Origin of the sequence: Streptomyces sp. NPDC088766 (assembly GCF_044750845.1) — a bacterium.
Classification (GTDB): Bacteria; Actinomycetota; Actinomycetes; order Streptomycetales; family Streptomycetaceae; genus Streptomyces.
In genome coordinates, this window is the sequence record NZ_JBIVKQ010000024.1 from 1 (window position 1) to 57,671 (window position 57,671).

40 protein-coding genes are annotated in these 57,671 nt (G+C 72.5%); 17 read left to right on the forward strand and 23 right to left on the reverse strand.

Annotated elements, in window-relative coordinates; translation table 11 throughout:
• Positions 1–159: 159 nt before the first annotated feature.
• The 5 genes from ACIP5W_RS27740 to ACIP5W_RS27760 are packed head-to-tail and all read right to left on the reverse strand — an operon-like array spanning position 160 to position 5,791.
• A complete protein-coding gene (locus ACIP5W_RS27740) occupies positions 160–1,470 on the reverse strand; it encodes a DUF58 domain-containing protein (RefSeq protein ID WP_401479078.1) in 1,311 nt (436 codons plus the stop codon).
• Complete coding sequence (locus tag ACIP5W_RS27745; RefSeq protein ID WP_401479379.1) at positions 1,470–2,459, reverse strand: AAA family ATPase; 990 nt, start codon at positions 2,457–2,459, stop codon at positions 1,470–1,472. The genes ACIP5W_RS27740 and ACIP5W_RS27745 overlap by 1 nt, the downstream gene beginning before the upstream one ends.
• Positions 2,459–3,661, reverse strand: a complete 1,203-nt coding sequence (locus ACIP5W_RS27750) for a DUF4350 domain-containing protein (RefSeq protein WP_401479081.1) — start codon at positions 3,659–3,661, stop codon at positions 2,459–2,461. The genes ACIP5W_RS27745 and ACIP5W_RS27750 overlap by 1 nt, the downstream gene beginning before the upstream one ends.
• A complete protein-coding gene (locus ACIP5W_RS27755; RefSeq protein WP_401479084.1) occupies positions 3,658–4,482 on the reverse strand; it encodes a DUF4129 domain-containing protein in 825 nt (274 codons plus the stop codon). The genes ACIP5W_RS27750 and ACIP5W_RS27755 overlap by 4 nt, the downstream gene beginning before the upstream one ends.
• 4 nt (positions 4,483–4,486) lie before the next feature.
• Complete coding sequence (locus tag ACIP5W_RS27760; protein WP_401479087.1) at positions 4,487–5,791, reverse strand: hypothetical protein; 1,305 nt, start codon at positions 5,789–5,791, stop codon at positions 4,487–4,489.
• 140 nt (positions 5,792–5,931) lie between these two features.
• Here ACIP5W_RS27760 and mtnA point away from each other — a divergent pair, with 140 nt between their 5' ends.
• The 7 genes from mtnA to ACIP5W_RS27795 all read left to right on the forward strand — a co-directional run bounded on the left by mtnA (position 5,932) and on the right by ACIP5W_RS27795 (position 14,973).
• The gene (mtnA, locus tag ACIP5W_RS27765; RefSeq protein ID WP_401479090.1) at positions 5,932–7,074 is read left to right on the forward strand and encodes an S-methyl-5-thioribose-1-phosphate isomerase; all 1,143 of its coding nucleotides are present in this window, start codon (positions 5,932–5,934) and stop codon (positions 7,072–7,074) included.
• A gap of 182 nt (positions 7,075–7,256) precedes the next feature.
• Positions 7,257–7,946: a two-component system response regulator MtrA gene (gene mtrA / locus ACIP5W_RS27770; RefSeq protein WP_005316841.1), complete on the forward strand. Its 690-nt coding sequence runs from the start codon at positions 7,257–7,259 to the stop codon at positions 7,944–7,946.
• Position 7,947: 1 nt separating this feature from the next.
• Positions 7,948–10,026, forward strand: a complete 2,079-nt coding sequence (gene mtrB / locus ACIP5W_RS27775) for an MtrAB system histidine kinase MtrB (protein WP_401479094.1) — start codon at positions 7,948–7,950, stop codon at positions 10,024–10,026.
• Positions 10,016–11,845: an LpqB family beta-propeller domain-containing protein gene (locus tag ACIP5W_RS27780; RefSeq protein WP_401479097.1), complete on the forward strand. Its 1,830-nt coding sequence runs from the start codon at positions 10,016–10,018 to the stop codon at positions 11,843–11,845. Before mtrB ends, ACIP5W_RS27780 begins: the two co-directional genes overlap by 11 nt.
• Before the next feature lie 222 nt (positions 11,846–12,067).
• The gene (locus ACIP5W_RS27785; RefSeq protein WP_401479100.1) at positions 12,068–13,015 is read left to right on the forward strand and encodes a ComF family protein; all 948 of its coding nucleotides are present in this window, start codon (positions 12,068–12,070) and stop codon (positions 13,013–13,015) included.
• 314 nt (positions 13,016–13,329) lie between these two features.
• The gene (hpf, locus tag ACIP5W_RS27790; RefSeq protein WP_401479382.1) at positions 13,330–14,022 is read left to right on the forward strand and encodes a ribosome hibernation-promoting factor, HPF/YfiA family; all 693 of its coding nucleotides are present in this window, start codon (positions 13,330–13,332) and stop codon (positions 14,020–14,022) included.
• A 204-nt stretch (positions 14,023–14,226) separates the two neighbouring features.
• Complete coding sequence (locus tag ACIP5W_RS27795) at positions 14,227–14,973, forward strand: response regulator (protein ID WP_401479103.1); 747 nt, start codon at positions 14,227–14,229, stop codon at positions 14,971–14,973.
• A 75-nt stretch (positions 14,974–15,048) separates the two neighbouring features.
• On the opposite strand, the gene ACIP5W_RS27800 is transcribed toward ACIP5W_RS27795, so the two are convergent.
• A complete protein-coding gene (locus tag ACIP5W_RS27800) occupies positions 15,049–16,245 on the reverse strand; it encodes a winged helix-turn-helix domain-containing protein (RefSeq protein WP_401479106.1) in 1,197 nt (398 codons plus the stop codon).
• A 59-nt stretch (positions 16,246–16,304) separates the two neighbouring features.
• Positions 16,305–16,901, reverse strand: a complete 597-nt coding sequence (locus ACIP5W_RS27805; RefSeq protein ID WP_401479109.1) for a GNAT family N-acetyltransferase — start codon at positions 16,899–16,901, stop codon at positions 16,305–16,307.
• Positions 16,902–17,181: 280 nt separating this feature from the next.
• On the opposite strand from ACIP5W_RS27805, the gene secA reads away from it, so the two are divergent.
• Positions 17,182–20,019: a preprotein translocase subunit SecA gene (gene secA / locus ACIP5W_RS27810; RefSeq protein ID WP_401479112.1), complete on the forward strand. Its 2,838-nt coding sequence runs from the start codon at positions 17,182–17,184 to the stop codon at positions 20,017–20,019.
• Positions 20,020–20,170: 151 nt separating this feature from the next.
• Here secA and ACIP5W_RS27815 read toward each other — a convergent pair whose 3' ends face one another.
• Positions 20,171–20,812, reverse strand: a complete 642-nt coding sequence (locus ACIP5W_RS27815; protein ID WP_401479115.1) for an Rv3235 family protein — start codon at positions 20,810–20,812, stop codon at positions 20,171–20,173.
• 323 nt (positions 20,813–21,135) lie between these two features.
• On the opposite strand from ACIP5W_RS27815, the gene ACIP5W_RS27820 reads away from it, so the two are divergent.
• Positions 21,136–21,654, forward strand: a complete 519-nt coding sequence (locus ACIP5W_RS27820; RefSeq protein WP_401479118.1) for a DUF6912 family protein — start codon at positions 21,136–21,138, stop codon at positions 21,652–21,654.
• Positions 21,655–21,771: 117 nt separating this feature from the next.
• Complete coding sequence (locus ACIP5W_RS27825) at positions 21,772–22,437, forward strand: HAD family hydrolase (RefSeq protein WP_401479121.1); 666 nt, start codon at positions 21,772–21,774, stop codon at positions 22,435–22,437.
• Between the two features lie 150 nt (positions 22,438–22,587).
• Here the strand turns inward: ACIP5W_RS27825 and ACIP5W_RS27830 are convergent, their stop codons facing one another.
• Positions 22,588–23,154 carry a DJ-1/PfpI family protein gene (locus ACIP5W_RS27830; RefSeq protein WP_363088593.1) on the reverse strand — a complete coding sequence of 189 codons (567 nt, stop codon included), beginning with the start codon at positions 23,152–23,154 and terminating at the stop codon, positions 22,588–22,590.
• Positions 23,155–23,901: 747 nt separating this feature from the next.
• On the opposite strand from ACIP5W_RS27830, the gene ACIP5W_RS27835 reads away from it, so the two are divergent.
• The gene (locus ACIP5W_RS27835; protein ID WP_401479124.1) at positions 23,902–28,857 is read left to right on the forward strand and encodes an NAD-glutamate dehydrogenase; all 4,956 of its coding nucleotides are present in this window, start codon (positions 23,902–23,904) and stop codon (positions 28,855–28,857) included.
• Positions 28,858–28,940: 83 nt separating this feature from the next.
• On the opposite strand, the gene ACIP5W_RS27840 is transcribed toward ACIP5W_RS27835, so the two are convergent.
• Together ACIP5W_RS27840 and ACIP5W_RS27845 are read right to left on the reverse strand one after the other, a co-directional pair.
• Positions 28,941–29,792 (reverse strand): ABC transporter ATP-binding protein, encoded by an 852-nt coding sequence (locus ACIP5W_RS27840; RefSeq protein WP_401479127.1) that lies wholly within the window; start codon positions 29,790–29,792, stop codon positions 28,941–28,943.
• A complete protein-coding gene (locus ACIP5W_RS27845; RefSeq protein WP_401479130.1) occupies positions 29,785–30,702 on the reverse strand; it encodes an ABC transporter permease in 918 nt (305 codons plus the stop codon). The genes ACIP5W_RS27840 and ACIP5W_RS27845 overlap by 8 nt, the downstream gene beginning before the upstream one ends.
• A gap of 428 nt (positions 30,703–31,130) precedes the next feature.
• Between ACIP5W_RS27845 and ACIP5W_RS27850 the strand changes: the two genes are divergently transcribed.
• Positions 31,131–31,757 (forward strand): TetR/AcrR family transcriptional regulator, encoded by a 627-nt coding sequence (locus tag ACIP5W_RS27850; protein WP_401479133.1) that lies wholly within the window; start codon positions 31,131–31,133, stop codon positions 31,755–31,757.
• 60 nt (positions 31,758–31,817) lie between these two features.
• On the opposite strand, the gene galE is transcribed toward ACIP5W_RS27850, so the two are convergent.
• A complete protein-coding gene (gene galE / locus ACIP5W_RS27855) occupies positions 31,818–32,798 on the reverse strand; it encodes a UDP-glucose 4-epimerase GalE (RefSeq protein WP_401479136.1) in 981 nt (326 codons plus the stop codon).
• Positions 32,799–33,000: 202 nt separating this feature from the next.
• A complete protein-coding gene (locus ACIP5W_RS27860; RefSeq protein ID WP_401479139.1) occupies positions 33,001–33,573 on the reverse strand; it encodes a MarR family winged helix-turn-helix transcriptional regulator in 573 nt (190 codons plus the stop codon).
• Positions 33,574–33,716: 143 nt separating this feature from the next.
• Between ACIP5W_RS27860 and ACIP5W_RS27865 the strand changes: the two genes are divergently transcribed.
• The gene (locus ACIP5W_RS27865; RefSeq protein ID WP_363088587.1) at positions 33,717–34,130 is read left to right on the forward strand and encodes an organic hydroperoxide resistance protein; all 414 of its coding nucleotides are present in this window, start codon (positions 33,717–33,719) and stop codon (positions 34,128–34,130) included.
• 6 nt (positions 34,131–34,136) lie between these two features.
• Here the strand turns inward: ACIP5W_RS27865 and ACIP5W_RS27870 are convergent, their stop codons facing one another.
• The 9 genes from ACIP5W_RS27870 to ACIP5W_RS27910 form a co-directional block, all read right to left on the reverse strand.
• Complete coding sequence (locus ACIP5W_RS27870; protein ID WP_401479143.1) at positions 34,137–35,696, reverse strand: hypothetical protein; 1,560 nt, start codon at positions 35,694–35,696, stop codon at positions 34,137–34,139.
• 63 nt (positions 35,697–35,759) lie between these two features.
• On the reverse strand, positions 35,760–37,037 hold the full coding sequence (locus ACIP5W_RS27875) for a hypothetical protein (protein WP_401479385.1): 1,278 nt from the start codon (positions 37,035–37,037) through the stop codon (positions 35,760–35,762).
• 2 nt (positions 37,038–37,039) lie between these two features.
• On the reverse strand, positions 37,040–39,256 hold the full coding sequence (locus tag ACIP5W_RS27880) for a CDP-glycerol glycerophosphotransferase family protein (RefSeq protein WP_401479146.1): 2,217 nt from the start codon (positions 39,254–39,256) through the stop codon (positions 37,040–37,042).
• Between the two features lie 16 nt (positions 39,257–39,272).
• Complete coding sequence (locus ACIP5W_RS27885) at positions 39,273–41,465, reverse strand: bifunctional glycosyltransferase family 2 protein/CDP-glycerol:glycerophosphate glycerophosphotransferase (RefSeq protein WP_401479149.1); 2,193 nt, start codon at positions 41,463–41,465, stop codon at positions 39,273–39,275.
• A gap of 124 nt (positions 41,466–41,589) precedes the next feature.
• Complete coding sequence (locus ACIP5W_RS27890) at positions 41,590–43,842, reverse strand: CDP-glycerol glycerophosphotransferase family protein (protein WP_401479152.1); 2,253 nt, start codon at positions 43,840–43,842, stop codon at positions 41,590–41,592.
• A gap of 149 nt (positions 43,843–43,991) precedes the next feature.
• The gene (locus ACIP5W_RS27895) at positions 43,992–44,894 is read right to left on the reverse strand and encodes a carbohydrate ABC transporter permease (RefSeq protein WP_401479154.1); all 903 of its coding nucleotides are present in this window, start codon (positions 44,892–44,894) and stop codon (positions 43,992–43,994) included.
• A gap of 88 nt (positions 44,895–44,982) precedes the next feature.
• On the reverse strand, positions 44,983–46,266 hold the full coding sequence (locus ACIP5W_RS27900) for a carbohydrate ABC transporter permease (protein WP_401479157.1): 1,284 nt from the start codon (positions 46,264–46,266) through the stop codon (positions 44,983–44,985).
• Between the two features lie 70 nt (positions 46,267–46,336).
• Entirely contained in the window at positions 46,337–47,716 is a 1,380-nt protein-coding gene (locus tag ACIP5W_RS27905) for an ABC transporter substrate-binding protein (RefSeq protein WP_401479160.1), read from the reverse strand.
• Between the two features lie 183 nt (positions 47,717–47,899).
• Positions 47,900–51,241 (reverse strand): FHA domain-containing protein, encoded by a 3,342-nt coding sequence (locus ACIP5W_RS27910; protein WP_401479388.1) that lies wholly within the window; start codon positions 51,239–51,241, stop codon positions 47,900–47,902.
• A 387-nt stretch (positions 51,242–51,628) separates the two neighbouring features.
• On the opposite strand from ACIP5W_RS27910, the gene ACIP5W_RS27915 reads away from it, so the two are divergent.
• From ACIP5W_RS27915 to ACIP5W_RS27930, 4 genes are all read left to right on the forward strand, one after another.
• A complete protein-coding gene (locus ACIP5W_RS27915; RefSeq protein ID WP_401479163.1) occupies positions 51,629–53,296 on the forward strand; it encodes a serine/threonine-protein kinase in 1,668 nt (555 codons plus the stop codon).
• 202 nt (positions 53,297–53,498) lie between these two features.
• A complete protein-coding gene (locus ACIP5W_RS27920) occupies positions 53,499–54,761 on the forward strand; it encodes a serine/threonine-protein kinase (RefSeq protein WP_401479166.1) in 1,263 nt (420 codons plus the stop codon).
• 184 nt (positions 54,762–54,945) lie between these two features.
• Positions 54,946–56,052: a peptide chain release factor 2 gene (gene prfB / locus ACIP5W_RS27925; RefSeq protein WP_401479169.1), complete on the forward strand. Its 1,107-nt coding sequence runs from the start codon at positions 54,946–54,948 to the stop codon at positions 56,050–56,052.
• Between the two features lie 304 nt (positions 56,053–56,356).
• Positions 56,357–57,226 carry a hypothetical protein gene (locus ACIP5W_RS27930; protein ID WP_401479172.1) on the forward strand — a complete coding sequence of 290 codons (870 nt, stop codon included), beginning with the start codon at positions 56,357–56,359 and terminating at the stop codon, positions 57,224–57,226.
• An 82-nt stretch (positions 57,227–57,308) separates the two neighbouring features.
• Here ACIP5W_RS27930 and ACIP5W_RS27935 read toward each other — a convergent pair whose 3' ends face one another.
• Positions 57,309–57,500 (reverse strand): hypothetical protein, encoded by a 192-nt coding sequence (locus ACIP5W_RS27935; protein WP_366062304.1) that lies wholly within the window; start codon positions 57,498–57,500, stop codon positions 57,309–57,311.
• Positions 57,501–57,671: the final 171 nt, after the last annotated feature.

Here is a 57,671-nt window from a genome sequence, read left to right on the forward strand (position 1 = left end):
CACAGCGCCGATGGTACTGCAGGGGGGACCCTGTGGGAGAGTAGGACGCCGCCGAACAATCATTCCGGGAGACCCCCGTGCCGATGGCACGGGGGCTTCCTGCGTTTACGGTTATGCGCGTCTGGATGTAAGGGCTCCCTTTGAGGAGCCCTTTTTGCTTTACAGACGGCCTGCCGCTTTCAGAGCCAGGTAGGCATCGGCCAGTGCCGGCGCCAGTTCGTCCGGGGTGGCGTCGACGATGGTGACTCCGTGGCGGCGGAGCTGCTCTGCGGTGCGGGACCGTTCTGATTGCGCCTGGGCTGCGGCCGCTGCTTCGTAGACCGCTTCGGTGGTTCCGCGGGCCGCGGCCATGCGGGCGATGTACGGGTCGGCCACCGAGGCCACCACGACGGTGTGGCGCCGGGTGAGTTGCGGGAGGACCGGTAGCAGGCCCTCTTCGACCGGCGCGGTGTCGAGCGTGGTCAGCAGAACGATCAGTGAGCTGCGGGGGGCCGTTCGCAGTGCTGTGGCGGTGAGACCACGAGCGTCTGTCTCGACCAGTTCCGGTTCGAGGGATGCCATGGCGTTCACCACGGAGGGGAGGGTCTCTCTGGCTGTGCGGCCTTGGACGAGGGCGCGTACGCGGCGGTCGTAGGCGAGGAGGTCGACGCGGTCGCCGGCGCGGGATGCCAGGGCGGCCAGGAGCAGGGCCGCGTCCATCGAGGCGTCGAGGCGGGGTGCGTCGCCCACTCGGCCCGCGGAGGTGCGGCCGGTGTCGAGGACCAGGAGGATGTGGCGGTCACGTTCGGGGCGCCAGGTGCGGACGGCGACCGTGCTCTGCCGGGCTGTGGCGCGCCAGTCGATGGACCGGGTGTCGTCGCCGGGCACGTACTCGCGCAGACTGTCGAATTCCGTGCCTTCGCCGCGGGTCAGGACGTTGGTGCGGCCGTCGAGTTCACGCAGACGAGCGAGTTTCGAGGGCAGGTGCTTGCGGCTGGTGAAGGCGGGAAGAACCCGCACGGACCAGGGGATCGTGTGGGTGCCCTGGCGGGAGAAGAGGCGCAGGGGGCCGTAGGAGCGGACGGTGACGCGGTCGGCGTGGCGGTCGCCGCGGCGGGTGGGGCGCAGTCGGGTGGTGATACGGCGGCGCTCGCCGGCGGGGACGGTGGTCTCGTGACGGGAGGCGGCGATTTCGGTGCCCGGCTGCCAGCTGCTGGGCGGCCAGGCGTCGCGGACGTCGGCGCGCAGCAGGCGGCGGGAAGGGTTGGTGATCGTGAGGGTGACGTCCGCCGTGTCGCCGAGGCGCACGGAGGTGTCACCGGAGCGTGTCAGGCGCAGGCGGCGTACGGGGGCCGCGAGGGCGAAGTCGCAGGCGCAGGCGATGGCCAAGGGAGCGTTGACGGCGAGGATGCCTGTCCAGCTGGGCGCCCAGATGCCGACGGGGAGGGAGCCCAGGGCCGCCAGGAGGGCGGTGCGTCCGGTGAGGGCCATCAGCGGGGGACGGGGACGTGGGTGAGGATCGCGGTGATGACCGAGTCGGCGGTGACGCCTTCCATTTCGGCCTCCGGGCGGAGTTGGACGCGGTGCCGGAGGGTGGGGAGGGCGAGGGCTTTGACGTCGTCGGGGATGACGTAGTCGCGGCCGGTCAGCCAGGCCCAGGCGCGGGCGGTGGCAAGGAGAGCCGTTGCGCCGCGCGGGGACACGCCGAGAGTGAGGGAGGGAGACGTGCGGGTGGCTCGGCAGAGGTCGACGACGTAGGCCGTGATCTCGGGGGAGACGGTGGTGCCGGCGACTGCGGAGCGGGCGGCTTCGAGGTCCGCGGGGCCGGCCACCGGGCGGACGCCGGCGGCGCGCAGGTCGCGGGGGTCGAAGCCCTCGGCGTGGCGGGTGAGGACGTCGATCTCGTCCTGGCGGGAGGGGAGCGGGACGGTGAGCTTGAGGAGAAATCGGTCCAGCTGGGCTTCGGGGAGGGGGTAGGTGCCTTCGTACTCGACCGGGTTCTGGGTCGCGGCGACCAGGAACGGGTCGGGGAGGGGGCGGGCGGTGCCGTCGACGGTGACCTGGCGTTCCTCCATGGCTTCGAGGAGGGAGGACTGGGTCTTCGGCGGGGTGCGGTTGATCTCGTCGGCGAGAAGGAGGTTGGTGAAGACCGGGCCCGGCTGGAAGGAGAACTCGGCGCTGCGGCTGTCGTAGACGAGGGAGCCTGTGACGTCGCTCGGCATGAGGTCGGGGGTGAACTGGACGCGTTTGGTGTCGAGTTCCAGTGCGGAAGCGAGGGCGCGGACGAGCAATGTCTTGGCCACTCCGGGGACTCCCTCGAGGAGTACGTGTCCGCGGCAGAGGAGGGCGACGACGAGGCCGGTCACGGCGGGGTCCTGGCCGACCACGGCCTTCGCGATCTCGGCGCGCAGGGCTTCCAGGGAGGCGCGGGCACTGCCCGGGTCCCCGGTGGTCCCGGCGTTGTCAGTGGTCGGGTCCATCATGGACGGCGTACCTCTCTTTCGAGGGCGTCGAGTTGGTCGGCGAGGGTGATCAGGCCCGTGTCGTCGGTGGGTGGCGGGCCGAAGAGGAGGGGGTGCAGGGGCTGTCCGTCGCCGTCGAGGTGGATGGACAGGGCGGGGAGGAGGGTCTCGGGCGTGTGTGCCTGGGAGACGGGGACGCCTACGAGAGGGGCGAGGCGGGTGCGGGTGGCGGAGCGAAGAGCGGTGGCCGCGCGGTCGCGCGCGTCGGCCCTGCGGTAGAGGCGGGCGCGGCCTTCGACGGTTTCGGAGGCACGGATCGCGACGGGGAGTTTCTCGGGGACGAGGGGACCGAGCCGGCGTGCCCGCCAGAGGGCGGCGAGGGCTGCCGCGACGAAGAGTTGCAGTGTGCCCCAGAGCCAGCCTGAGGGGATCAGGTCGAAGAAGCTCTTTTCCTCGTCCTGGTCGGCGGCCGAGGTGTCGGAGAGCGAGGGGAGGTACCAGATCAGATGCGGGCGGGAGCCGAGGAGCTGGAGGGCGAGGGAGGCGTTGCCCTGCTCGTCGAGGCGGTCGTTGTGGAAGATGTCGGGCGCCCCGAGGACGACGGTGTCGCCGTCGCGGTCGCCGGCTGTGTCCGGGACGCGGACCAGGGTGGCCAGGCGGTTGCTGGGGTAGCACTCGTCGGCGTCGCGTCGGGTGGTGGTGTAGCGGATGCCGCCGGTGTCGGCACTGCCGGCGCGCTGCGCGGCGGGCAGCGCGCAGTCGGGGTCGAGGGTGGAGGCGCGGCTGGTGGCGGGGTCCGCGGTGACGCCGGGGGCGAGGGTTTCGACGGACCGGGGCCCGGGGGCGACGAGAACCGTGCGGCCGCCGGAGCCGGCTGTCGCCGAGCGCAGTTCCTGCTGGCGGCGTTCCGCCAGCAGGTCGGGGGCGGCGACCAGGAGGGTGGTGTCGGGGCCCGTCGCGGCGCGGGCTTCGGCCAAGGTGGTGACGACGCGGGTCGAAACGCCGTGGTCGGCGAGGAGTTCGGCGACGGCGCGGCTGCCGTAGGGATCCCCGGAGCGGGGGTCGAGGGCGCTGTGGCGGGCGTCGGAGCGCAGGGTGGCGAGGACCGCTGCGCCGGCCAGGAGGAGCGCGAAGGCGAGGACGACGCCGCGCGAGCGGGTCCACATCTGGCGGGCGGTGGGCGAGGCCGAGGTGGCCGGGGGCGTGGCCGCGGTGGTCATTCGGCGTCCTGGCGGGTGTGCTGGGCCGCGGTGGGGGCGCTGTCGTGCGTGAGGTGGGGTTTGGTGCCGTCCAGGTCGCGGTCGAGGCCGGCGATGCGGGTGTACGCCTGCTCGGTGGCGGTGCGGCCGCCGTATGTGACGTCGTCGAAGTCGCGAGCGGCGGAGCGGAGTCGGGCGGTGTGGGCGGGAAGGGTGCGGCCGGCTTCCGCGGCTGCCTCGTCGGCGGTGCGGCCGGGGCGGGTGTCGAGGAGGGCGCGTTCCTCCAGGGAGCGGACGATGGCGCGCATGCGTTCCTGGACGGCCTGGTTCCAGTGGCCCTGGGCGGCGTGTGCCTCGGCGGCCGCACGGTGGCCGGCGGCGCTGCGGGGACGGTCGTCGAACAGGGGCGCCGCGGCGGCGGGTCGGCGGCCGGGGGTGCCGAGGCGCCACCACAGCGCGGCCACCGCGGCGGCGACGGCCAGGACGATGACCACCAGGCCGAGCACTCCTCCCGGGGCGGCGGTCGAGGCGGCGCCGAACAGGCCGTCGAGCCAGTCCCAGAAGGTGTTCAGGGCACGTTCGAACAGGCTGGGATCGTTCTCGTGGTACAGCCGCTTGGACAGCTCGCGGCGGGCCGCCTCGCGCGCGGGGTCACGGGGGACGGTCACCGGTGGTTCGCCGCCCGAGCGCGCCCACGACAGCGGAGTGCCGTCTGCCGCCCGCGACAAGGCGTGCCCGGCGCGGTCGGCGGCGCCCGACAGGGCCGTGCGGGCCGGGCCGGGCGGTGCAGCCGTGGGCGGGCCTGCCGGTGCCGCTGTGAGAACTCCCCCCGCAAGCCTCACCGCATCAACTCCCCGGGGTGGTGCCGGGGGTGGGGGTTCCGTAGCCCTGTATGCCGGCGGCGCGGGCCAGGTCGAGGTCGAGGGCCTCGCGGCGGATGCGCTGGTCGACGTAGAGGAGCACGGCGACGCCCGCCGTGATCGGGAACGTGATGAGGGAGCCGATGACCGAGCCGACGCCGCTGACGATGAGGTACGTCCAGCCGAGCTCGGTGTCGGTGTCCGTGAAGGCGCTGAGACCGCCGGGCCCGAGGGCGGCGCCGAGCAGGGCGAAGGGCACGGCGATGATCATGGCGACGAGGTTCGCGATGATCAGGGAGAGCACCTGGATGCCGAAGACCCGCCACCAGGAACCGCGGACGAGCTTCGCGGACCGGGTCAGAGCCTTTTTGATGCCCTGCTTCTCCAGCATCAGGGCCGGCGAGGCGAGGGAGAAGCGGACCAGCAGCGACACCGCGAGGACGACCGATCCGATGCTGCCCATGGCGGTGAGGACGTCGCCCGCGGCGCCGCCCAGCAGGGCGCCCGGCAGGACGCAGACGACGGCGACAGCGGTCACCGTCAGCAGCAGCAGGAGGATCAGGCCGAACAGTTTGAGCAGCTGGGGGCGGGCGTCGCGCCACGCCTCGCCGCTGGTGACCGGCTTGCCGAGGACGGCGCGGCTGGTGACGGTGGTCAGGAGCGCGGTCGCCGTGATGGTGCCGACCAGGCTGACCAGGAAGATGACACCGGAGTTGAGCAGGACGGAGCCCATGGCGTCGAGCTGTTCGTCGACCGTGGCGCTCGGGTCGCCGAGCGCGGCCGTGCTCGTGGACTCCTTCAGGACCAGGCCCTGCAGAAGGACGACGATGACCTCCACGACGACGGCGACGGTCAGGGAGATGCCGAGGACCGTGCGCCAGTAGGTGCGCATGGTGGAGACGGCGCCGTCGAGGATTTCCCCCACGCCGAGCGGGCGCAGCGGGACGACGCCCGGCTTGGCCGCGGGCGGGGGGCCGCCCCAGCCACCGGGAGCGCCGTATCCGCCGTAACCACCGGGGCCGGTGGGCGGGCGGGTGCCCCAGCCGGTGCCGGGGGGTGGTGGCGGAGGGGCCTGGCCCGGGTTGTGGGCGCCTGTCGGCGCGGCCCACTGGCCGGGTGGCGGCTGCTGCGGGGACCACTGCGTGCCGGGGCCCTGCTGGTTCGGGGCCGGCCGGTCCGCGGGCTGTCTGCCGCCGGGCCGGTCGGCAGGCTCGGGAGGCGTGGACGTCCCGGGCTCCTGTCCGTCGGGCGGGGCGGATCCGGGCGAGGCCCAGCCCGGAGTGTCGTTCATCGTCGCTCCTTCACGGTGCCCGTCCGCGGTCGCGGCGGCAGGTTGGGAGCCATCGTGCCATGGGGTGGTCGACGGCGGATCGGCCGCGGTCCGGGCTGCGCGCCTTCGATTGTCCGGCCGATAACGGGCACACTGACGGCATGGCTGATCAGTACGCGCAATCCGGCGATGACAAGCGGCCCACCGAGGTACCGGCGATCCGCTGGGAGGAACCACCCGAAGGCCCCGTGCTGGTGCTTCTCGACCAGACGAGGCTGCCGGCCGAGGAGGTGGAACTGGTCTGTACGGACGCGTCGGCGCTGGTGGAGGCGATCGGTTCGCTCGCCGTGCGCGGGGCGCCGCTGCTCGGGATCGCCGGGGCGTACGGAGTCGCGCTCGCCGCCGCGCGCGGCTTCGCCGTGGACGAGGCGGCGGACGCCCTCGCGGGCGCCCGGCCCACCGCGGTGAACCTGTCCGTCGGGGTGCGCCGCGCCCGTGACGCCTACCAGGCGGAGGTCGCCAAGGGCGGCAGCCCGGAGCAGGGGGCCCGTGCGGCCCTGGCCGCGGCGCGGCAACTGCACCGGGAGGACGCCGAGGCCAGTGCCCGGATGGCCGAGCACGGGCTGGCGCTCCTCGACGAGCTGCTGCCCGGCGGCGGGCACCGGGTCCTCACGCACTGCAACACCGGTTCGCTGGTGTCGGGCGGCGAGGGGACCGCGTTCGCGGTTGCTCTCGCGGCGCACCGGGCGGGCCGGCTGCGACGGCTGTGGATGGACGAGACCCGTCCGCTGCTCCAGGGCGCCCGGCTGACGGCGTACGAGGCCGCGCGCAGCGGCATGGCCTGCACGCTGCTCACCGACAACGCGGCGGGGTCGCTGTTCGCGGCCGGCGAGGTCGACGCCGTGCTGATCGGGGCCGACCGCATCGCGGCGGACGGGTCCGTCGCCAACAAGGTGGGGAGCTATCCGCTCGCCGTGCTCGCCCGGTACCACCATGTGCCGTTCATCGTGGTGGCGCCGCTGACGACGGTCGACCCGGACACCGCCGACGGGGCGTCCATCGAGGTCGAGCAGCGGCCCGGGTTCGAGGTGACGGAGATGGCCGCGCCGCAGGCGCCCATGTCGGGAGCGGGGGGCGGGATCCCGGTGGCGCCCCTGGGGACGCAGGCGTACAACCCGGCGTTCGACGTGACGCCGCCCGAGCTGGTCACGGCGATCGTCACGGAGGAGGGGGTCGTCTCGCCGGTGACGGCCGAGGGCCTGGCGGAGCTGTGCGCCAGGGCACGGCACGCGACCACGGAGTGAGGGGACGGCCGCCCCGCGGGGCGGCCTCCGCACCTCTTGTCCCACGGGTGCTGTCGGCGGCCTCCGGGCGGGCGCCGAGCGCGCTGCCGGGGGCCGGGGCAGACAGTGACCGTTCCCTACGACTATCGTCACGGGCCAGTGACCCTGCTCACCAGCGCCACTGTCACTGTTATGAGAATGGGATGATGTCGTTTATGAAGGGACGAGTCCTTGTCGTCGACGACGACACCGCACTGGCCGAGATGCTCGGCATCGTGTTGCGTGGTGAAGGTTTTGAGCCGTCTTTCGTAGCCGACGGCGACAAGGCGCTGGCCGCTTTCCGTGAGGCGAAGCCCGACCTGGTGCTGTTGGACCTGATGCTGCCCGGACGGGACGGTATCGAGGTGTGCCGCCTGATCAGGGCGGAGTCCGGGGTGCCGATCGTCATGCTCACGGCCAAGAGCGACACCGTCGATGTCGTCGTGGGCCTCGAATCGGGCGCCGACGACTACATCGTGAAGCCGTTCAAGCCGAAGGAGCTGGTCGCCCGGATCCGGGCGAGGCTGCGGAGGTCCGAGGAACCCGCTCCCGAGCAGCTCACCATCGGTGACCTCGTCATCGACGTGGCCGGCCACTCCGTGAAACGCGACGGGCAGTCGATCGCGCTGACCCCGCTGGAGTTCGACCTGCTGGTCGCGCTGGCCCGCAAGCCCTGGCAGGTGTTCACGCGGGAAGTGCTGCTCGAGCAGGTGTGGGGCTACCGGCACGCCGCCGACACCCGCCTGGTCAACGTGCACGTACAGCGGCTGCGCTCCAAGGTCGAGAAGGACCCGGAGCGGCCCGAGATCGTGGTGACCGTCCGCGGCGTCGGTTACAAGGCCGGACCGAGCTGACATGTCCAAGGACAGTGCCGCTTCGGCCCCCGGCCGGTCCGGGGCCCGTCCGGAGCGGCCTGTCGGTCCGCGGCAGACGGGATCGCGCTTCGCCCACCTCTTCGCCGGCGGGCTCCTCCAGGGCGGCGTGCGCAACAGCCCCGTCCTGCGGCTGCTGCTGCGCTGGATACGCAGGCCGCTGCTGCCCGTCATGCGGCTGTGGCGGCGCAACATCCAGCTCAAGGTCGTCGCCACGACCCTGCTGATGTCGCTGGGCGTCGTCCTGCTGCTCGGCTTCGTCGTCATCGGGCAGGTACGCAACGGGCTGCTCGACGCCAAGGTCAAGGCCTCCCAGAGCCAGGCCACCGGCGGCTTCGCCGTGGCCAAGCAGAAGGCCGACGAAGCGGCCGGCGCCGCCGCCGACGACGGGAACAGCCCGGAGGGCCGCGCCTCCCAGAACGTCATCGAATGGATGAGCGAACTCGTGCTGTCGCTGTCCAGCGGCGGCCAGGGCGCCTTCGACGTGGTCACCCTGCCCCCCGGCGACGACAGCGGCGGCGGCCGCGGGCCCCGGGCCTCCGGCTCCGTCGACCCCAACAAGAGCGTCCCCGACGTCCTGCGCGAACGCGTCAACAGCAGCACCGGCGCCGTCCAGAGGTACTCCCGCATCATCTACCTCAGCGACAAGGAGTCCCAGCCGGCCCTCGTCATCGGCAAACGGGTCAACGACCCCAACGGCGACCCCTACGAGCTGTACTACCTCTTCCCGCTCACCCAGGAGGAGAAGTCCCTCAGCCTCGTCAGAGGCACCCTCGCCACCGCCGGACTCTTCGTCGTCGTCCTCCTCGGAGCCATCGCCTGGCTCGTCGTACGGCAGGTCGTCACCCCCGTGCGGATGGCCGCCGGCATCGCCGAACGCCTCTCCGCCGGACACCTCCAGGAACGCATGAAGGTCACCGGCGAGGACGACATCGCACGACTCGGCGAAGCCTTCAACAAGATGGCGCAGAACCTCCAGCTCAAGATCCAGCAGCTGGAGGACCTGTCACGGATGCAGCGGCGGTTCGTGTCCGACGTGTCGCACGAGCTGCGCACACCCCTGACGACCGTACGGATGGCCGCCGACGTCATCCACGAGGCCCGCGAGGACTTCGACCCCGTCACCGCCCGCTCGGCGGAACTCCTCGCCGACCAGCTCGACCGCTTCGAATCCCTCCTCGCCGACCTCCTCGAGATCAGCCGCTTCGACGCGGGCGCCGCCGCCCTCGAGGCCGAACCCGTCGACCTGCGCGAAGTCGTACGCCGTGTCGTCAGCGGAGCCGCCCCCCTCGCCGAACGCAAGGGCACGTCCATACGCGTCCGCGGCGACCAGCAGCCCGTCGTCGCCGAGGCCGACACCCGCCGGGTGGAACGCGTCCTGCGCAACCTCGTCGTCAACGCCGTCGAACACGGCGACGGCAAGGACGTCGTCGTCAAACTCGCCAGCGCCGGCGGAGCCGTCGCCATCGCCGTCCGCGACTACGGCGTCGGACTCAAGCCCGGCGAGGCCACCCGCGTGTTCAGCCGCTTCTGGCGCGCCGACCCGGCACGCGCGCGTACCACCGGCGGCACCGGCCTCGGACTGTCCATCGCCCTGGAGGACGCCCGCCTGCACGGCGGCTGGCTCCAGGCCTGGGGCGAACCCGGAGGCGGCTCACAGTTCCGGCTCACCCTGCCCAGGACCGCGGACGAACCCCTGCGGGGCTCGCCGATACCCCTGGAACCCAAGGACTCCCGCCGCAACCGCGGACTCAACGAGGCAGGCCTGCCGCGCGGCGGAAGCGAGAAGAGCGCCACCGTGCCCCTCCAGCCCGCCGACGAGCAGCGTTCGTCCGGACGAGCACCCCTGGCACCCCGGCAGGGCACCGTGGCCGCCACCGCCGACCCGACGGCACTGCCCGGGAACGGCGCGCGCGTCGTGCCCCGGCCCGCCTCCGACACCCGCCCACCGGACCCGCCCACCGGAGACGGGGCACACGGTGAGACACCCGGCCGGACGAGCCGGACGAACAGGGAAACCGACGGCGCGAACGAACAAGGGGAGGCATTTCGTGGGCGCTGACCGCGAGGGGGGCCGTCGGCGCACGCCGGTGCGCGGGGCGGCGTACGCCGTGTGCGGTGTCGTACTGCTGGCGGGATGCGCCTCGATGCCCGACAGCGGCGACCTGCGCGGCGTCGAATCCACCCCCCGCCAGGAGACACAGGTCCGGGTCTTCGCCATGCCGCCCCGCGACGACGCTCCCCCCGCCGAGATCGTCCAGGGTTTCCTCGAAGCCCTCACCAGTGACGACCCCGGCTACTCCACCGCGCGCCAGTACCTCACCCCCAGCGCCGCACAGCAGTGGAGACCCGAACTGTCCACCACGGTCCTCGCGGACGGACCGGGCACCCAGGCCGACCGCTCCGGCAACAGGGAGAACGGCGACGACTTCGCCTTCCGGCTGACCGGCACCCGCGTCGCCACCATCGACGCCCAGCAGTCCTACACCCCCGCCTCCGGCGACTACGACCGGACGGTGCACCTCACGCGCGACAAGAAGACCGGACACTGGCGCATCGACGCGCTGCCCGAAGGCGTCGTCATGGGCAAATCCGACTTCCAGCGCAACTACATGTCGCTCAACAAGTACTACTTCGCCTCCCACACCACGTCCGCCGGCTCCGGACAGCCCATGGCCGTCGCCGACCCCGTCTACGTCCGCGAACGCGTCGACCCCATGACCGAGATGGTGCGCTCCCTCCTCAACGGGCCCACCAGCTGGCTGCGCCCCGTCGTCCGCTCCAGCTTCCCCACCGGCACCGCACTCACCGCCGGCGTCACCTCACTGGCACCCGACGACCAGAACAAGCTCACCGTGCCGCTCAACGACAAGGCGGCCCGCATCGGGCACGGCAAGTGCGACGAAATGGCCGCGCAACTGCTGTTCACCCTCCAGAGCCTCAACCCCACCGTCGACGAGGTCGAAGTACGCGCCGGCGGAAACCAGCTCTGCTCCCTCACCGAGGACCGGGCCGCCGCCGTCGCCGAACGCGGTGCGGAACGCCGACCCGACTACCTCTACTTCATCGACGCCCGCCATCGCCTGGTACGCAGGACGAACGCCGGCGACAGCGCCGGATCCGAAGCCGTACCCGGCGCGCTCGGCGACGGCACCCAGGCCCTGCGCTCGGTCGCCGTGGCCCGCGACGAACACAGCGCGGCCGGCGTCGCCCTCGACGGCAAGGCGCTCTACGTCACCTCCACCGTCGCCGGCAACTCCCTCGGCGAACCCGTCCTCCTGAGCAAGGGCAAAACCGAGACCGACCGGCTCACCACCCCCAGCTGGGACGCCCAGGGCGACCTGTGGGTCGCCGACCGCGACCCCGCCGACCCGCGCCTGCTCCTTCTGGAGAAGGGCGGCGGCGAGCCGCTGCAGGTACTCACCCCCGGCCTCGACGGACGGATCAACACCGTACGGGTCGCCGCCGACGGAGTACGGATCGCGCTCGTCGTCGACCAGGGCGGCAAGCAGTCCCTGCTCATCGGACGGATCGAACACGACAGGAGCGGCGAACGGCCCACCGTCGCCGTCCAGGAACTGCGCTCCGCGACCCCCGACCTGGAACAGGTCACCGCCATGTCATGGGCCGGGGACAACAGGCTCGTCGTCGTCGGCCGCGAAGCCGGCGGAGTCGAACAGGTCCAGTACGTCCAGAGCGACGGCTCCATCCCCGAGACCGGCACGCTTCCCGGCCTCACCGAGGTCACGAGCATCGCCGCCTCCGAGGACAGCGAGGCCCCCCTCTTCGCCACCTCCAAGGAGGGCCTGCTGTGGCTGCCCGGCGGGAGCGGCTGGCGGACGCTGAAGGAGACCGGCTCCGTCGCGTTCTATCCGGGGTGAGGACGGCCGCGTCCCGGCGAGGGCCGGGACGACGCACCCGGCGGTCCTGATCCTCGCCGGTCCTGGTCCTCGTCCGGCCTGAGCGCCGCCGGGCCTGGTCCTCGTCCGGCCTGAGCGCCGTCGGGCCTGTTCCTTCAGGCCTTCCGGGACTTTCCACAGGCCCGCGCCAGACCTTTTCCACAGGGGTGGCAGGTCCTCCCCGGCCTTGGCACAGTGATCGGTGTGGAAAGCGTTCGGCGGTGGTGGCAGGACCTCTCCGGCCTGGTGCTCCCGGCCGAGTGCGGTGGCTGCGGCACGGCGCGCACCGTGCTCTGCCGCCGGTGCCGCGCCGCGCTGCACGGCACCGTGCCCCGCCGGGTCCGGCCGGACCCCGAGCCACCCGGGCTGCCCGCCGTGCACGCGGCCGCCCGGTACGCGGACGAGGTACGGGCCGTGCTGCTGGCCCACAAGGAGCGCGGCGCGCTGGCGCTGACGCGACCGCTGGGGACGGCGCTGGCGGGGGCGGTACGGGTGGGGTTGGGGGAGGCGGGGGAGGGGGAGGGGCCCCCATCCCCATCGCGAGCCGTGCTTCTCGTCCCCGTCCCCTCCGCGCGCCGCGCCACCCGCTCCCGGGGGCATGATCCGGCCCGGCGGATCGCGCTGGCCGCGGCGGCGGAGCTGCGGGCGGCCGGGATGCCGGTGCGGGTGGCCGCGGTGTTGCGTCAGCGGCGGGTGGTGGCCGATCAGACGGGGCTCAACTCGCGGCAGCGGCTGGACAATCTGCTCGGCGCGCTGGCGGTGGCGGCCGGTGGCGTGCGGCTGTTGTGCGATGCGGACGCCGTCGTGCTCGTCGACGACCTGGTGACGACCGGTGCCTCTCTCGCGGAGGCCGCGCGTGCCGTGCGGGCGGCGATGGAGACACACCGGGCCGCTGGGCCGGCCGGCCCGCCGGCGGTGGACACGCACCGGGCTGGGGAGGCCGGCCGGGCGGCGGGTGAAGAGGCCGTGGCCGCCGTGTACGACAGCGCTGCCCGGGAAGGCAGTGGGGTACGACCGTTTGAAGCGTGGAAGGGAGGTACGGACCCGGTACCGGTGCTGGTGCGGCCGCTGGGCGCGGCACGGTCCGCCGACCTGCTGTGCGCGGCCGTCGTCGCGGCGCCACCGGACGCTTTCGAAATGAACCGGAACTGACCGGGGGCCGGTGTCGTTGCAGGTATTGAGAGGACCAATTCACCTGAACGGGGGTACGCGGCAGTAGAGGGTGACGACATCCGTCCGGGCGAGATATGTTCGGTTGTGAGGGAAAGCCGCAGGCCACACCTCTCGAATCCGAATGCTGCGCTGTGCTTTGAGGTAATCATCGCGGCATCCGGGGTGGAGATCTCGCCCATGGGGGAGGAGGAGGTGGAAGTCACCGAGTCCGAGGTTCCGGTGTCCACCGGAACCTGGTGCAAAAGGGAGATGCTCCGCCGCTGATGCGGAGCGATCCGGGAACGGAGTTCTGCGTGGACATCGTCGTCAAGGGCCGCAAGACCGAGGTGCCCGAGCGGTTCCGCAAGCACGTGGCCGAGAAGCTGAACCTGGAGAAGATCCAGAAGCTCGACGGCAAGGTGATGAGCCTCGACGTCGAGGTGTCCAAGGAGCCGAACCCCCGACAGGCCGACCGGTGCGACCGAGTGGAGATCACGCTCCGCTCCCGCGGCCCGGTGATCCGTGCGGAGGCAGCGGCCAGCGACCCGTACGCGGCACTCGATCTGGCGGCGGAGAAGCTGGACGCCCAGCTGCGCAAGCAGCACGACAAGCGTTACACCCGGCGCGGCGCGCGGCGGATCTCGGCGGCGGAGGTCGCCGACCACGTGCCGGGCGTCGCGACCCTCGGCAGCAATGGCCACCCCGTCCCGTCCGAAGAGCCCGACAGCGTGCCGACGAAGAAGATCGGGTCGCTGGAGGTGCAGGGGGACGGCCCGCTCGTGGTGCGCGAGAAGACCCATGTGGCCGCCCCCATGACTCTTGACCAGGCTCTTTACGAGATGGAGCTGGTCGGGCACGACTTCTATCTCTTCGTCGACTCCGAGACGAAGGAGCCGAGCGTCGTCTACCGGCGGCACGCTTACGACTACGGCGTGATCCACCTCAGCACGGACCCGATGGTCGCCCAGGCTCCGGCCCCCGAGGCGGGCGGCGCGCTGGGCGGCTGACCCCGCCCCGGTGACAGCTGAGCAGGTGCCCCTGGAGCGCGTGTGCGCCCCCAGGGGCACCCCTGTGCGCCCCTTCGGGCATCGCTCCGTCACCGGGTTGTCGTCCGGGCATGGAATCATGGCGGCAACGGCTCAACCGGTGGGTCGTTGCCTTGCGTTGGCGATGGCACGCGACCACGGCCACAGCCTTCAGGGGGAGGAACGATGGCGGACAGCTTCGGACCGATGCATGACGGGGATGCCGTCGAGGGCGTTGCCGGCATGGGCCCGGACGGGGGCGCTCCCCGCAAGGAGCCGATCAGGGTTCTGGTGGTGGACGACCATGCCCTGTTCCGCCGCGGGCTGGAGATCGTGCTCGCCGCGGAGGAGGACATCCAGGTCGTCGGTGAGGCGGGGGACGGGGCGGAGGCCGTGGACAAGGCGGCCGATCTGCTCCCCGACATCGTGCTGATGGACGTACGGATGCCGAAGCGCGGGGGTATCGAGGCGTGCACCTCGATCAAGGAGGTGGCTCCCAGCGCGAAGATCATCATGTTGACGATCAGCGACGAGGAGGCCGATCTCTATGAGGCGATCAAGGCGGGTGCGACGGGTTATCTCCTGAAGGAGATCTCCACGGACGAGGTGTCCACGGCCATTCGGGCGGTGGCGGACGGGCAGTCGCAGATCAGTCCCTCGATGGCGTCCAAACTGCTGACCGAGTTCAAATCGATGATCCAGCGCACCGATGAGCGCAGGCTGGTGCCCGCGCCGCGGTTGACGGACCGTGAGCTGGAAGTGCTCAAGCTCGTCGCGACGGGGATGAACAACCGGGACATCGCCAAGGAGTTGTTCATCTCCGAGAACACCGTGAAGAACCATGTGCGGAACATTCTGGAGAAGTTGCAGCTGCACTCCAGGATGGAAGCGGTGGTGTATGCGATGCGGGAGAAGATTCTCGAGATCCGCTAGCTCCGGTGCGCCGGTCCCGGTGCGGTGGTCGTGTGCGGTGGTCCTGTGCGGTGCTCCATGCGGTCGGGGTGGCGGTCAGGCGAGGGCCCGGGCGAGTTCCTGGGTGAGGGGGGCGCGCAGTTCGGGCGCGTCGACGCGTTCCACTCGTACGTCCGTGCAGTCCACCCAGCTTGCCGCCTCGGTCAGGGCCTGCACGACGGCGGGGACGGCCTTGGGGCCGTCCAGGGTGATCTGCCGGGCGACGAGGGTGCGGCCCTCGCGGGCGGGATCGACGCGGCCGACGAGCCGGCCGCCGGCGAGTACCGGCATGGCGAAGTAGCCGTGGATCCGCTTGGGTTTGGGCACGTAGGCCTCCAGGCGGTGGGTGAAGCCGAAGATGCGTTCGGTGCGGGCCCGCTCCCAGACGAGGGAGTCGAAGGGGGAGAGCAGCGTCGTGCGGTGGCGGCCGCGGGGCGCCGTCTCCAGGGCCGCCGGGTCGGCCCAGGCCGGTTTTCCCCAGCCGGCGACGGTGACCGGGACCAGACCGGAGTCGGCGATCACGGCGTCGACCTGTTCGCCCTTGAGACGGTGGTAGTCGGCGATGTCCGCGCGCGTGCCGACGCCCAGGGCGCGGCCGGCGAGACCGACCAGGCGGCGCAGGCATTCGGTGTCGTCGAGTTCGTCGTGCAGCAGGTCGGCGGGGACGGCGCGTTCGGCGAGGTCGTAGACCCGCTTCCAGCCGCGGCGTTCGACGCAGACCACTTCGCCGTACATCAGGGCGCGTTCGACGGCGACCTTGGTGCCGGACCAGTCCCACCACTCGCTGGTCCTCTTGGCGCCGCCCAGTTCGGTGGCGGTGAGGGGGCCCTCGGCGCGCAGTTGCTTGACGACCTGGTCGTAGGTGCCCTCGGGGAGGGTGTGGTTCCAGTGCGGGCGGTTGCGGTAGGCGCGGCGGCGGAAGGCGAAGTGGGGCCACTCCTCGATGGGGAGGATGCACGCGGCGTGGGACCAGTACTCGAAGGCGTGGGGCCGGGCGTCGGGTGCGCCGGGGGTGGGCTTCCAGTAGGCGTCCTCGACGGTGGTGCGGCCGACGGCTCCGAGGCGGGCGTAGGGGATGAGTTCGTGGGAGCGGGCGAGGACGGAGATGGTGTCGAGCTGGACGGCGCCGAGGTGGCGCAGGACGCCGCGGACGCCGGCTCTGCGGTCGGGCACGCCGAGGAAGCCCTGGGCGCGCAGGGCGATGCGGCGGGCCTCGTCCGCGGAGAGTTCGGTGGCGGGGGGCGGGGTCGTCATGGTGCGCACGATAGGGGGTGGGTCTGACAGTCGCTGCTGAGCTGCGGGTTCGCCCGTGCTCAGGCGGGGTCGGTGGTGGGGCCGGGGTGTGCCGGCGCCGGGAGGTAGGGGGCCGCCGAGGGCAGGGCGAGGTCTGAGGGGAGCAGGGAGGCCACCCAGCAGTCGCGTCGTACGCCCTTGTTGTTGATCGCGGAGCGCAGGGTGCCCTCCAGGGTGAAGCCGGCGTTCCGGGCGACCGCGAGGGAGGCGGTGTTGCCGACCTCCGCGCGCCATTCGACGCGGTCGACGGCGAGGTGGGTGAAGGCCCAGCGGCAGGCGGTGACGGTGGCCTCGGTGGTGTAGCCGTGGCCGCGGTGTTCCCTGGTGGTCCAGAAGCCGATCTCGGCGGTGTCGAGGGAGCGCATGGTGAGGCTGAGGAGGCCGGTGAGGCTGTCGTCGGGGAGGAAGACGCCGAAGGTGAACACCGAGCGGTTCGCCCAGCCTTCGGGGGCGAGCTGTTCGGTGAAGCCGCGGGCGTGTTCGGCGAGGTAGGGGGAGGGGATGGTGGTCCAGCGCTGGATGTCGGGGTCCTGGGCGGCGGCGTGGACCGCGTCGGTGTCCCGGGGGCCGACCGGGCGCAGGACGAGGCGGTCGGTGGTGAGGGTGACGGGTTCCATCGGCTGATTCTGCGCGCGGGGCCGGGACGGGCGCCATCTTTTCGCGCCGGGTGAGCGGGTGATCACTTTTTGCGCAATTCGTCCGGTGGGCGCGGCACCATCGGCGGGGCCCGGCCGTTGTGCCTGTGACGGAGAAATCCGTCGCCGCCGTCCGGCGGTGTGCGGTCCGCGTCACGGCAGGCCTCCCGGCGTGGCGGGGTCCTCGCATACGATGGCCGTTGCTCAGTAAGTCAAATGAAACCGACCGTCCCAGGCCCGACCGGCAAGGAGACCAACCCCCGTGTCCGTCCTCTCGAAGATCATGCGTGCAGGCGAAGGCAAGATCCTGCGCAAGCTGCACCGCATCGCGGACCAGGTCAACTCCATCGAAGAGGACTTCGTCGACCTCTCCGACGCCGAGCTGCGGGCCCTCACCGATGAGTACAAGCAGCGGTACGCCGACGGCGAGACGCTGGACGACCTGCTGCCGGAGGCGTTCGCCACGGTGCGTGAGGCCGCCAAGCGTGTCCTGGGTCAGCGTCACTACGACGTGCAGATCATGGGTGGTGCCGCCCTGCACCTGGGCTATGTCGCCGAGATGAAGACCGGTGAGGGCAAGACCCTGGTGGGCACGCTGCCCGCGTATCTGAACGCTCTGTCGGGTGACGGCGTTCACCTGATCACGGTCAACGACTACCTGGCCGAGCGCGACTCCGAGATGATGGGTCGTGTCCACAAGTTCCTCGGGCTGTCGGTCGGTTGCATCCTCGCCAACATGACGCCGGCCCAGCGCCGCGAGATGTACGCCTGCGACATCACGTACGGCACGAACAACGAGTTCGGCTTCGACTACCTGCGCGACAACATGGCGTGGTCCCAGGACGAGCTCGTCCAGCGCGGCCACAACTTCGCGATCGTCGACGAGGTCGACTCCATCCTGGTCGACGAGGCGCGTACGCCGCTGATCATCTCGGGTCCGGCGGACCAGGCGACGAAGTGGTACGGCGATTTCGCCAAGCTGGTCCTGCGCCTCAAGCGCGGCGAGGCGGGCAACCCGCTCAAGGGCATCGAGGAGACCGGCGACTACGAGGTCGACGAGAAGAAGCGCACGGTCGCCATCCACGAGGCCGGTGTCGCCAAGGTCGAGGACTGGCTGGGCATCGACAACCTCTACGAGTCGGTGAACACGCCTCTGGTGGGCTACCTGAACAACGCCATCAAGGCGAAGGAGCTCTTCAAGAAGGACAAGGACTACGTCGTCATCGACGGCGAGGTCATGATCGTCGACGAGCACACCGGCCGTATCCTCGCGGGCCGCCGCTACAACGAGGGCATGCACCAGGCGATCGAGGCGAAGGAAGGGGTGGACATCAAGGACGAGAACCAGACGCTCGCGACGATCACCCTGCAGAACTTCTTCCGCCTGTACAAGCGCCACGACCACAACGGCAAGGAACTGCCCGGCCTGTCCGGCATGACCGGTACGGCGATGACCGAGGCCGCCGAGTTCCACCAGATCTACAAGCTCGGCGTGGTGCCGATCCCGACGAACAGGCCGATGGTCCGCAAGGACCAGTCGGACCTCATCTACCGCACCGAGGTCGCGAAGTTCGAGGCGGTCGTCGACGACATCGCCGAGAAGCACGAGAAGGGCCAGCCGATCCTCGTCGGTACGACGTCGGTCGAGAAGTCCGAGTACCTGTCGCAGCAGCTCAGCAAGCGGGGCATCCAGCACGAGGTGCTGAACGCCAAGCAGCACGACCGTGAGGCGCAGATCGTCGCGCAGGCGGGCCGCAGGGGCGCTGTGACGGTGGCTACGAACATGGCCGGTCGTGGTACGGACATCAAGCTGGGCGGCAACCCGGAGGACCTCGCGGAGGCGGAACTGCGCCAGCGCGGTCTCGACCCGGAGGAGCACATCGAGGAGTGGGCCGCGGCACTGCCGGCCGCCCTGGAGAAGGCCGAGCAGGCCGTCAGGGCGGAGAAGGAGCAGGTCGAGGAGCTCGGCGGGCTGTACGTGCTGGGCACCGAGCGGCACGAGTCGCGGCGTATCGACAACCAGCTGCGCGGTCGTTCCGGCCGTCAGGGTGACCCGGGCGAGTCCCGTTTCTACCTGTCGCTGGGCGATGACCTGATGCGGCTTTTCAAGGCGCAGATGGTGGAGCGCGTGATGTCCATGGCGAACGTGCCGGACGACGTGCCGATCGAGAACAAGATGGTCACGCGGGCCATCGCGTCCGCGCAGTCGCAGGTCGAGCAGCAGAACTTCGAGACGCGCAAGAACGTCCTGAAGTACGACGAGGTCCTCAACCGGCAGCGCGAGGTCATCTACGGCGAGCGGCGTCGCGTCCTGGAGGGCGAGGACCTCCAGGAGCAGATCCACCACTTCATGGACGACACGATCGACGCGTACGTGTCGGCGGAGACCGCGGAGGGCTTCGCCGAGGACTGGGACCTGGACCGGCTCTGGGGCGCCTTCAAGCAGCTGTACCCGGTGAAGATCACCGTGGAGGAGCTGGAGGAGGCGGCCGGCGACCGGGCGGGGCTCACCGCGGAGTTCATCGCCGAGTCCATCAAGGACGACATCCGTGAGCAGTACGAGTCGCGGGAGAAGCAGCTCGGCTCCGAGATCATGCGTGAGCTGGAGCGGCGGGTCGTGCTGTCGGTCCTGGACCGCAAGTGGCGTGAGCACCTCTACGAGATGGACTACCTCCAGGAGGGCATCGGCCTGCGCGCGATGGCGCAGAAGGACCCGCTGGTCGAGTACCAGCGTGAGGGCTTCGACATGTTCTCCGCGATGATGGACGGCATCAAGGAGGAGTCCGTCGGCTACCTGTTCAACCTGGAGGTCCAGGTCGAGCAGCAGGTCGAGGAGGTGCCGGTCGAGGACGCGGCACCGGTCGACATGGAGAAGCAGGACGTGGTGCCGGCGCAGGCCCGTCCGGAGATCCGCGCCAAGGGTCTGGACGCCCCGCAGCGGCGCAACCTGCACTTCTCGGCGCCGACCGTGGACGGCGAGGGCGGCACCGTCGAGGGCGACTTCGAGAGCGACGAGGAGCCCGTGCGCTCGGAGGCGGACGGTCTGACGCGCGCGGAGCGGCGCAAGCAGGCCAAGACCGGGCGGCGTCGCAAGAAGTAGTGACGTAAGAAGTAGTGGCGTAAGAAGTCGTCACGGGAAGTCGTCACGGGCCGGATCACCCGAGGGTGGTCCGGCCCGTCGGCGTTCGTGGGGTGGCGTGCCGCCCGCCCGCTTCTCTCAGCGTGTCGGGGAAGGGGTGCGGAAGGGCTGCTCAGTCGTGGTCGGTGTGGGGCCTGCGGGGGCCGCCGAGTTCCACCGCCGTGCACCGCCAGCGGCGGTCCGTGCCGCGCTCCAGGCGGAACGCCATCGCGCGCAGGCGGTCACCCGCGCCGATGCGGGCGAAGACCTCCAGGGCGCCGGGACGGGCGACGTAGTAGCCGATGTCGCGTACGACGGGACGGGTGCCGCGGGTGGTGCGCAGGGGGCCGCTCTCGGCGAGGTGCGCCAGGTCGTCGTAGGCGCGGCCGACGGTGTGGCGGAGCATCGAGTGGACGGGGCGGCTGCCGCTGAGGACGGCGAGGAGACGGTCGGCGAAGAGGTCGGTGGGGCTGGGCTGTCCGGGCTGGACGAGGGGCCTGCGGGGGCTCTGGGCGGGAACGGTGGGCGTCGTGGGCGTCGTGGTGAGCGGTGTGGCACGGGGTGTGCCGACGGTGGTCGTGGGGCGGTTGTCGGCGGGGCGGGTGCGGGTGGAGGGGAGGGCGCCGGGTGAGCCGGGCGGGCGGCCGCCGGCGGGGGCCGGGCGGGTCCCGCCGCTCGGGACCCGGGGCGGGGTGCCGGCGGGGCGGCGGGTGTCGCCGCGGCCGGGCGGGCGGCCGCCGGGAGTGCGCTGCGTCCTCGTCATGACCTTGTTCATGGTTGTCCCCGTTCACTGGGCCCGGCCGACATCGCCTACCAGGCGGTAACTTGCGCTGGAGATCTTGTACTCGGTTGCGGTGCGTGACGGCAAGTGAGCGGAGAGTGGTGTCTGTGGGTCGGCCACTTTCACCTATCAGGGTGGTGAAGGAGGGGGGAAGCGCAGGTGGGGGCGGTGTGGGGGGTGAATTCCAGGGCCCGGGGTGGACGTCTGGGATGGTGCGGACAGGGACCCGAAAGGGGGCGCCCGCACGTATCCTGGAGGCCCTCCGGAGATGCGGGGGACACCGAGCGGAGCCTTCGACCACGAAAGAGCGGCCCATCATGCGCGTCTACGTCCCCCTGACCCTCCCCGGTCTCGCCGAGGCGCACAAAACGGGAGAACTGGGGTCGTCCGGGCCGCTCGTCGCCTACGCCGTCACGCCCGGACTGCGCGAGTGGTACGTCTCCGACGACATCGAGGAACTGGAGTACGCGGCCCTCGGCCGGGCCGCGCTCGCCTCACTGCGGCTGCTGGCGTCGGACCCCGCGGCGCCGCGGCGGCGTGCGGTGGTCGCCGTCGACGTACCGGACGGCGCGGCCACGTCGGACCCCGACCGCGCCCTGGACCCGGTGGCGCTCGGCGAGGTCCGGGTGACCGGGCCCGTGCGGCTGGCCGAGGCGGCCGCCGTGCACATCGACGCCGACGACGCGGAGGCGGACGTGACCGCCGCGGTCGAGGCGCTGCCGGCGGCGGACGCCGGTGACGACGACGCCCGGTTCGTGGTCGACGGCGCCGAGGACCACGAACTGCTGTGGTTCGCCGTGCAGGAGATCGCCGGCCTGGTGGAATCCGACCGCTGAGGGCGGGGCCGACGGACCCGGACCACGGGCCTTGGGCCGAGGGCCCGGCGCCCGGTGGTCCCGTGACGCCAGTCACCGCTGCCCCGGGTGTCGGCGGGGGCGGGTACGTTTGCGGGTATGGGGAAACAGGCCGGGGCGCACATCGTGTGGGACTGGAACGGGACGCTGTTCCACGACAACGACGCCATCATCGGGGCCACGAACGCGGCGTTCGTCGAGCTGGGGCTGGAACCGATCACGCTCGAGCGCTACCGGGCGCTGTACTGCGTACCGGTGCCCAGGTTCTACGAGCGGCTGCTGGGCAGACTGCCCACCGACGCCGAGTGGCAGGTCATGGACGAGGTCTTCCACCGGTACTACGCCGAGCACCGGGTGCGGTGCGGGCTCACCGCCGGGGCGGCGGAGCTGCTCGCCGGATGGAGTTCGGCGGGCCGCAGCCAGTCACTGCTGAGCATGTACGTGCACGACGAGCTGGTCCCGCTGGTCCGGGGGTTCGGGATCGAGCCGTACTTCGTCCGCGTCGACGGGCGGACCGGGCCGTCCGGCGGCAGCAAGGCCGAGCACATGGTGCGCCATCTGGAAACCCTGGTCGAGGTCGACGTGGAGCGCACCGTGGTCATCGGGGACGCCGCCGACGACGCGGTGGCGGCGCTGCACGTGGGCGCGCGGGCCGTGCTGTACACCGGGGGGTCGCACAGCCGGGCCAGCCTGGAGGGAGTCGGCGTGCCCGTGGTGGACACCCTCCAGGAGGCCGTCGAGACGGCGGAGCGGATGGCCGCCTGACGGGGCGCCCGCGGGTGCGGCGCCGCCGAGGGCGCCGCACCGCCGGGCCGTGCCGGGTGGTGGAGGCCGCGAGGCGCGACCCGTGCGAGGGGAGCCGGACGACGGAGGCCGCGACGTGATCCGTGCGGCGGAAGCCGCGCGCCGGCCCCGTCAGGTAGCCGGGGCCTTCGTGCGCAGCACCTTCAGGAACTCGCGCATCCACGCGGGGTGGTCCGGCCAGGCCCGGGAGGAGACCAGCGTGCCGTCGACGACCGCCTCGGTGTCCTGGAAGGTCGCGCCGGCGCTCTGCATGTCGAGTTCCAGGGCCGGGTAGGCCGTGACGCGGCGGCCCGAGAGCCCGTCCACCGCGGCGGTCAGCAGCGGCCCGTGGCAGATCTGGGCGACCGGCTTGTCCGTGTCGAAGAACGACTTGAGGATCTTGCGCAGCTCGGGGTCGTTGCGCAGGTACTCGGGGGCGCGTCCGCCGGGGATCACGACGGCGGCGTACGCGCCGGGGTCGACCTCGGAGAAGGCGAGGTCGGCGGGCCAGGTGTAGCCGGGCTTCTCGGTGTAGGTGTCGAAGCCCGGTTCGAAGTCGTGGACGACGAAGCGGAGCTGCTTGCGGGCGGGGGCGGCGATGTGGACCTCGTAGCCCTCCTCGCGCAGGCGCTGGTAGGGGTAGAGGACTTCCAGGGACTCCGCTGCGTCGCCGGTGACGATGAGGATCTTCGTGGTCATGCCGGGCGGCTCCTCTCGGGCGGGCGCTCTCCTCGGGCAACCTGCCTCCTGGGCGCGGCCTTGCCAAGAGGTGGGTCGCTCCCAGAGTGCCCGGGGCCGGGGTCGGCGTCGACTTTTTCCCGCCCTCCCGCTCTCCCGGCCTCCCGCTCTCCCGGCTTCCCGCCCTCCCAGCCTCCCGCCCTCCCGGCTTCCCGCCCTCCCAGCCTCCCGCCCTCCCGGCTGCCCGGCTTCCCGCCCTCCGTGCGCCCCGCCGCCCCACCCGCCCGTCTGGTTCCCACGGTTCCGGTCCGTCCCTTCACACACCAGCCCTCGCCGCACCCCTGTGCAGAACGTCAAACTTCCACCCCCGGTTTTGTACACATACGGCTCATGACGGGCCCCCGGTGGGGGGCGATAGCCTTGGTGGCGTGATCAGCGCGATAGCTCGCGGGGGTGCGGTTGCCCCTGCCCCGCGCCCGGTGCGTGCGGACGACATCCGCGGCCGGGCGTCAGTCGCTGGTCCTCGCGGGCGGGACGGGGCCACCAGGGCCCCCAGGACGCCGTGCACACCCCACGAGCAGGCGGCGCGGAGAGCAGCGTCACACCTGCGGGACACGTCGGGAATGGCCGATAACCCCCCGCTCCTCTCATCCTGCGGCATAGCGTCGGAGCAGCCCGGAGACCCCGGGCCGTGGCGTCGAGCCGCAGGGGAAGAGACCGTACTTCCTTCTACGTCACGCAACGGCGCGCGACAGGAGCCAGAGGACAATGCAGACCAAGCTGGACGAAGCCAAGGCCGAGCTGCTCGAGAGGGCGGCCCGGGTCGCTGAGAACAGTCCGGTCGGGGGGCACCTACCGACTGGGACGACGGGCGAGGGCGGTCCGGGGATCCCGGGCACGCCGGACCACGCGTCCGTGCTCTCGTTCCTCCAGCGCTACTACCTGCACACCGCTGCGGAGGACCTCGCCGACCGCGACCCGGTCGATGTCTTCGGAGCCGCCTTCTCGCACTACCGGCTGGCGGAGAACCGCCCCCAGGGCACCGCGAACGTGCGCGTCCACACGCCGACCGTCGAGGAGAACGGCTGGACGTCCAGCCACTCCGTGGTCGAGGTCGTCACCGACGACATGCCCTTCCTCGTGGACTCCGTGACGAACGAGCTGACCCGTCAGGGCCGCGGGATCCACCTCGTCGTCCACCCGCAGGTCGTCGTCCGCAGGGACGTCACCGGCCGGCTCATCGAGGTGCTCAAGGCGCCCCCGGCCGCCGCCGACCTGCCGCACGACGCGCACATCGAGTCCTGGATCCACGTGGAGACGGACCGCGAGACCGACCGCTCCGACCTCAAGCAGATCACCGCCGATCTGCTGCGTGTCCTGTCCGACGCCCGCGAGGCCGTCGAGGACTGGGAGAAGATGCGCGACGCCGCCCTGCGGATCGCCGACGACCTGCCGGGCGAGTCCGTGCCCGGCGACCTGGCCTCGCCCGACGTGGAGGAGGCCCGCGAGCTGCTGCGCTGGCTGGCCGACAACCACTTCACCTTCCTCGGCTACCGCGAGTACCAGCTGCGCGCCGACGACTCCCTCGCGGCCGTCCCCGGCACCGGGCTCGGCATCCTGCGCTCCGACCCGCATCACGCCGAGGGCGACGCCCACCCGGTCAGCCCCTCCTTCGAGCGGCTCCCGGCCGACGCCCGCGCCAAGGCGCGCGAGCACAAGCTGCTCATCCTGACCAAGGCCAACAGCCGCTCGACGGTGCACCGGCCGTCGTACCTGGACTACATCGGCGTCAAGAAGTTCGACGCCGAGGGGAACGTCGTCGGTGAGCGCCGCTTCCTCGGACTGTTCTCCTCCGCCGCCTACACCGAGTCCGTGCTGCGGGTGCCGGTCGTGCGGCGCAAGGTCGACAGTGTGCTGAAGAGCGCCGGGTTCTCGCCCAACAGCCACGACGGACGCGACCTGCTCCAGATCATGGAGACCTACCCGCGCGACGAGCTGTTCCAGACGCCGGTCGACGAACTGCGTTCCATCGTCACGTCCGTGCTCTACCTCCAGGAGCGGCGCCGCCTGCGGCTCTACCTGCGCCAGGACGAGTACGGCCGCTACTACTCGGCCCTCGTCTACCTGCCCCGTGACCGCTACACCACCGGCGTACGGCTGCGGATCATCGACATCCTCAAGGAGGAACTGGGCGGCACCAGCGTCGACTTCACCGCCTGGAACACCGAGTCGATCCTCTCCCGCCTGCACTTCGTCGTCCGGGTCCCGCAGGGCACCGAGCTGCCGCAGCTGTCCGACGGCGACAAGGAACGCATCGAGGCGCGGCTCGTCGAGGCGGCCCGCTCCTGGGAGGACGCCTTCCAGGACGCGCTCAACGCCGAACTCGGCGAGGAGCGGACGGCGGAGCTGCTGCGCCGCTACAGCAACGCCTTCCCCGAGGGCTACAAGGCCGACCACACCCCGCGCTCCGCGGTCGCCGACCTCGTCCACATCGAGCGGCTCACCGAGGAGCAGAACTTCTCGCTCAGCCTGTACGAGCCGGTGGGCGCCGCCCCCGACGAGCGCCGCTTCAAGATCTACCGCAAGGGTGACTCGATCTCCCTGTCGGCGGTGCTGCCGGTGCTCAACCGGCTCGGCGTCGAGGTCGTCGACGAGCGGCCCTACGAGCTGCGCTGCTCCGACCGCAGTGTCGCCTGGATCTACGACTTCGGCCTGCGGCTGCCCAAGTCGCTGGGCGGCGGCGCCGGCGACCAGCTCGGTGACGACGGGCGTGAGCGCTTCCAGGAGGCGTTCGCCGCCACCTGGACCGGCAAGGCGGAGAACGACAGCTTCAACGCCCTCGTGCTGAGCGCCGGGCTCGGCTGGCGGCAGGCGATGGTGCTGCGGGCGTACGCGAAGTACCTGCGGCAGGCCGGTTCCACCTTCAGCCAGGACTACATGGAGGACACCCTCCGCACGAACGTCCACACCACCCGGCTGCTCGTCTCGCTGTTCGAGGCGCGGATGTCGCCCGACCGGCAGCGCGCCGGGCACGAGATCGTCGACGCGCTGCTGGAGGAGCTGGACGCTGCCCTCGACCAGGTGGCCTCCCTCGACGAGGACCGGATCCTGCGGTCCTTCCTCACCGTCATCAAGGCGACCCTGCGCACGAACTTCTTCCAGCGCACCGCGGACGGCACCTGGCACGACTACGTGTCGATGAAGTTCGACCCGCAGGCCATCCCCGACCTGCCGGCGCCGCGCCCCGCCTTCGAGATCTGGGTGTACTCGCCGCAGGTGGAGGGCGTGCACCTGCGGTTCGGGAAGGTCGCGCGCGGCGGCCTGCGCTGGTCCGACCGGCGTGAGGACTTCCGCACCGAGGTCCTCGGCCTGGTCAAGGCGCAGATGGTGAAGAACACCGTCATCGTGCCGGTCGGCGCCAAGGGCGGCTTCGTCGCCAAGCAGCTGCCGGACCCGGGCGTCGACCGGGACGCGTGGCTCGCCGAGGGCATCGCCAGCTACCGGACGTTCATCTCGGCGCTGCTCGACATCACCGACAACATGGTCGCCGGGGAGGTCGTGCCGCCGGCCGACGTCGTCCGGCACGACGAGGACGACACCTACCTGGTGGTCGCCGCCGACAAGGGCACGGCGACGTTCTCCGACATCGCCAACGAGGTCGCGCAGTCCTACGACTTCTGGCTCGGTGACGCCTTCGCCTCCGGCGGCTCCGCGGGCTACGACCACAAGGCGATGGGCATCACCGCCCGCGGCGCCTGGGAGTCCGTGAAGCGGCACTTCCGCGAGCTGGGCGTGAACACGCAGGTCGAGGACTTCACCGTCGTCGGCATCGGGGACATGTCCGGTGACGTGTTCGGCAACGGCATGCTGCTCTCCGAGCACATCCGTCTCGTGGCCGCCTTCGACCACCGGCACATCTTCGTCGACCCCGAACCCGACGCGGCGACCTCCTACGCCGAGCGCCGCCGCCTGTTCGAGCTGCCGCGCTCCAGCTGGGCCGACTACGACACCGCGCTGCTGTCGGCGGGCGGCGGCGTCTTCCCCCGCACGGCGAAGGCGATCCCCGTCAACGCGCACATCCGGGCGGCCCTCGGCATCGAGGACAAGGTCACCAAGGTGACCCCGGCCGACCTGATGAAGGCCATCCTCAAGGCGCCGGTGGACCTGCTGTGGAACGGCGGCATCGGTACGTACGTGAAGTCGTCGGCGGAGTCGAACGCCGACGTCGGCGACAAGGCCAACGACGCCATCCGCGTCGACGGCGCCGACCTGCGCGCGAGCGTCGTCGGAGAGGGCGGCAACCTGGGTCTGACCCAGCTCGGCCGGATCGAGTACGCCCGCGGCGGCGGCAAGATCAACACCGATGCCATCGACAACAGCGCGGGCGTGGACACCTCCGACCACGAGGTGAACATCAAGATCCTGCTCAACGGCCTGGTCACCGACGGCGACATGACCGTCAAGCAGCGCAACAAGCTGCTCGCCGAGATGACCGACGAGGTCGGCGCCCTCGTCCTGCGCAACAACTACGCGCAGAACACCGCCATCGCCAACGCCCTCGCCCAGTCCAAGGACATGCTCCACGCCCAGCAGCGCTTCATGCGCCACCTGGTCCGTGAGGGCCACCTCGACCGGGCGCTGGAGTTCCTGCCCACCGACCGGCAGATCCGTGAGCGGCTCTCCTCCGGCCACGGCCTGACCGGACCCGAGACCGCCGTCCTCATGGCGTACACGAAGATCACGGTGTCGGACGAGCTGCTGCGCACCTCGCTGCCCGAGGACCCCTACCTGCGCGGGCTGCTGTACGCGTACTTCCCGACCGCACTGCGCGAGCAGTTCGCCGAGCAGATCGACAACCACCCGCTGCGCCGCGAGATCACCACGACGGTCCTGGTCAACGACACCGTCAACACCGGCGGTACGACCTACCTGCACCGTCTGCGGGAGGAGACCGGCGCCTCGCTGGAGGAGATCGTGCGGGCGCAGACCGCGGCTCGCGCGATCTTCCGGTCGGCGCCGGTGTGGGACGCGGTCGAGGACCTCGACAACCAGGTCGAGGCCGCCGTCCAGACCCGCATCCGGCTGCACTCGCGCCGCCTGGTCGAACGCGGCACCCGCTGGCTGCTCAACAACCGGCCGCAGCCGGTGCAACTCGCCGAGACCGTCGACTTCTTCGCCGACCGCGTCGAGCAGGTCTGGGGGCAGCTGACGAAACTGCTGCGCGGCGCGGACCTGGAGTGGTGGCAGCAGATCTACGACGAGCTGACCGGCGCCGGCGTGCCCGACGAGGTCGCCACCCGGGTCGCCGGGTTCTCGTCCGTGTTCCCCGCCCTCGACATCGTGTCGGTGGCCGACCGCATGGGCCGGGACCCGCTGGACGTCGCCGAGGTGTACTACGACCTCGCCGACCGGCTGCACATCACCCAGCTCATGGACCGCATCATCGAGCTGCCGCGCGCCGACCGCTGGCAGTCCATGGCCCGCGCCTCCATCCGCGAGGACCTGTACGCGGCCCACGCGGCGCTCACCGCGGACGTCCTGGCCGTCGGCAACGGCACCTCGACGCCCGAGCAGCGGTTCACGGCGTGGGAGGAGAAGAACGCGCCGATCCTGGGCCGGGCACGCACCACGCTGGAGGAGATCCAGAGCTCGGAGACCTTCGACCTCGCCAACCTGTCGGTGGCGATGCGGACCATGCGGACGCTGCTGCGGACGCACTCGTAGAGCCGGGACGAAAGGGGGGTGCCCCCGAGCCTCACGAGGCTCGGGGGCACCCCCCTTTTTTCCGGACCGGTGTGGGCGGGGCGTCAGGACTTCGCCGCGGCCGGGCGCTTCTTCTTCGGCTCGGTGAACGCCTCGTACTCCTTGAGGACCTCCTCGGTCGGGCCGTCCATGCGCAGCTCGCCGCGCTCCAGCCACAGCACCCGCTCGCAGGTCTCGCGGATCGAGCTGTTGCTGTGGCTGACCAGGAAGACCGTGCCGGCGTGCTCGCGCATCGCGCGGATGCGGTCCGCCGACCGCTGCCGGAACTTCGCGTCGCCGGTGGCCAGCGCCTCGTCGATGAGGAGGACGTCGTGGTCCTTGGCGGCGGCGATGGAGAACCGCAGCCGGGAGCCCATGCCGGAGGAGTACGTGCGCATCGGCAGGGAGATGAAGTCGCCCTTCTCGTTGATGCCCGAGAAGTCGACGATCTCCTGGTAGCGCTCCCTGATCTGCTCCCGGGTCATGCCCATGGCCAGGCCGCCCAGGTGGACGTTGCGTTCGCCGGTCAGGTCGCTCATCAGGGCCGCGTTGACGCCGAGGAGGGACGGCTGGCCGTCGGTGTAGATCCTGCCGTTCTCCACCGGCAGCAGGCCCGCGACCGCTTTGAGCAGCGTCGACTTGCCCGAGCCGTTGGTGCCGATCAGGCCGATCGCCTCGCCCTTGTACGCCACGAAGGAGACGTTCTTGACGGCGTGCACCGTGCGGACGCCCGCCGCCTTCTCGGCCTTCTTGCGGCGCACGATGCGGTTCAGGGCGGCGGTGGCGGAACCGCGGCCCCCGGTGGTGCCGTTGACGCGGTAGACGATGTCGACGCCGTCGGCGATGACGGTGGGGACGCGTTCGCCGGCGGTGCCGGTGTGGTCTGCGTGGTCGGTGAATGTCGTGTTGTCAGCCACGGCCGTACGTCTCCTCAGCCTTCCAGAAGTAGATGAAGCCGCCGACGCCCGCCAGCAGCGCCCAGCCGACCGCGGTCGCCCACACGTGCGGCGGGAGGCTGTCGGCGTGGAAACTGTCGATCAGCGCGAACCGCATCAGATCGATGTAGACGGCCGTCGGGTTGGCCCGCAGCACGTCGGCGACCCAGGACGGCAGGTCGCTGTGCTGGCTGAGCAGGATGTCGATGCTCCACATCACGCCCGATACGTACATCCAGGTGCGCAGCACGAACGGCATCAGCTGGGCGATGTCCGGGGTCTTCGCGCCCAGGCGCGCCAGGATCAGTGAGACACCCGCGTTGAAGGTGAACTGGAGCGCCAGCGCGGGGATCGCGAGCAGCCAGGAGAGGGCCGGCGGCACCCCCACGACGAGCAGGATCAGCACCAGGGCGGCCATCGAGAACAGCAGCTGCTGCAACTGCTGGAGGCAGAACGAGATCGGCAGCGCGGCCCGGGGGAAGTGCAGCGCCCGCACCAGGCCGATGTTGCCCGAGATCGCCTTGGTGCCCGCCATGATCGAACTCTGCGTGAACGTCCAGATGAACACCCCCGTCACCAGGAAGGGGATGTAGTCCGGGACGTTCTTCTTCGTCTGGAGCAGCACGCCGAAGATGAAGTAGTACACGGCCGCGTTCAGCAGCGGGGTCATCACCTGCCAGACCTGGCCCAGCTTCGCCTGGCTGTACTGCGAGGTGAGCTTGGCCGTGGCGAACGCGGTGATGAAGTGCCGGCGCGCCCACAGCTGGCGGATGTACTCGGGCAGGGAAGGGCGGGCACCGCTGACCGAGAGGCCGTGCCGGGCCGCGAGGGCCGCGAGGTCTTCATGGGCCTCGGCCCGCGCCTGGGGCGGTGTGTGGAGGACCTGACTCACATCCGCTGCTTTCACTCGGGGGGTGGGGGTGCGCGCGTCCGGCTGTCCCGCCGTCGGCCGGCGTTTTCTCACGCTTCTCATCACGTTCTCTTACGTCGGGACGGCACCGTATCGTCGCAACGCGAGCGTAGGCCGAGTGGGCGTCGGAACGCAACCGTTTCGTCGTCACGGGACCGCGGATTCGTTGCGGCGGTGAGACCGTTCCGACGCGGCAACGAGACCGGGGTGATGCCGGGACGAGACGGATCCGCCGCCGGGACGAGACCGTCGTGCCGCGACGATGGCACCGGTGCGTCGCGACCTGGCACCGGTGCGTCGCGACCTGGCACGGCGGGGTCTCCCGCGGCGACGGCACCGTTTCGTCGTGACGCCACCACCCTTTGCGTAGGGACGGGTCCGTATCGTCGTGACGCCCTATGCTGGTTCGCATGACGACGAACGCCGACGGGCCCCAGACGCGTCCTCGCCGCCGGGCCCCCGCGGGGGCGGCCGTGCTCCGTGAGGACGTGACGGAGGCCATCCGGGCGGCCGTGTTCGAGGAGCTCGCGACCGTCGGCTATGCGCGGATGTCCATCGAGGGCATCGCCCGCCGCGCCGGGGTGGGCAAGACGGCCGTGTACCGGCGCTGGCGCTCCAAGCTGCACCTCGTCCTGGACATCGTCTCGGCGATCGCCGTACAGGGCCTGCCGGCACCGGAGACGGGCAGCCTCGAAGGCGATCTGCGGGTGCTGTACGAGGTGACGTCACGGGCGCTGCGGCATCCCGTGGCCTCGCAGATCATCCCGGACCTCCAGGCCGAGGCGGCCCGCAACCCGGAGATCGCCGAGGCCATGCAGAAGGCGCTGCGGGACGGGCAGGAGGGCGTCGCCCTGAAGATCGTGGCGGCGGCGGCCCGGCGCGGTGAGGTGCGCGGGGACCTGGACGACGAGCTGGCGCTCGACCTCATCTCCGGCCCGCTCTACTGGCGCTCCGTGGTGATCCGCAGTCCGAAGCTGCCCAAGGGGTACCTGGGTGCCCTGGCGCGGGCCACCGCGGAGGCGGTCAAGGCGCTCTGAGCGCACCCTCGGCGTACCCGGACGAGCCGTGGAGGCCTCGCGCCGCCTCCGGCCGAGCCGCTACGCCCGCGCCGCCTCGGGGTGCAGCCGTACCCAGCCCTCCCAGGCCGAGACGATCATGTCCTGGACGTCGAGCTCGGCCTCCCAGCCCAGTTCCGCGGCGGCGCGCTCGGCCGAGGCGACCACGCGGGCCGGGTCGCCGGGGCGACGCGGGGTGACGGTCGGGGGCCGGTCGTAGCCGGTGACGGCGTTGACGCGGTCGATCATCTCGCGGACGGAGACGCCCTCCCCGCGGCCGATGTTGAGGGTGAGGTCCTGGCCGGGGGAGGCCTGGAGGGCGTGTGCGGCGGCGACGTGCGCCTCCGCCAGGTCGACCACGTGGATGTAGTCCCGCACACAGGTGCCGTCCGGCGTGGGGTAGTCGTCGCCGAAGATGCGGGGTGCCGCGTCCTGGGTGAGGCGCTCGAAGACCATGGGGACCAGGTTGGACACGCCGGTGTCGGCCAGCTCGGGGCTCGCCGCGCCGGCCACGTTGAAGTAGCGCAGTGACGCCGTCGACAGGGTGGCGGCCCGGCCGGCGGCGCGGACCAGCCACTCCCCGGCAAGCTTCGTCTCGCCGTAGGGGGAGATCGGCGCGCACGGGGTCTCCTCCGTGACCAGGTCGACGTCCGGCGTGCCGTAGACGGCGGCCGAGGAGGAGAACACGAACGACGGGACCCCGGCCGCGGTGACCGCCTCCAGGAGGACGCGCAGCCCCTCCACGTTCTCCCGGTAGTAGTGCAGGGGCCGGTGCACCGACTCGCCGACCTGCTTCTTTCCCGCGAGGTGGACGACGCCGGTGACGGCGTGCTCGGCGAGGGTGCGGGAGACCAGCGGACCGTCCAGCGTCGAGCCCGCCACGAGCGGCACCCCGGCAGGCACGCGCTCGGCGACGCCGGTGGACAGGTCGTCGTACACCACGGCACGCTCGCCCGCCTCGGTCATCGCCCGTACGACGTGCGCCCCGATGTAGCCGGCGCCGCCCGTGACCAGCCAGGTCATGTCCTGCTCTCCCCCTCGTCGGTGAGTGGTGCGTCCGCCTCGTGAGCGGCGGGCCGCACGGGAAGGCGCCCGCAGTGGACCCGCGGGGGGCCGTCTCACAGTGAAGCAGGCGCCGGGCGCTCCCGCAGGGCCTGTGGACAGCCCTCGGACACCGGCGGTCCCTCGCGTCCCTCGCGTCCTGCGCGTCCCGGGGGTCCCCCGGTCACCGGTCGTCGCCGGCCTCCCCGGCCGGCTCCGCTCGCCGCGCGTCGCCGAGTTCCTCCTGCCGGGCGGCCCCGTCCAGGGCGGCGGTGAGCTGGTCGAGGCGTTCGCGCAGCTCGGCGATCTCCGCCGGTTCCAGGCCCGTCGCGGCGGCGATCCGGACCGGCACCCGTACCGCCCGCGCGCGCAGGGCGGTGCCCTCCTCGGTCAGCCGGACCTCCACCGAGCGCTCGTCGCGGGCGCTGCGCTCGCGCCGCACCAGGCCGGCCGACTCCAGCCGCTTCAGCAGCGGCGAGAGCGTGCCGGAGTCCAGGCGCAGGTGCTCGCCCAGCTTCTTGACGGGCAGTTCGCCCTGCTCCCAGAGCACGAGCAGCACCAGGTACTGCGGGTAGGTCAGCCCGAGGTCCTTCAGGATCACGCGGTAGACGCCGTTGAAGGCGCGCGAGGCGGCCTGGAGGGAGAAGCAGATCTGGCTGTCCAGACGGAGCCAGTTCTCCTGCGAGCCGGCGGCATCGGCGGCAGCGGCAGCGGCAGCGGCGGCATCGGCGGCATCGGGGGGCGGCATCGGGGTCATGCCTCCAGAGTAGCTCTTGCGAGCTATTTAGTTGTGTCCAATTGAATTGTGTGCTCTACTTGTCGTCGTGGGGCCGCCCGGACGCGAACGGCGCGAGGGCGGGCCACTCCCGAACACCGACTTCCGAGAGGGATGGTTCATCCATGGACGCGCTCTACACCGCAGTCGCCACCGCCACCCACGGCCGCGAGGGCCGCACCGTCTCCTCCGACGGCAGGATCGACCTCGGCCTGGCCATGCCGGTGGAGCTGGGCGGCGACGGTCAGGGCACCAACCCCGAGCAGCTCTTCGCCGCCGGTTACGCGGCCTGCTTCGGCAGCGCCCTCGGCCTGGTCGGCCGGCAGGCCAAGGTCGACCTGGCCGACGCCGCCGTGACCGCCGAGGTCGGCATAGGCAAGCAGGGCGAGGGCTTCGGCCTCAAGGTCGCCCTCCGCGTCGAGCTGCCGGACAGCGTGGACGAGGCGACCGGCCGCAAGCTGGTCGAGCAGGCCCACCAGGTCTGCCCGTACTCCAACGCCACCCGCGGCAACATCGAGGTCGACCTCGTCATCGAGTAGCCGCCCTCACGGAGTCACCCGCGCCAGCACCTCGCCCGTCTCCCGGCTCCACGCCACCACCACGGCCTCCTCGGGCACCCGGTGCCAGCGCGTGAGCAGCAGCCAGCGGACGCGGTGACGGCGGACGATCGCCGACCGTTCGGCGCGGGTCGACTCCGGGGCGAGGTAGGCGCGCACGTCCGCGAGCCGCCGCAGCCGCTCCCGTTCGTCCAGGGCCGCGTCCGGCCAGGCGGGGGCGGCGAGGTTCGGCCCGTACCCGGCGATCATGTGGACGGCGTAGTAGCCGTCCGCGATGACCACCTCGCCGGGCGCCATGTGCCGCGCGGCCCAGTCGTACGCCGGCCAGCGCGGCGGCTGGGCGAAGCCGACCGGGTCCACCGCGCGCGGGACGACCGCCCCGGCCTGCACGGTGAGGAAACCGGTGCAGGCCGCGACCGCCGCGACCGCCCCCAGCACCCGCCGCCCCGCGCCCCACGGCCGGGGCGCCGCCAGTTCCACCGCGAGCGCGAACTGGAGCGGCACGAGCGTGAGCCCGAGGATCCGCCCGTAGGTGTAGTGGCCGCTGACCCAGCCGTACGCCACCACCAGGCAGTCCAGGGCGAACATCAGCACCAGCGGATCGCGGACGCCGTTCCTGCGGCCCCGCAGCCACAGCGCCGGCACGCCCGGCAGCGCCAGCCAGAAATGCCCGGCGAGCCCCTCGTACAGCCGCCGGTGCATCGCGTCGACGCTGCCGTCGCCGGCCAGCGCGAACACGTCGAAGTACGGCCACGCGGCGGCGGTCAGCAGGGCCGTCGTGCCCGTGAGGGCCCAGCGCAGCGCCACCGCCGGGCGCCGGCCGCGCTGCCGGCCCGCCACGAACGCCACACCCCCGGTCACCGCCGCCACCGCCGTGATCGGGTGCACCAGCAGGATCACCCCGTACAGGCCGCCCAGCGCCGCGTACCCGGCGAAGCCGCGCAGCCCGCTCGGGCCCACGAACCGCACGGCCCGCGCGTCACGCGCGCGCGTGGTGGTCCACGCCCAGGCCCAGAACGCCAGCCCGATGGCGAAGGCCGACGGATAGCCGAGGTTGCCGGTCATCGACATCAGGTTGAGATAACCGCTCCACCAGGCCCGTTCGGTGCCCCAGAGCAGGGTCATCGCCGCCAGCGCCAGCACCGGCGCCCACGGCCGCGGGGTGAGCGCGCGCGTGAGGCGGCCGACGCCGGTCAGCAGCACCGCCAGGTTGACCGGGCCGGCCACCCGCAGCACGTCCCAGCCCGACAGCCCGGTCAGCCGCGCGAACACCCCCTGCGCCACCGCGTACGGCGAGTAGTACGGGCTGCCCGCGCCCGGCAGGTCGCCCGTCGGGTGGCGCGGGTCGAACAGGTCGGCCCGCAGCCGTTCGACCACCGCCGCGTGCTGCCCGGCGTCGCAGCACAGCGGCACCCGCCAGTACGCCAGCGACATCACCAGCCAGAACAGGAACCCGAAGACCTGGTACGGCGTCGGACGCAGGCGGCGCCCGCCGTACAGCGCCGTCGCGCCGCGCACGGGACGCCGGATCAGGACGCCGACGCTCATCGAACCGGAACAAAGAGGGGCATTGGCGGTATGTTCCCGCCTGCGTCAACGGCCTCGCGTTTGTCACCTCATCGAGTGAGTCCGATCGGGCCGTTCCTGCGCTGGCAGCGCCACCCGGCCCCGCACCAGCGGCTCGAGCAGCAGCGGCAGCCCCAGCACCGGCAGCAGCCAGGCCAGCACGATCAGCCGCCCGCCCCAGATGGCGACGTCGGGGTGCCCGGCCTGGGTGAGGAACCCGGTGGACGCGGCCGCGACCACGAGCACACCGAACGCCCGCCGCGGCCCGCGCAGCGCCCCCCACGCCCCGCCCGCCAGGGCCGCCGCGAACAGCGGCTCCCACAGCTGCCGGCGCAGCCACTCCGGCCAGAACCGCTGCTGCAACTGCCAGAACTCCGGCCAGGGCCGCTCCCGGTCCGGCCGCGCGAAGTGGTGGGTCAGCAGGTCCTGGAGGCTCTCCGACTCCGACGGATAGCGCAGCAGCCCGGCGAGCAGCAGCGTCACCGCCACCCCGCCCGCGCCCGCCGCGGCCACCGCCACGGCCCCGCGCCCCACCGGCCGCCCCCGCCGCCGGCGCCGTACGGCGATCAGCGCGCCCGCGGCCGCCAGGGCGAGCCCGAGGAACAGGGCCTGCGAGTGCTTGACCGCGAACAGGGCCGCCAGCGCGCCGGCCGTCGTCCACACCCCCGCCCGCACCCGCCCGTCCAGGGCCAGCGCGCCGCCCCACACCGCCACGAGGGTCAGCGCCAGCAGCAGACCCTCGGTCATCGGGCGCATCGCGGTCGTGCCGACCGGCAGGACGTAGTACAGGGCCTGCCCGGTCAGACAGACCCCGGCCGGCGCCCGCAGGGTGCGCAGGACCAGGAAGACCAGCACCCCGCCCGCCACCGCCGCCGTGACCCCCGCCGCCCACATCCCCCAGGTCACGCCGAACAGGGTGAGGAACGGCACGAGGAACACCGGGTAGCCCGGTCGCGCCTCGAAGATCCGCATGAAGCGGTCCGGCATGAACGGCACCGTGTGCCCGCCGGTCTGCCCCGCCGCCAGCCGCGCCCCGACGTTGCGCCACTCCCGCTCCCGGCACTCGGCGAGCACCTCGGCACCCGGGTCGGCGCGGTGGAACCGCACCACGTCCACGCTCTGCCGCCGGGACGCGATCGAGGCCTCGCCCTCGCACGCCCAGTCGATCGTCGCCGCGGCCGCCTCGTGCTTGCCGTCCCCGCGCAGACTCAGCGCGTACGACAGGTAGTTCTTGCTGTCCGGGGTGTCCCGGCCGGTGACGTTCGCGAGCTGGAGCAGCGCGTACCCCACGGCCAGGACGAGCACCCAGGAGCGCGGCCGCAGCCTCACCTGGACGCCAGCACGTCACCCGCGACGGCCGGGGCGGGCACCCGGGCCGTGGCGGGGCCGGTCATCTCCTCGCCCAGCAGCAGCGTCCGCACCACCCGCTCGGCGGCCAGCCCGTCGTCGTACACGCAGAACCGCTCCCGGAAACCGGCCCGCAGCCGCGCCGACTCCTCGTCGCGCCAGCCCCCCGAGGCCATCAGGGAGGCCAGCTCCCGGTAGCTGCGCGTGACATGGCCCGGCGCCTCGGCGGTGATGTCGAAGTAGGTGCCCCGGCTCGCCGTGTACGCGGCCCAGTCGTCGGCGTGCACCACGATCGGCCGGTCCAGGTGGGCGTAGTCGAACATCAGGGCCGAGTAGTCGGTGACCAGGACGTCGGAGGCGAGCATCACCTCCTCGACGTCGGGCACGTCCGTCGCGTCGACGACGACGCCGCGCCGGTGCAGGTCGGACAGGCCCGTCCCGCGCGCGTGCCCGGCCGCCAGGGACGGGTGCAGCCGCACCACCAGGGTGTGGCCCTCGCCGAGGTCGGCGGCGAACCGGGCCAGGTCGATCCGGTCCACGTGGCCGCCGCGGACGTACTCCCGGCGGGTCGGCGCGTACAGCACCACCGTGTGGTCCGCGGGGATGCCGAGCCGGGCGCGGGCCCGCGGCCCGGCCTGCGCGTCGGCGCCCACCAGCACGTCGTTGCGCGGACTGCCGGTGCGTGCGGAGGTGAAGTGGCAGGGGTAGGCGCGCTCCCACACCAGCTCGGAGTGCGGGTTCGCGACCAGGCTGTAGTCCCAGCGGTCGGCGCGGCGCAGCATCTGCGGCACGTCCACGCCGAACCGGGCGCCGGGCCGGTCCAGCAGGTCGGCCGCCATGTACTTCAGCGGGGTGCCCTGGTGGGTGTGGACGTGGACGCTGCCGGGGCGCTTGACGAGGGCGCCGGGCCAGTTGACGTTGTTGACGAAGAAGCCGGCCCGCGCGGTCACCCGGCGGTAGGCGGGGGAGTCCAGCAGCACGTGCTCGACCCCCTCCGGGAGCCGGGCCGCCGTCTCCTCGTCCCGCACGACCCACACCCCGCGCAGATGCGGGGCGATCTCGCGCGCCTTGCGGTACACGGCGCCCGGGTCGCCGAGGACGCCCCGGTGCGAGAACGCCGAGTACACCACCAGCCGCGGATCGAGCGGGCGCCGGGCCTGCACGGCGCCCACGCCCCGGCGGACGCGCCCCGCAGCCGCCTTGCGCGCCCGCGCGGCCCGCCGGGCGAGTTCCCGCCCGGCGCGCGTGCCCTGCCGCCGGGCCGCGTAGGCGGCGTACGGCCCCCGCAGCACGCGCAGCCCGGCGGGCACCGGCTCGCCGGCCGGGCGGTGCCGGGCGAACAGCTCGGCCGTCCGGCGGAAGAACTCGCGCCGGTCGGACGGGGGCAGCCGGTCCGGCTTGGCGAGGATGTCCAGGCAGTGCTCGCCCATCTTGCGGTGCAGGTAGGGCCGCCAGCCCGCCAGCTCGGGGCGGGAGTCCACGAAGGCGAAGACCCGCTCGTACTGGTCGTGGACGTCGAAGTGCTTGCGGCTGGTGGTGGACAGGATGTTGCCCTGGCGGCGCTGGCGGTAGTTCAGGCAGATCCGGTCGAGCGTGGCGATCCGCCGCGCGCTGAGCATGACCGGGAAGGTCCAGGGGGTGTCCTCGTAGTAGCCGGGCGGGAAGCGGAACCCGCCCGCCTCGACGAAGTCCCGCCGGTACACCTTGTTCCACACGACCATCAGCAGGTCGAGGATCTCCGGGTGCTCGGCGGCGGTGAACGGGGCGTCCCCGCACGCGGCGAGGACGTGCGCGAGGGCGTTGCGGCGGGTGCCGCCCCACCAGTGGGTGCGGGCGTAGTCGAAGACCAGCACCTCCGGGCCGTCGGCCTCGTCGAGGCGGTCGGCCATGGCGCGCAGGGCACCCGGCGTGAGGGTGTCGTCGCTGTCCAGGAAGAACAGGTAGTCGCCGCTCGCGTGCGGCAGGCCCGCGTTGCGGGCCCGGCCGAGGCCGACGTTCTCCGGCAGGTGCAGGGCCCGCACCCGGTCGTCGCGGGCCGCGTACTCGTCGAGGATCGCGCCGCAGCCGTCGGGGGAGCGGTCGTCGACGGCGATCACCTCGAGATCCCGGTACGACTGCTCCAGGACCGAGTCGAGGCACTCGCGCAGGAAGCCCTGCACCTTGAAGCAGGGGACGATGATGCTGAAGCGGGGCACTGCGGGAGTCAGCTCCTTACGAGATCACGAGAGGGGAGGCGGCGGGGGCCGGGACGCGCTCGGCGAGCGGCCGCACGGGCTCGATCGCCTCCGCCGGCTCGCCGAGCAGCACCCGGCGCACCACGCGCTCGGCGGCCCGGCCGTCGTCGAACTGGCAGAAGCGGGCCCGGAAGAGGTTCCTGAGCGACCGGGACGCCTCCGAGGCGTAGGAGCCGTCGGCGAAGACGCGGGCCAGCTCCTCGGGCGTGCGGGCGACCGGGCCCGGCGGCGCCGCGAGCAGGTCGAAGTACACGCCCCGGGTCTCGGTGTAGACGTCCCAGTCGTCGGCGTACACCACGATCGGGCGGTCCAGGTTGGCGTAGTCGAACATGATCGACGAGTAGTCGGTGACCAGCGCGTCGGCGGCCAGGCACACGTCCTCGGAGGAGCGGTGCGCGGTCACGTCGATGATCCGGCCGGAGCCCCGGCGCGCCCCCCGGTCGTAGAAGTAGTGCGCCCGCAGCAGGACGACGACGTCGTCGCCGGCCGCCTCGCAGAACGCCTCCAGGTCCAGGCCGGGGTCGAAGCCGGTCCGGTGGTCGCGGTGGGTGGGCGCGTACAGCACGGCCGTCTTCCCCTCCGGCACGCCCAGCTCGCGCCGGACGCGGGCGACGTCCTCGGCGGTCGCCGTGTAGAAGACGTCGTTGCGCGGATAGCCGTACTCCAGCTGCTCGTACGAGCCGGGGAAGGCGCGTTCCCACATCTGGGTGGAGTGGGTGTTGGAGGACAGGTTGTAGTCCCAGCGGTCCACGCGGCCCAGCAGCTTGGTGAAGCTGCCGGTCGCCGCCGCCACCACCGGGTACGTCGACTGGTCGACGCCCATCTTCTTCAGCGGGGTGCCGTGCTGCGTCTGCAGGTGCACGCTGCCCTCGCGCTTGACCACGCCCTCCGCGAAGTTGGCGTTGTTGACCAGGTACTTGGCGCGTGCCAGGAGCCGCCAGGCACGACGGCTGCCGATCACGGCGTGGTCGATCCCCGGCGGCACGGCGTGCGCCCGGCCGGGCTCGACGAGGAACACCGAGCGGATGTGCGGGGCGAGTTCGGCGGCCTTGGCGTGGATCGCGGCGGGGCTGCACGCGTAACCCCGGCCCCAGTAAGCGCAGTACACCGCCAGACGGGGATCGACGGGGCGGCGCAGCTGGAGCCGGTAGTACAGCCGGGTGCGCAGGCCGCGGGGGCGCGGGACGCGCCGGGCGGCCGCCGACACCTTCCGGTTGGCGCCCCGCAGCGCACGGAACGCCGTGTACGCCCCCGCCGCCAGCAGCCGGTGCTGCACGCCGAGGCTCCCGCCCGGCACGCGGAACCCGGCCGGCCGGTGCCGCCGGTAGAGCGCGGTCGCCCGGCGGAAGAACGCGCGGCGACCGGAGGCGGGCAGCCGGGCCGGGTGTGCGGCCGTCTTCAGGACGGCGGCGAAGAGCTGGGCGAACAGGGCACCGCAAGAGCCGCGTCCGGCGGCCCTGCTGAGCACCAGGTCCGTCTGTTCCAGCAGGTCGGCGTGGTGCTCGCCCGGCAGGTCGAGCCGGCTGCCCTGCCGCCGCAGCAGATGCCGTACGACGACGTGGCGCAGCACCGCGACCCGCTCGGCGTGCACGGTGACCAGGCCGCCGAAGCCGAGGTCCGTGAAGGGCCCGTCGGGGAAGACGAGCCCGTGCGCGGTGAGGAAGTCGCGCCGGTGGACGGCGCTGCACACGGGCAGCCGCACACCGGTCACCTCGGGGGCCTCGCCGGGGCCGAAGGCACCCCGGGGCGCCCCGGCGAACAGCGGGGCCGCCGGGTTGGCCGGCTCGCCCTCCCACCACGGGGTGCGCTCGTGCTCGGCGTACAGGACGTCGACCTCGCCCGTCCCGGTCAGCCGGGCGTCCAGCGCGTCCAGCGCGCCCGGCGTGAGCGTGTCCTCACCGTCGAGGAACAGCAGGTACGCGCCGGTGGCCGCCCGCAGACCGGTGTTGCGCGCCCCCGCGAGCCCCGCCTCCGGCGGCGAGAACGCCGGCGTCACCCGGTCGTCCCGCCCGGCGTACCCGGCGGCGACGGCCGCGGCCGGGGCATCGGGCGCGTCGCAGACCGGGATCAGCTCGAAGTCGCCGAACGACTGGCCGAGGACGGAGTCCAGCGCCAGGGACAGCCGGCCGGCTGCCCCATGGGACGGAACGATGATGCTGAAGCGGGGCATTCTGTTCTTTCTGTGTCTGGCTTGTCTGTGTCGGTCGCTGCCGACGGGGGTCCCGGCGCCGGGCTCCCGGCCTCCAGGGACTCCCGGCTTCCAGTGGCTCCCGGCTCCTGGCGGCTCCCGGCTCCTAGTGGCTGGTGACGCGAGGGCTCGACGGCTGCGGCACGGTGGCCAGCGCGGGGCGCGTGTGCGTCGACGCCGCCGACGGCACGGGACGGCGCTCGGCGAGCGGCACGACGGGCGGCAGGTCCGTCTCGCCCAGCACGATCCGCCGTACGACGCGCTCGGCGGCGCGCCCGTCCCCGTACGGGCAGAACCGCTCGCGGAACGCGGCGCGCAGCCGGGCCGCACGGGAGCCGCGCCAGTGGCCGGTCGTGAAGATGTCGACCAGTTCGTCCTCGGTGCGGGCGACCGCGCCCGGCGGGAAGGCGCGCACGTCGAAGTAGGTGCCGCGGGCCGCCTCGTAGGCCTCCCAGTCGCCCGCGTGGATGACGATCGGGCGGTCCAGGTCGGCGTAGTCGAACATGATCGACGAGTAGTCGGTGACCAGGACGTCCGAGGCCAGGCAGAGGGACTCCACGCTCGGGTGGCGGCTGACGTCCACGACCCGGCCGTCCGTGGGCAGGGCGACGGGCTGCCCGTAGTGGGCGCGGGCCAGGATCACGAAGCGCGGGCCCAGCCGGTCCAGGAGCCGTTCCAGGTCGAGTCCGGCCCGCTGGGTGCGCCGGTAGTCGCGGTGGGTGGGGGCGTACAGGATCGCCACCGTGTCGCGGGGGATCCCGAGCTCCTCGCGCAGCCGGGCCACGTCCGCGGCGGTGGCCCGCTGGAAGACGTCGTTGCGGGGATAGCCGTACTCCAGCGTGGTGTAGCCACCGGGGTAGACGCGTTCCCAGGTGAGGGTGGTGTGGCGGTTGGCGGACAGGACGTAGTCCCACTTGTCGACGCCCCTCAGCAGCTCCGCGAAGTCCATGCCGCCGGACGCCGCGGGACGCTCCTGCAGGTCGAGGCCCATGTGTTTGAGCGGGGTGCCGTGCTGGGTCTGCACGAAGACCTGGCCGGGGCGCTTGACCAGCCGGCGGTCGAAGTTGACGTTGTTCACCAGGTAGGTGGAGCGCGCCAGTGCCGTCCAGTAGGCGGCCGTGCCGGGACGCAGCGGGCGCGTCCCGGCCGGGACGGTGTGCTCGTGCTCGGGGCGGGCGATCCACGCCGTGCGCACCTGCGGGGCGAAGGCCCGGAACGCGCTCTCCAGGGCGCCCGGGTTGCAGCCGTGACCGCGGCCCCAGTAGGCGGCGAAGACGGCCCGGTCGGCGCGCAGCGGCAGGCGCAGCTGGATCCGGTAGTGGGCCTGGAGGCAGGCGGCCCGCAGCACGCGGGCGAGTCGCGCGGCGAGGCCGCGGGTACGGCGGCGCAGGACCAGGGCCGCCTGGAGCGTGCGGTAGGTGCGGTGCAGGCCGAGGCGGACCAGGCCGTGCCGCAGTCGGGAGCGCAGCGGGACGGGCGCGCCGGGCGTGCGGTAACGCCGGTAGTGGGCGCGGGCCCGGCGCAGGAACTCGCCGCGGGAACCGCGCGGCAGCCGGTCCGGCCTGGTGAACACGGTCGTCAGGTGGTCGACCATGCGCCGGAACAACACCGGCCGCCAGTGAGCGAGTTCGGGCCGCCGGTCGATGAACGCGAACACCCGGTCGTACTGGTCGAAGACGTCGAAGTGCCGGCGGCTGGTGGTGGAGAGGATGTTGCCGCCGCGGCGCCGCCGGTAGTGGACGCAGACCCGGTCCAGCGTCGCGATCGACCCCGCGGTCATCAGCGCCGGGTAGGTCCAGGGGGTGTCCTCGTAGTAGCCGGGCGGGAAGGTCAGGCCGGTCCGCTCGACGAACTCCCGCCGGTAGGCCTTGTTCCAGGCGACCATCAGCACCCTGAGCAGCCCCGGCCGGTCCTCCAGCCGGAAGGGCGCCGGGCCCCGCTCGGTGAGGTGCTCGGCGAACCTGTTGCGCTCGGTCTCACCCGTCCAGAACGCGGTGGCGTGGTCGTACACCAGTACGTCCGGCTCGCCGGTGTCCTTCAGCCGGTCGGCGATCGCGCGCAGCGCGCCCGGGGTCAGCGTGTCGTCGGAGTCGAGGAACAGCAGGTAGTCGCCGCCGGCCTGGGCGATGCCCGCGTTGCGCGCGCCGCCCAGGCCGGCGTTCTCCGGCAGGTGCAGGGCACGCACGCGGGGGTCGCGGGCCGCGAACTCGTCGATGATCTCGCCGCACGCGTCCGGCGAACGGTCGTCGACGACGATCAGCTCGAGATCGGTGTACGACTGGGACAGCACGGATTCGAGGCACTCGTGCAGGTACGCCTGAACCTCGTACGCGGGGACGATGACACTGAACCTGGGCAAGGGACATCCATGGGTCGGCGCGGACGACAGGGCCTGGTCCGGGCAACGGCCGATGGAGTGACTTGGTTACGTATCCCTACGGCATCCGGGGGACGCCGGGTGAACGGGGAGGGGCGGGCCGGTGGCGCCCACCCCCCTTTCCGCAGCGCCTATTTGACCGCGCCGGCCATCACGCCGGACACGAACTGCCGCTGGAAGGCGAAGAACACGGCCAGCGGGATCACCATCGAGATGAACGCGCCGGGCGCCAGCACGTCGATGTTGTTGCCGAACTGCCGTACCTGGGTCTGGAGGGCAACCGTGATCGGCTGGCTGTCGGCGTCGGTGAACACCAGTGCCACCAGCATGTCGTTCCACACCCACAGGAACTGGAAGATGCCGAGACTCGCGATCGCCGGCCCGCCCAGCGGCATCACGACCCGTGTGAACAGGCGCAGTTCACCGGCACCGTCCAGGCGGGCCGCCTCCAGCAGTTCACGGGGGATCTCCGCGAAGAAGTTCCGCAGCAGGAACACCGCGAACGGCAGACCGAAGCCCACGTGGAAGAGGACCACGCCGAGGACGGAGCCGAACAGGCCGACCTTGCCGAACAGTTCGGCGATCGGGATCAGCGCCACCTGTACGGGCACCACCAGCAGGCCGACCACCGCCAGGAACCACCAGTCCCGGCCCGGGAACTCCATCCACGCGAACGCGTATCCGGCGAGCGAGCCGATGACCACGACCAGGACCGTCGCCGGGACGGTGATCAGCACCGTGTTGAGGAGGGAGCCGGTGATGTCGCCGTTCTCCAGCAGCTTCCGGTAGCTGTCCACGGTGAGCTGGGACGGCTCGGCGAACACCTTCCACCAGCCGTTCGCGCTCATGTCCTCGGGGGCGCGCAGCGAGGAGATCAGCAGACCGATCGTCGGCACCAGCCAGAACAGGCCGACCAGGATCAGGCAGACCCGGACGACACCGCCGCCCAGCTTCTCCACGATCCGCGCGGCCGGCGAACGCCTTGCCTTCACGGTCTCGGCGGGTGCTTCGACCGTCCTGACGGGTGTCTTCATCGCCGCACCTCCCGCCGCAGCCGGCGCACGTTACTGTGTTCACCCGGGGGGCGACCCCCGGACCCCCGGCACCACGACGGATGCACGCTCATCGCCGCACCTCCCGCCGCAGCCGGCGCACGTTGAACCACATCACCGGGATCACCAGCAGCAGCAGGAACACCGCGATGGCGCTGGCGATGCCGGGCTGGTCCTCGGAGAAGCCCTTGCGGTACAGCTCCAGGGCGAGCACGTTCGCGTCGTCCTGGGAGGAGCCGGGGGCGATGATGAAGACCAGGTCGAACACCTTCAGGACGTTGATCATCAGGGTCACGGTGACCACCGCGAGGACCGGCGCGAGCAGTGGCACGGTGACCCTGCGGAACACCTGCCACTCGTTCGCCCCGTCCACCCGCGCCGCCTCCATCAGTTCCCGCGGCACGCTCGCCAGCCCGGCCGCGATCAGCACCATCGCGAAGCCCGCCCACATCCAGATGTACGACCCGATGATGGCCGGGGTGACCAGGGACGGGCCGAGCCAGTCCAGGCCGTTGTAGGCCTCCGCGAAGTTGCTCGCGGGCAGGCGCAGCCGCGCCCCGTCGGCCGCCGCGGGCAGGGTGAAGGTGCCGTCGTCGGCGGCGGTGGCCGACGCCACGACCTTGCCGTCCTTGACGGCTTCGATCCGCATCCCGGCGTAGCCCAGTTCGGACGGGTCGGGGGCGCCGAGCGTGCCGACGCCCTTGCCGCGGGTGAAGTCCTGCCAGGTCGTGCCGGTGACCTTGCCCGGTTCGGGCTCGGCCGGCACGGCCTTCTCCGCGCTGTCGGGCATCTGGTCCGGGGCCACGCCGACCAGCGGCAGGAAGACCGGATCGCCCGCCCGGACCGGCTCCGCGGTGAGGAACGCGCCGCCCTTCGCGGGCTCCAGCGGCGACCGGCGGCCCGGGTGGGCCTTGGGGAACGCCGACGACTGCGCGAACGTGTCGTGCACGCCGACCCACACCGCGTTCGCCACGCCCTTGTCCGGGTCCTGGTCGTACACCAGCCGGAAGATGATGCCGGCGGCGAGCATCGAGATCGCCATCGGCATGAAGACGACGAGCTTGAACGCCGTTCCCCAGCGGACGCGTTCGGTGAGCACCGCGAAGATCAGACCGAGGGCGGTCGCCACGGTCGGCGCGAACACCACCCACAGGACGTTGTTCTTCAGCGCCGTGCGGATGCCGTCGTCGGTGAACAGGGCCCGGTAGTTGTCGATGCCGGCGAACCCGTCGCCGGACTGGTCGGAGAAACTGCGCACGACCGAGTACCCGATCGGGTAGACCACGAGCGCGCCCAGCAGCACCAGGGCGGGCAGCAGGAACAGGGCTGCCACCGTCCCGCGGGTGCCGGTCACGCTTCTGCGCGAGCGAGGAGGGGCGGGGGCTCCGGGAGCCCCCGCCGCACCGGCCGATGCCATGACCGGCTCAGTTCCCGTACGCCGCTGCCGCGTCCGACTCCAGTTTCGCCTGGATGCCGGCCACGTCCGTCGGGTTCTTCAGGAAGTCCTGGAGGTCCTTCCACTCGCCCTTGCCGGGCGTACCGCCGAACGCCTGCGGGGCCTGGTCGGACATGTCGAACCGGAAGTCGTCGCCCGCCGCGACCAGCGCCTCGGCGATCCTGCGCTGCACGTCGTTCGGGTACGCCGCCGGGTCGACGTTCTTGTTCGGCGAGAGGTAGCCGCCCAGCTTCGCCTGGATCTCCGCCGCGTCCGGCGAGGCCAGGAAGGTGGCCAGGGCCTGCGCGCCCTCGGAGTCCTTCAGGACGACCGCCGCGTCACCGCCGGAGACCACCGGCGCGGTGTCGCCGACCTTCGGGAACGGGAACACCTTCGCGTCCGTGCCGATCTTCGCGTCCGTCTGCGCGATGTTGACCTGCACGAAGTCGCCCTCGTAGACCATCGCGGCCTTGGGCTGGTCACCGCCGGTGAAGGTCTGGGTGACGGAGTTCGGGAACTGCGTCTGCAGGGCACCGTCGGCGCCGCCCGCCACGTAGTCCTTCTTGCCCCAGATCTGCGCGAGCGTGGTCAGCGCCTCCTTCACGGAGGGGTCCGTCCACTTGATCTCGTGCTTGGCCAGCTGGTCGTACTTCTCCGGGCCCGCCTGGGAGAGGTACACGTTCTCGAACCAGTCGGTCAGCGGCCAGCCGTCCGCGCCGGGGATCGAGAACGGGGTGACGCCGGAGTCGTAGACGGTCCGAGCGGTCGTCAGGAGCTCGTCCCAGGTCTTGGGTTCGCTCGCGCCCGCGTTCTCGAAGACCTTGGCGTTGTACCAGATCAGGGACTTGTTGGCGGCCTTGTAGTAGACGCCGTACTGCTCCGTGCCGACCTTGCCGATGTCCTGCCAGCCCTGCGAGTAGTTCTTCCGTAACTCCGCGAGGGCCTCGGCGCCCAGCGGCTTGGCCCACTTCTTCTCCACGGCCTGTTTGATGGCGCCCGGCTGCGGCAGCATCGCCACGTCCGGGGGCTGACCGCCCGCGATCTTCGACCCGAGGAAGTTGATGATCGGGTCCTGGGCCGGTACGAAGGTGACCTTCGCGCCGGTGCGTTTCTCGAACTCGGCCAGCACCTTCTTGAAGTTGGCCTGCTCCGGGCCCGTCCAGACGGCCGCGACCTCCAGTGTCGTGCCGTCCAGCTTCGGGAGGGCGAGGGCGTCGCCGGACGCCTTGGTGCCGGTGCTCTCGCCGCCCTCGCTCTTGTCGTCGTCGCTGCCGCACGCGGTGAGCGAGAGCGCGAGTGCTCCCGCGAGGATGCCGGCGGCCGCCCTCACGGTCCTGCGTGTGCGGATGGTGTTGCTCGTGCTGCGCATCACTGCCCCGTTCTTCGTTCCTCGTCGAACGTTGAGCGCTGTCCCGTGGCACTGGTCTACGCCGGGCGCCGTGGGTCGGCAAGTACGCATGCCGTGTCCAGCGGGCGATCGTGACCGCCTCGTGACGATCTCCTCAAACGCCTGATCGAACAGGGGAGTTGGGCCGTACTCCGAAGGAAACGCTCAGAGCAGCGAGGGCACCTCCGCCGCCGAGACCTCGCGGGCCGCCCGTTCCAGGGCGCTGGCCAGGAGGGCGAGGTCGGTGGGGCCGTTGCCCAGTTCGCGGACGGGTCTGCGGGCCGGCGGATCGCCCATGCGCTGCCACTCCAGGGGGACGACCGTGGGGCGCAGGGTCGCGGTACGGGGGATGCGGCCGGTGACCCGGCCGCCCTGGAAGGGGGTCAGCCGGCCGTCCGCGCCCCTGAGCCGGCCGCGGCCGGGGGCCGGTTCGTCGGGGCCCGAGCCCGGTGCGTCGAGGACGATCCGCACGGTGGCCTGCCGGGCGGGCTCGGACTCCGCCGTACGGCCGCCCGGACCGGTGGCGGCCACCAGGTGCACGCCGAGCCGCTCGCCCTCGCGGGCCACCGCCTCCAGCGCGCGCATCACCGACCCGGCGGCGGGACGGCCCGGCGAGCCGAGCGCGGGCGAGACCAGGGCGTCCAGGTCGTCCACCACGACGACCAGGCGGGGCAGCGGCGGGGCCGCCTCCGTCCGTCGGCGGGCCGCCGCGCCGGGGCGCAGCCGCAGGGTCGAGCTGGGCGGGGTGTCGAGGTCCGCGGCTCCCGTCCCCCCGCCGGCCGGCTGGCGCTGCGGGACGATACGGCCGGACACCGCGCGGTGCGTGTGCCACTCGGCGAAGTCGGACCGCCCGAGCAACTCCGCCCGCCGCTTCAGCTCGGCGGCCAGCGACTGCGCGAACTCCCGCATGCGGACCGGGTCGTTGGCGGTGAGATGCGTGGTGACATGTGGTACGTCCGTGCAGACCCGCAGACCCTCGCCGTGGCCGGCGTCCGCCTTGCCGACGGTGTCCCGGCCGTCCAGCAGGACGATGCCGAGCCGGTCGGGGCGCTCGGCGGCGGCCAGCGAGGCGACGACCGCCCGCAGCAGCTCCGTACGGCCGCTGCCGGGCGGGCCTTCTATCAGCAGGTGCGGGCCCTCGGCGGACAGGTCCACGCAGACCGGGCCGCGCGGGCCCGCGCCCAGCACGGCCGAGGTCCGGCCGCCGAGCGCCTCGGTGTCGTCGGCCGCGTCGGCCCAGCGGGCCATCAGGGAGGCCGGGGTCGCGCGCGCCAGGCCCAGCTCGTCGAGGAGGCGGGCCGAGGAGGGCAGCGGGGCGGACACGCGCGCGGGGCGGTCACCGCCGTCGGCGGCGGTCTCCGGGCGCAGGGGCGCCAGGGCCCGCGCGAACCGCTCCGCCCAGGCGGCGGAGACGGCGTCGACGGCACCGACCGTGCCGTGGCCCACCGGGCCCGGCCGCTCGGACTCCGACCCGGCGGGGGCGACCCGCAGCAGCCGCAGCGCGGTCGCCACATCGCCGCTGAGCAGCGCCACCGCCCCGCACGCGCGGAAGGCGGGCGCCGCCGCGCAGGCCGCCTCGTACACGTCGGTGACCGGCGCGGCGGGGGAGGCGGCGGCCGTCTCGGCCAGGCAGAGGACGTGTATCCCGGCCCGGGGGCCGGCCGTCGCCAGCCGGGCCGTCGCCTCGCGCAGCGCGGCACTGCCGGGGTCGCCGTCCACGACGAGGACCGTGTACGGGCCGGGGAAGCCGTCCCCGGCGTGGTCCCCCGCCGCCCACGAGGGGCGGCGGGGCGTGCCGCGCGGGGCGGGGACGGGCGCGGGGACGGGCGCCGCGACGCCGTCCGTCAGACGGTCGTCCAGGCGGCGCAGCAGTTCGTCGGCGCGGGCGGTGGCCTGGTCCAGGTCGTGGGCGAGGAGGAGACGGCAGTCCTGGCCGTGTCCCGGGCGCAGGTGCGGCAGCCAGCCCAGCCAGGACCATTCGGCGACCCGCTCCTCCTCGGAACGCGCGCGGTCCGTGCTGATCAGGACGATCTCCAGCAGGTCCGGGGAGTGCAGCGCGGCGAGCTGCGCCAGCACCGCGCGGGCCAGCCCGGCCAGCCTCGGGCGCGGCCCGGCCAGGCCCAGGGCGCCGGCCTCGCGCAGGCCCGCCGTCACCGGTACGGCGGGCAGCAGCGACCCGTCGGGCGCCACCCGGTCGGCCGTGCCCAGCCGGACGGCGAGCGTCTCTGGGTGACCCGGCCCGCGCTCCCACAGGCGCGGGCCGGGGCCGAGCGCGGTCAGCAGCAGGGCGGCCGGGTCCGGCCAGGTGTCCGGGGCGGACGGCGGCCCGGCGGGCGGTTCCGGCTCCGCCACGGCCGGCCGGTCGTCGTGGGCCTGCGGATCGTCCGTCTCCTGCGGGCCGCCCCGGCCGCCGGCCAGCCGGCGGGCCCAGGCGGACAGGCCGCCGCGCCTGCGCAGCCCCTGCGGCACCTCGGTGCCGCGCAGGGGAGTGCCCTTGCGGGAGGTGCTGCCGCCGTCCTCGTCCGGGGAGGGCCGGTAGGGGCCGTCCGCGCCGGAGGGGTCGGTGAAGGAGCCGAGGCCGGAGCGGCCGCCGTGGGTGGCGTCGTGGTTCTCGACGGTCGGTGCGCCGCCCTGGCCCGGCACGAGGGACGTCGGCGTCCGCTCGCCGCGGGCGGGCGCGGAGCCGTGCCAGTCGACCGTGCCGTAGGCGTGGGCGGTGGACGCGGCGGGGGTGCCGGGGCCGGTGGGGGTGCCGTCGACGCTCCCGCGGGCAGGACGGGGGGCCGCGGCGCCGGGCATCCCGCGCGCGGGGGTGGCCTCGGGCTGCGGGCCCGCGCACGGCACCCGGACGTGGCCCTCCCCGTCGGGTGTCGTGGCCACCCGGGCGCCCGGACCGCCGGGCGGCGCCAGCCGCAGCCCCGACTCGCCGACGCGCAGCAGGGCGCCCGGGGCGAACCGGAGCGGACGGCTCTGCACACGCGTGCCGTCCACCGTGGTGCCGTTGGTGGAGCCGAGGTCGGCGACGGTGACCCGGCCGTCGGCGGCGAGCGTCACCGCGCAGTGCAGGCGGGAGACGTCGGGGTCGTCGAGCGGCACGTCGGCCTCGGCGGAGCGGCCGACGCGGATCCGGCCGCCGTGCAGCAGGTGGACCCCGCCCGCGTCCGGGCCCGCCACCACGTGCAGCCGGGCCGGGGCGTCGTCGACCTCCGGATGCGGTTCGGGATCGGCCGGGGCGCCGAGGCACAGCACGGCGCCGTCGATCAGGGGTGGTTCGCCGAGGGTGCAGCGCTGGGCGTCGAGCCGCTGCGCGCCCGCGTAGAACACGGGCTGCGCTCCCCCGGACGCAGCAGTGCCCCCCTCCCCGGAGACCGCCGCGGCCAGGGCGGACGCCACCGCGGCCAGAGCCGTGCCGGCGGGCGCCGTGACCAGCACGTCGCAGTTCGCGGCGCGGCCCCGTGTCTCCCCGGGCGGGCCCTGCGGGTCTACGACGGTCAGCCGGATCTGCATCGCCGTCAGCGGTCCCTTCTGCCCGGGCGCGGACTTTCCCCCACCCCGCACGAGCACGTCGGCCAGTACTCCAGGCATCCTCGCACCTGTCACCGACAATGTGCCCGCCACCGAGGGACAAGTGATCTTGATTGGTCGGCTCTGCCCGCAAAAGTGCCTGGCCGATGACTCACGGATGACCGCTTGAGATCGGTCACGTCCGCCTCCGGCAACCAACGGACCGAGGCGAGCGTCTTTCCTTCGAACGTGTACGGGGAGGGGCGCGTGACCGTACGCAAGGGCGTGCGGAAGGACCGAAGGACCACAGGAGGACGACAGCCCTCTGCCGGGAGTGCGGCACTACAGTGGGTCGGAACACAGGCAAGCAAGCAGCAGGGAGCGCGTGACGTGCGGCCAGTCGGCAGCAAGTACCTGCTCGAGGAGCCGCTCGGACGCGGCGCCACGGGCACCGTCTGGCGAGCCCGCCAGCGCGAGACCGCGGGCGCCGAGGCGGCCGTGGCCGGCCAGCCCGGCGAGACCGTGGCCATCAAGGTCCTCAAGGAAGAACTCGCGAGCGACCCCGACATCGTGATGCGTTTCCTGCGGGAGCGCTCCGTGCTGCTCCGGCTGACCCACCCCAACATCGTCCGGGTCCGCGACCTGGTCGTCGAGGGCGATCTGCTGGCCCTGGTCATGGACCTCGTCGAAGGCCCCGACCTGCACCGCTACCTGCGCGAGAACGGCCCCTTCACGCCCGTCGCCGCCGCTCTGCTCACCGCGCAGATCGCCGACGCCCTCGCCGCGAGCCACGCCGACGGAGTGGTCCACCGCGACCTGAAGCCGGCCAACGTCCTGCTCCTCCAGAACGGCGGGCAGATGCATCCGCTGCTCACCGACTTCGGCATCGCGCGCCTCGCCGACTCCCCGGGCCTCACCCGCACCAGCGAGTTCGTCGGCACGCCCGCGTACGTCGCGCCGGAGTCCGCCGAGGGCCGCCCGCAGACCTCCGCCGTCGACATCTACGGCGCCGGCATCCTGCTGTACGAGCTGGTCACCGGCCGCCCGCCGTTCTCCGGCAGCTCGGCCCTCGAGGTCCTCCACCAGCACCTGAGCGCCGAACCGCGCCGCCCCTCCACGGTGCCCGAACCGCTGTGGACGGTCATAGAGCGCTGCCTGCGCAAGAACCCCGACGAACGCCCCGGCGCCGAGAGCCTCGCGCGCGCACTGCGCGTCGTCGCCGAGGGCGTCGGCGTGCACGCCGACTCGATGCAGATCGCCGCCGCCGAGGGCGTGGGCCATCTCCTCGCGCCCGACCCGGCGCCCGCGGCCGTGCCCGGCGCGCCCGCCGGCGGGTACGACCCGAACGCCGCGACCAGCGTGCTGCCGCACACCGCCGGGACCGGCGCCCCGCCCGGCGCCGCGGACGCCACCGCCGTCCTGCCGCACACCGGCGGCCCGGCGGGCGCCGCCGACCCGACGGCCGTCATGCCGCCGGTACCGCCGCACCGGAGCGGCGGACCCGGCCCGCAGGGACAGCGGCCGGAGGAGCCGCACCCCTGGCAGAACCAGCTGCGCGCCGCCCGCGACCGCAACGAACAGACCCAGGTCCAGTACCTCGACCCGAACGAGGACCCGCTGCGCCGCCGCCCCCAGCGGCAGGTCGCCCGCCCGCAGCAGCAGCCCCAGCAGCAGCCCCAGCAGGGCTACGGCCGGCCCCAGCAGCAGCCGCAGCACCAGCAGCAGTACGCTCCGCAGCAGCCCCAGCCGCGGCGGCACACCCCGCAGCCCCAGCAGCCGCCGCAGCGGCCCGCGCCGGAGCCCCGCCCGCCGCGGGAGCCGCGCGCCCCGAGGCAGCGCAGCGCCAACCCGATGAAGATCCCCGGACTCGGCTGCCTGAAGGGCTGCCTGTTCACGGTGGTCATCCTCGTCGTGGCCGGCTGGCTGATCTGGGAACTGACCCCGCTCCAGGACTGGATCGGCACCGGCAAGGGCTACTGGGCGCAGCTCGGCGACTGGTTCGACAGCGTGAGCGACTGGATCGGCGACCTCGGCGCGAAGACCGGCGGCGGAGCCTGACGGACGGACCTGCCCGGGGGAGCCCGACGGCGGGTCCGGTGATTTGTCGACTCCTGGCGGGTGATTTCCGTCTCCGAGGTGAGGATCGCCCCGCGGGGCGCGTAGGTTGGTCGGCCGGAGGGCCGGGGGCCCGCGGCCCGGCCGCCGGCGTCAGTGCCCCCGGACGGCGCAGCGTCGGCAACACGCGTCTGTAGGAGCAGCCTTGGCACGGAAGATCGGCAGCCGGTACACCGCCCACCAGATCCTGGGGCGGGGCAGTGCCGGCACGGTGTGGCTGGGCGAGGGACCGGACGGTCCCGTCGCCGTCAAGCTGCTGCGCGAGGACCTCGCCTCCGACGAGGAGCTGGTGGGCCGCTTCGTCCAGGAGCGCACCGCCCTGCTCGGTCTGGAACACCCCCACGTCGTCTCCGTACGGGACCTGGTGGTCGACGGCAACGACCTGGCGCTCGTCATGGACCTGGTGCGCGGCACGGATCTGCGGACCCGCCTCGACCGGGACCGCCGGCTCGCGCCCGAGGCCGCGGTGGCGATCGTCGCGGACGTCGCCGAAGGGCTCGCCGCCGCGCACGCCGCCGGGATCGTCCACCGGGACGTCAAACCGGAGAACATCCTCCTCGACATGCAGGGACCGCTCGGCCCCGGCGGCTCGCATCGGGCCCTGCTCACCGACTTCGGCGTCGCGAAGCTGATCGACACCCCCAGACGGACCCGCGCCACGAAGATCATCGGCACGCCGGACTACCTCGCCCCCGAGATCGTCGAGGGCCTCCCGCCGCGGGCCTCGGTGGACATCTACGCGCTGGCCACCGTGCTCTACGAGCTGCTCGCGGGCTTCACGCCGTTCGGCGGCGGGCATCCGGGCGCGGTGCTGCGCCGGCACGTCACCGAGTCCGTCGCCCCGCTGCCCGGCATCCCCGACGAGCTGTGGCAGCTGGTCGTGCAGTGCCTGGCCAAGGCACCGGCCTCCCGGCTGCGGGCCTCCGAGCTGGCCGCCCGGCTGCGCGAGCAGCTGCCGTCGCTGGCGGGGATGCCGCCGCTGGACGTGGACGAGCCGGACACCGAGGCGGCGGAGGGCGAGCCGGGGGCGAGCCGGGCCGACACCCCGCAGGCCCCGGTCGCCTCCGGCGCCGACGGGCGGGCCCGGCGGGGGTCGGTGTCCCTGGTGCCCGGCGCCAAGCCGGACTCCAACCGGGACACGCACACCTCGATGCGGGTGCCGGCGCCGGACGAGCTGGCGGGCGGCGCGCACGGGACGGCACGCGTACCCCGTGCGGCGGGGACGCCGCGGCCGGGGTCGGCGCGCAATCGCGCGGCCACCCGGCGGCGGCGGATCGTGGTGGGAGTGGCCTCGGCGGTGCTGGTCGCCGCGGCGGGCGTCGGGACGTGGGCGGCCACGGCGGGCGACGGCGACACGGGCGGGCCCGGGCCGGGGGAGCCGGGCAACTCGGCGCCGGCGTCGCCCTGAGCGGCCAGTTTCGCCCTCCGCCGCCCCTTCCCTCCCCGAACCCGGGGGCGGCGCCCCCGGACCCCTGCCGGCCCGGACGGCCGCGTCCTCGGACGCCGTACGGGCCGGCTGCGCCGACCGGTGCTCACCAGGGTGCCCACGGCCGTCGGCGCTCGCCGCTTGGCGGAGCCGTTACGCTGGAGGGGTGGCAGTCGTCGATGTATCCGAAGAGCTCAAGTCCCTCTCCTCGACCATGGAGTCGATCGAGGCCGTTCTGGACCTCGACAAGCTGAGGGCAGACATCGCCGTGCTCGAGGAGCAGGCGGCCGCGCCGTCCCTGTGGGACAACCCGGACGAGGCGCAGAAGATCACCAGCAAGCTGTCCCACCTCCAGGCCGAGGTCAGGAAGGCCGACGCGCTGCGCGGCCGGATCGACGATCTCTCCGTGCTGTTCGAGATGGCCGAGGAGGAGGACGACCCGGACACCCGCGCCGAGGCCGAGTCCGAGCTGGCCGCCGTCAAGAAGGCGCTGGACGAGATGGAGGTCCGGACGCTGCTCAGCGGGGAGTACGACTCCCGTGAGGCGCTGGTCAACATCCGCGCCGAGGCCGGTGGCGTCGACGCCGCCGACTTCGCCGAGAAGCTCCAGCGGATGTACCTGCGGTGGGCGGAGCAGAAGGGCTACAAGACCGAGGTCTACGAGACGTCGTACGCCGAAGAGGCCGGCATCAAGTCGACCACCTTCGCCGTGCAGATCCCGTACGCCTACGGCACCCTCTCCGTCGAGCAGGGCACGCACCGGCTGGTGCGCATCTCGCCCTTCGACAACCAGGGGCGCCGCCAGACCTCCTTCGCGGGCGTCGAGGTCCTCCCGGTGGTCGAGCAGACCGACCACATCGAGATCGACGAGTCCGAGCTGCGGGTGGACGTCTACCGCTCCTCCGGCCCCGGCGGCCAGGGCGTGAACACCACCGACTCCGCGGTGCGCCTCACCCACCTCCCCACCGGCATCGTCGTCTCCTGCCAGAACGAGCGGTCGCAGATCCAGAACAAGGCGACCGCGATGAACGTCCTCCAGGCCAAGCTGCTCGAGCGGCGCCGCCAGGAGGAGCAGGAGAAGATGAACGCCCTCAAGGGCGACGGCGGCAACTCCTGGGGCAACCAGATGCGTTCGTACGTCCTGCACCCGTACCAGATGGTCAAGGACCTGCGCACCGACTTCGAGGTCGGCAACCCCGAGGCCGTTTTCAACGGTGAGATCGACGGGTTCCTGGAGGCCGGCATTCGCTGGCGCAAGCAGCAGGAGAAGTAACTTTGTCGACAAGGCAACTGCCCCCCAGGATGGGGGTGGTTGCCTTTTCGCTTGCCTGCGTTTCCCGGCCCGTCTGGGTTTTACGTCACACTCACACCTTCAACGTCCGGCAAAGCGTGTCGAGTTGGACATTGCGTGCGCAACGGCCTTGACGCTGCTGTGAAAAATCGGAAGGGTGAACGGTGGCATGCGTATCTCTGGGGCGCATGTGAACCGGGGGGCTTCGCCAGTTCCGGCTACCCCCGTCGATCACCGCCCCGACGCGGCCTCATCGACGATTTCGGCTACTGGGGGTAGCAACCTTATGACCAAGAAGACGCGCGTCCGCATCGCGCGCATCGCCGCGGGCGCAGTGATCGCCGCGGGCGCCTCGCTGACGGTGGCCGGTGTCGCTTCGGCCGCCGGCGACGAGGGCGGCCTCAGCGGCCTGGTCTCGACGGACGACAACACCGAGGTCACCACGCAGGACGGCGAGGAGCCCTGCCCGATCGGGGTCTGCCCCGGTACGACGGGTGAGACCACCACGACCGGTGAGACCACCACGACGGGTGAGACCACGGGCGAGACGTCCACGACCGGTGAGACCACCACGACGGGTGAGACCACGGGCGAGACGTCCACGACCGGTGAGACCACCACCACGGGTGAGACGTCCACGACGGGCGAGACCTCCACCACGGGTGAGACGTCCACCACCGGCGAGACCTCGAACTCCGGCGGCAACTCCAGCAACGGGACCTCCGACAACGGCGGCTCCAACGGCAACTCCGGCGGCAACGGCGGCTCGAACGGCAACTCCGGCGGTTCGAGCAGCACCGGTGGCTCCGGCAGCACCGGCGGCAGCTCCACCACCGGCGGTTCCGGCAGCACCGGCGGCTCCGCCGACGGCGGTTCCACCACGGGTGGCGGCTCCACGTCCGGCGGCTCGGCCACCGGCGGTACCGGCACCACCCCCGACGGCACCGCCGCTCAGGAGGTCGGCAGCTCCGCGCTGACCGACACCTCGGACGCCACCTCCGACGCCGCCGCCCAGGGTGGTGGCAAGGAGCTGGCCGAGACCGGCGCCGGGCAGACCACCTTCCTGATCATCGGTGCCGCCACGATGATCGTCGGCGGTGTCGGCTTCCGTGTGCTCCCGCGCCTCGTGGAGGGCCGCGGCGCGGCCGCTGCCTGACGGTGGGTAGCCGCACCGGCACGTGACGTACGCGCGAAGGGCCCGGAGCCGACCGGCTCCGGGCCCTCCGGCGTCGTACGGGCTAAGCGGTCTGGTGGGCGAGCAGCGCGAACGCGGCCACCAGCACGGCCAGCAGCGCGATCAGTGCCATCGGGTTCAGTCCCGCGAAGAAGTTCTCCTGCTGCAGCCGCTCGCGGTTCGCGCGGCACACCGAGCACCGGCCCTCGCTCACGGGCGCGGCGCAGTTGGCGCACACCAGCCGGTCGTACGTCATGCGCTCGCCCTCCTTGCACCGGTTCCACGTGGACAACGCCCGCCGTGACGCGAACGTTCCCCTCCACTCTGCCAGGTTCCGCGGAATTCAGCGCGGGGTCCCGGCAGGAGCTGCCTCACAGCACGGTGGACGTACAAAAACGCACAAGCCGCACGCAACCGTGACCGCTGC

Excerpts from the sequence above, each read along its gene's own strand:
- ACIP5W_RS27740 (WP_401479078.1), bottom strand. The coding sequence starts at position 1,470 with ATGGCCCTCACCGGACGCACCGCCCTCCTGGCGGCCCTGGGCTCCCTC.
- ACIP5W_RS27745 (WP_401479379.1), bottom strand. The coding sequence starts at position 2,459 with ATGGACCCGACCACTGACAACGCCGGGACCACCGGGGACCCGGGCAGT.
- ACIP5W_RS27750 (WP_401479081.1), bottom strand. The coding sequence starts at position 3,661 with ATGACCACCGCGGCCACGCCCCCGGCCACCTCGGCCTCGCCCACCGCC.
- ACIP5W_RS27760 (WP_401479087.1), bottom strand. The coding sequence starts at position 5,791 with ATGAACGACACTCCGGGCTGGGCCTCGCCCGGATCCGCCCCGCCCGAC.
- mtnA (WP_401479090.1), top strand. The coding sequence starts at position 5,932 with ATGGCTGATCAGTACGCGCAATCCGGCGATGACAAGCGGCCCACCGAG.
- mtrA (WP_005316841.1), top strand. The coding sequence starts at position 7,257 with ATGATGTCGTTTATGAAGGGACGAGTCCTTGTCGTCGACGACGACACC.
- mtrB (WP_401479094.1), top strand. The coding sequence starts at position 7,948 with ATGTCCAAGGACAGTGCCGCTTCGGCCCCCGGCCGGTCCGGGGCCCGT.
- ACIP5W_RS27795 (WP_401479103.1), top strand. The coding sequence starts at position 14,227 with ATGGCGGACAGCTTCGGACCGATGCATGACGGGGATGCCGTCGAGGGC.
- ACIP5W_RS27800 (WP_401479106.1), bottom strand. The coding sequence starts at position 16,245 with ATGACGACCCCGCCCCCCGCCACCGAACTCTCCGCGGACGAGGCCCGC.
- ACIP5W_RS27805 (WP_401479109.1), bottom strand. The coding sequence starts at position 16,901 with ATGGAACCCGTCACCCTCACCACCGACCGCCTCGTCCTGCGCCCGGTC.
- ACIP5W_RS27815 (WP_401479115.1), bottom strand. The coding sequence starts at position 20,812 with ATGAACAAGGTCATGACGAGGACGCAGCGCACTCCCGGCGGCCGCCCG.
- ACIP5W_RS27820 (WP_401479118.1), top strand. The coding sequence starts at position 21,136 with ATGCGCGTCTACGTCCCCCTGACCCTCCCCGGTCTCGCCGAGGCGCAC.
- ACIP5W_RS27825 (WP_401479121.1), top strand. The coding sequence starts at position 21,772 with ATGGGGAAACAGGCCGGGGCGCACATCGTGTGGGACTGGAACGGGACG.
- ACIP5W_RS27830 (WP_363088593.1), bottom strand. The coding sequence starts at position 23,154 with ATGACCACGAAGATCCTCATCGTCACCGGCGACGCAGCGGAGTCCCTG.
- ACIP5W_RS27835 (WP_401479124.1), top strand. The coding sequence starts at position 23,902 with ATGCAGACCAAGCTGGACGAAGCCAAGGCCGAGCTGCTCGAGAGGGCG.
- ACIP5W_RS27850 (WP_401479133.1), top strand. The coding sequence starts at position 31,131 with ATGACGACGAACGCCGACGGGCCCCAGACGCGTCCTCGCCGCCGGGCC.
- galE (WP_401479136.1), bottom strand. The coding sequence starts at position 32,798 with ATGACCTGGCTGGTCACGGGCGGCGCCGGCTACATCGGGGCGCACGTC.
- ACIP5W_RS27860 (WP_401479139.1), bottom strand. The coding sequence starts at position 33,573 with ATGACCCCGATGCCGCCCCCCGATGCCGCCGATGCCGCCGCTGCCGCT.
- ACIP5W_RS27865 (WP_363088587.1), top strand. The coding sequence starts at position 33,717 with ATGGACGCGCTCTACACCGCAGTCGCCACCGCCACCCACGGCCGCGAG.
- ACIP5W_RS27870 (WP_401479143.1), bottom strand. The coding sequence starts at position 35,696 with ATGAGCGTCGGCGTCCTGATCCGGCGTCCCGTGCGCGGCGCGACGGCG.
- ACIP5W_RS27885 (WP_401479149.1), bottom strand. The coding sequence starts at position 41,465 with ATGCCCCGCTTCAGCATCATCGTTCCGTCCCATGGGGCAGCCGGCCGG.
- ACIP5W_RS27895 (WP_401479154.1), bottom strand. The coding sequence starts at position 44,894 with ATGAAGACACCCGTCAGGACGGTCGAAGCACCCGCCGAGACCGTGAAG.
- ACIP5W_RS27905 (WP_401479160.1), bottom strand. The coding sequence starts at position 47,716 with ATGCGCAGCACGAGCAACACCATCCGCACACGCAGGACCGTGAGGGCG.
- ACIP5W_RS27910 (WP_401479388.1), bottom strand. The coding sequence starts at position 51,241 with ATGCAGATCCGGCTGACCGTCGTAGACCCGCAGGGCCCGCCCGGGGAG.
- ACIP5W_RS27930 (WP_401479172.1), top strand. The coding sequence starts at position 56,357 with ATGACCAAGAAGACGCGCGTCCGCATCGCGCGCATCGCCGCGGGCGCA.
- ACIP5W_RS27935 (WP_366062304.1), bottom strand. The coding sequence starts at position 57,500 with ATGACGTACGACCGGCTGGTGTGCGCCAACTGCGCCGCGCCCGTGAGC.